The organism is Nitratireductor thuwali (assembly GCF_036621415.1).
GTDB classification, from domain to species: Bacteria; Pseudomonadota; Alphaproteobacteria; order Rhizobiales; family Rhizobiaceae; genus Chelativorans; species Chelativorans thuwali.
In genome coordinates, this window is the sequence record NZ_CP030941.1 from 4,022,886 (window position 1) to 4,079,762 (window position 56,877).

52 protein-coding genes and 1 pseudogene (1 of these 53 cut by a window edge) are annotated in these 56,877 nt (G+C 64.8%); 34 read left to right on the forward strand and 19 right to left on the reverse strand.

Annotated features, from left to right (window positions below):
- The first annotated feature begins 12 nt into the window (after window positions 1–12).
- Window positions 13–720, forward strand: coding sequence for a hypothetical protein (locus NTH_RS19505; protein WP_338531571.1), 708 nt, complete (start codon window positions 13–15; stop codon window positions 718–720).
- A 110-nt stretch (window positions 721–830) separates the two neighbouring features.
- On the opposite strand, the gene gltA is transcribed toward NTH_RS19505, so the two are convergent.
- Both gltA and gltX read right to left on the reverse strand, forming a co-directional pair.
- Complete coding sequence (gltA, locus tag NTH_RS19510; RefSeq protein ID WP_338531572.1) at window positions 831–2,120, reverse strand: citrate synthase; 1,290 nt, start codon at window positions 2,118–2,120, stop codon at window positions 831–833.
- Window positions 2,121–2,281: 161 nt separating this feature from the next.
- The gene (gene gltX / locus NTH_RS19515) at window positions 2,282–3,709 is read right to left on the reverse strand and encodes a glutamate--tRNA ligase (RefSeq protein ID WP_338531573.1); all 1,428 of its coding nucleotides are present in this window, start codon (window positions 3,707–3,709) and stop codon (window positions 2,282–2,284) included.
- Between the two features lie 113 nt (window positions 3,710–3,822).
- Here gltX and NTH_RS19520 point away from each other — a divergent pair, with 113 nt between their 5' ends.
- Window positions 3,823–6,153: a ComEC/Rec2 family competence protein gene (locus tag NTH_RS19520; RefSeq protein ID WP_338531574.1), complete on the forward strand. Its 2,331-nt coding sequence runs from the start codon at window positions 3,823–3,825 to the stop codon at window positions 6,151–6,153.
- Here the strand turns inward: NTH_RS19520 and lexA are convergent.
- The 6 genes from lexA to NTH_RS19550 form a co-directional block, all read right to left on the reverse strand.
- Window positions 6,147–6,863, reverse strand: coding sequence for a transcriptional repressor LexA (lexA, locus tag NTH_RS19525; RefSeq protein ID WP_338531575.1), 717 nt, complete (start codon window positions 6,861–6,863; stop codon window positions 6,147–6,149). The two genes, NTH_RS19520 and lexA, sit on opposite strands and share 7 nt — an antisense overlap.
- An 89-nt stretch (window positions 6,864–6,952) precedes the next feature.
- Window positions 6,953–8,155, reverse strand: a complete 1,203-nt coding sequence (glp, locus tag NTH_RS19530) for a gephyrin-like molybdotransferase Glp (RefSeq protein WP_338531576.1) — start codon at window positions 8,153–8,155, stop codon at window positions 6,953–6,955.
- Entirely contained in the window at window positions 8,136–8,651 is a 516-nt protein-coding gene (gene moaC / locus NTH_RS19535; protein ID WP_338531577.1) for a cyclic pyranopterin monophosphate synthase MoaC, read from the reverse strand. The genes glp and moaC overlap by 20 nt, the downstream gene beginning before the upstream one ends.
- Window positions 8,651–9,466, reverse strand: coding sequence for an indole-3-glycerol phosphate synthase TrpC (trpC, locus tag NTH_RS19540; protein ID WP_338531578.1), 816 nt, complete (start codon window positions 9,464–9,466; stop codon window positions 8,651–8,653). The genes moaC and trpC overlap by 1 nt, the downstream gene beginning before the upstream one ends.
- Window positions 9,467–9,475: 9 nt before the next feature.
- Entirely contained in the window at window positions 9,476–10,492 is a 1,017-nt protein-coding gene (trpD, locus tag NTH_RS19545) for an anthranilate phosphoribosyltransferase (protein WP_338531579.1), read from the reverse strand.
- Window positions 10,493–10,499: 7 nt separating this feature from the next.
- A complete protein-coding gene (locus tag NTH_RS19550) occupies window positions 10,500–12,386 on the reverse strand; it encodes a SurA N-terminal domain-containing protein (protein WP_338531580.1) in 1,887 nt (628 codons plus the stop codon).
- 137 nt (window positions 12,387–12,523) lie between these two features.
- Here NTH_RS19550 and tpiA point away from each other — a divergent pair, with 137 nt between their 5' ends.
- The 18 genes and pseudogenes from tpiA to NTH_RS19640 all read left to right on the forward strand — a co-directional run bounded on the left by tpiA (window position 12,524) and on the right by NTH_RS19640 (window position 29,263).
- Entirely contained in the window at window positions 12,524–13,285 is a 762-nt protein-coding gene (tpiA, locus tag NTH_RS19555) for a triose-phosphate isomerase (RefSeq protein WP_338531581.1), read from the forward strand.
- A gap of 146 nt (window positions 13,286–13,431) precedes the next feature.
- On the forward strand, window positions 13,432–13,815 hold the full coding sequence (secG, locus tag NTH_RS19560; protein WP_338531582.1) for a preprotein translocase subunit SecG: 384 nt from the start codon (window positions 13,432–13,434) through the stop codon (window positions 13,813–13,815).
- A gap of 198 nt (window positions 13,816–14,013) precedes the next feature.
- Entirely contained in the window at window positions 14,014–15,642 is a 1,629-nt protein-coding gene (locus tag NTH_RS19565) for a CTP synthase (RefSeq protein ID WP_338531583.1), read from the forward strand.
- A 40-nt stretch (window positions 15,643–15,682) separates the two neighbouring features.
- The gene (locus tag NTH_RS19570) at window positions 15,683–16,561 is read left to right on the forward strand and encodes a VOC family protein (protein WP_338531584.1); all 879 of its coding nucleotides are present in this window, start codon (window positions 15,683–15,685) and stop codon (window positions 16,559–16,561) included.
- Entirely contained in the window at window positions 16,558–17,388 is an 831-nt protein-coding gene (kdsA, locus tag NTH_RS19575; RefSeq protein WP_338531585.1) for a 3-deoxy-8-phosphooctulonate synthase, read from the forward strand. Before NTH_RS19570 ends, kdsA begins: the two co-directional genes overlap by 4 nt.
- 222 nt (window positions 17,389–17,610) lie before the next feature.
- Window positions 17,611–18,345, forward strand: a complete 735-nt coding sequence (locus tag NTH_RS19580; protein ID WP_338531586.1) for a helix-turn-helix transcriptional regulator — start codon at window positions 17,611–17,613, stop codon at window positions 18,343–18,345.
- Between the two features lie 81 nt (window positions 18,346–18,426).
- Entirely contained in the window at window positions 18,427–18,615 is a 189-nt protein-coding gene (locus NTH_RS19585) for a hypothetical protein (protein WP_338531587.1), read from the forward strand.
- 178 nt (window positions 18,616–18,793) lie between these two features.
- On the forward strand, window positions 18,794–20,068 hold the full coding sequence (gene eno / locus NTH_RS19590) for a phosphopyruvate hydratase (RefSeq protein WP_338531588.1): 1,275 nt from the start codon (window positions 18,794–18,796) through the stop codon (window positions 20,066–20,068).
- 81 nt (window positions 20,069–20,149) lie between these two features.
- The gene (locus tag NTH_RS19595; protein WP_338531589.1) at window positions 20,150–20,476 is read left to right on the forward strand and encodes an FtsB family cell division protein; all 327 of its coding nucleotides are present in this window, start codon (window positions 20,150–20,152) and stop codon (window positions 20,474–20,476) included.
- A gap of 224 nt (window positions 20,477–20,700) precedes the next feature.
- The gene (gene pdhA / locus NTH_RS19600) at window positions 20,701–21,768 is read left to right on the forward strand and encodes a pyruvate dehydrogenase (acetyl-transferring) E1 component subunit alpha (RefSeq protein WP_338531590.1); all 1,068 of its coding nucleotides are present in this window, start codon (window positions 20,701–20,703) and stop codon (window positions 21,766–21,768) included.
- A 13-nt stretch (window positions 21,769–21,781) separates the two neighbouring features.
- A complete protein-coding gene (locus tag NTH_RS19605; protein WP_338531591.1) occupies window positions 21,782–23,182 on the forward strand; it encodes a pyruvate dehydrogenase complex E1 component subunit beta in 1,401 nt (466 codons plus the stop codon).
- 13 nt (window positions 23,183–23,195) lie between these two features.
- Window positions 23,196–24,557 carry a pyruvate dehydrogenase complex dihydrolipoamide acetyltransferase gene (locus NTH_RS19610; protein ID WP_338531592.1) on the forward strand — a complete coding sequence of 454 codons (1,362 nt, stop codon included), beginning with the start codon at window positions 23,196–23,198 and terminating at the stop codon, window positions 24,555–24,557.
- A gap of 85 nt (window positions 24,558–24,642) precedes the next feature.
- Entirely contained in the window at window positions 24,643–25,281 is a 639-nt protein-coding gene (locus NTH_RS19615) for an SGNH/GDSL hydrolase family protein (protein WP_338531593.1), read from the forward strand.
- A gap of 2 nt (window positions 25,282–25,283) precedes the next feature.
- A pseudogene (locus NTH_RS19620) lies at window positions 25,284–25,860 on the forward strand (GNAT family N-acetyltransferase).
- 12 nt (window positions 25,861–25,872) lie between these two features.
- On the forward strand, window positions 25,873–27,327 hold the full coding sequence (gene lpdA / locus NTH_RS19625) for a dihydrolipoyl dehydrogenase (RefSeq protein WP_338531594.1): 1,455 nt from the start codon (window positions 25,873–25,875) through the stop codon (window positions 27,325–27,327).
- Between the two features lie 81 nt (window positions 27,328–27,408).
- The gene (locus tag NTH_RS19630) at window positions 27,409–27,663 is read left to right on the forward strand and encodes a GlsB/YeaQ/YmgE family stress response membrane protein (RefSeq protein ID WP_338531595.1); all 255 of its coding nucleotides are present in this window, start codon (window positions 27,409–27,411) and stop codon (window positions 27,661–27,663) included.
- 160 nt (window positions 27,664–27,823) lie between these two features.
- Entirely contained in the window at window positions 27,824–28,798 is a 975-nt protein-coding gene (gene lipA, locus NTH_RS19635) for a lipoyl synthase (protein ID WP_338531596.1), read from the forward strand.
- A gap of 9 nt (window positions 28,799–28,807) precedes the next feature.
- The gene (locus NTH_RS19640) at window positions 28,808–29,263 is read left to right on the forward strand and encodes a type II toxin-antitoxin system RatA family toxin (RefSeq protein WP_338531597.1); all 456 of its coding nucleotides are present in this window, start codon (window positions 28,808–28,810) and stop codon (window positions 29,261–29,263) included.
- Here the strand turns inward: NTH_RS19640 and NTH_RS19645 are convergent.
- Both NTH_RS19645 and NTH_RS19650 read right to left on the reverse strand, forming a co-directional pair.
- Window positions 29,245–29,757, reverse strand: a complete 513-nt coding sequence (locus NTH_RS19645; RefSeq protein ID WP_338531598.1) for a CinA family protein — start codon at window positions 29,755–29,757, stop codon at window positions 29,245–29,247. The two genes, NTH_RS19640 and NTH_RS19645, sit on opposite strands and share 19 nt — an antisense overlap.
- A gap of 15 nt (window positions 29,758–29,772) precedes the next feature.
- The gene (locus tag NTH_RS19650; RefSeq protein WP_338531599.1) at window positions 29,773–31,005 is read right to left on the reverse strand and encodes a bifunctional 2-C-methyl-D-erythritol 4-phosphate cytidylyltransferase/2-C-methyl-D-erythritol 2,4-cyclodiphosphate synthase; all 1,233 of its coding nucleotides are present in this window, start codon (window positions 31,003–31,005) and stop codon (window positions 29,773–29,775) included.
- 184 nt (window positions 31,006–31,189) lie between these two features.
- Here NTH_RS19650 and dusB point away from each other — a divergent pair, with 184 nt between their 5' ends.
- The 9 genes from dusB (at window position 31,190) to hflX (ending at window position 42,799) form a co-directional block, all read left to right on the forward strand.
- The gene (gene dusB / locus NTH_RS19655) at window positions 31,190–32,221 is read left to right on the forward strand and encodes a tRNA dihydrouridine synthase DusB (protein ID WP_338531600.1); all 1,032 of its coding nucleotides are present in this window, start codon (window positions 31,190–31,192) and stop codon (window positions 32,219–32,221) included.
- On the forward strand, window positions 32,218–33,351 hold the full coding sequence (locus NTH_RS19660; RefSeq protein ID WP_338531601.1) for a two-component system sensor histidine kinase NtrB: 1,134 nt from the start codon (window positions 32,218–32,220) through the stop codon (window positions 33,349–33,351). Before dusB ends, NTH_RS19660 begins: the two co-directional genes overlap by 4 nt.
- The gene (gene ntrC / locus NTH_RS19665; RefSeq protein ID WP_338531602.1) at window positions 33,348–34,811 is read left to right on the forward strand and encodes a nitrogen regulation protein NR(I); all 1,464 of its coding nucleotides are present in this window, start codon (window positions 33,348–33,350) and stop codon (window positions 34,809–34,811) included. Before NTH_RS19660 ends, ntrC begins: the two co-directional genes overlap by 4 nt.
- A 185-nt stretch (window positions 34,812–34,996) precedes the next feature.
- The gene (locus NTH_RS19670; protein WP_338531603.1) at window positions 34,997–37,273 is read left to right on the forward strand and encodes a PAS domain-containing sensor histidine kinase; all 2,277 of its coding nucleotides are present in this window, start codon (window positions 34,997–34,999) and stop codon (window positions 37,271–37,273) included.
- Window positions 37,263–38,624 (forward strand): sigma-54-dependent transcriptional regulator, encoded by a 1,362-nt coding sequence (locus NTH_RS19675; RefSeq protein ID WP_338531604.1) that lies wholly within the window; start codon window positions 37,263–37,265, stop codon window positions 38,622–38,624. Before NTH_RS19670 ends, NTH_RS19675 begins: the two co-directional genes overlap by 11 nt.
- A 36-nt stretch (window positions 38,625–38,660) precedes the next feature.
- Entirely contained in the window at window positions 38,661–40,037 is a 1,377-nt protein-coding gene (gene trkA / locus NTH_RS19680; protein WP_338531605.1) for a Trk system potassium transporter TrkA, read from the forward strand.
- A gap of 47 nt (window positions 40,038–40,084) precedes the next feature.
- Entirely contained in the window at window positions 40,085–40,951 is an 867-nt protein-coding gene (locus NTH_RS19685; RefSeq protein ID WP_338531606.1) for a D-amino-acid transaminase, read from the forward strand.
- A 228-nt stretch (window positions 40,952–41,179) separates the two neighbouring features.
- Window positions 41,180–41,428 (forward strand): RNA chaperone Hfq, encoded by a 249-nt coding sequence (hfq, locus tag NTH_RS19690; RefSeq protein WP_265518858.1) that lies wholly within the window; start codon window positions 41,180–41,182, stop codon window positions 41,426–41,428.
- 48 nt (window positions 41,429–41,476) lie between these two features.
- A complete protein-coding gene (hflX, locus tag NTH_RS19695) occupies window positions 41,477–42,799 on the forward strand; it encodes a GTPase HflX (protein WP_338531967.1) in 1,323 nt (440 codons plus the stop codon).
- A 225-nt stretch (window positions 42,800–43,024) separates the two neighbouring features.
- On the opposite strand, the gene mazG is transcribed toward hflX, so the two are convergent.
- Window positions 43,025–43,852 (reverse strand): nucleoside triphosphate pyrophosphohydrolase, encoded by an 828-nt coding sequence (mazG, locus tag NTH_RS19700; RefSeq protein ID WP_338531968.1) that lies wholly within the window; start codon window positions 43,850–43,852, stop codon window positions 43,025–43,027.
- Between the two features lie 356 nt (window positions 43,853–44,208).
- On the opposite strand from mazG, the gene NTH_RS19705 reads away from it, so the two are divergent.
- From NTH_RS19705 to NTH_RS19725, 5 genes are all read left to right on the forward strand, one after another.
- Entirely contained in the window at window positions 44,209–44,964 is a 756-nt protein-coding gene (locus tag NTH_RS19705; protein WP_338531607.1) for an ABC transporter ATP-binding protein, read from the forward strand.
- Complete coding sequence (locus tag NTH_RS19710; protein WP_338531608.1) at window positions 44,957–45,709, forward strand: ABC transporter ATP-binding protein; 753 nt, start codon at window positions 44,957–44,959, stop codon at window positions 45,707–45,709. Before NTH_RS19705 ends, NTH_RS19710 begins: the two co-directional genes overlap by 8 nt.
- A 61-nt stretch (window positions 45,710–45,770) precedes the next feature.
- Window positions 45,771–46,970, forward strand: coding sequence for an ABC transporter substrate-binding protein (locus tag NTH_RS19715; RefSeq protein ID WP_338531609.1), 1,200 nt, complete (start codon window positions 45,771–45,773; stop codon window positions 46,968–46,970).
- Between the two features lie 64 nt (window positions 46,971–47,034).
- Window positions 47,035–47,922, forward strand: coding sequence for a branched-chain amino acid ABC transporter permease (locus tag NTH_RS19720; protein ID WP_338531610.1), 888 nt, complete (start codon window positions 47,035–47,037; stop codon window positions 47,920–47,922).
- Entirely contained in the window at window positions 47,922–48,905 is a 984-nt protein-coding gene (locus NTH_RS19725; protein ID WP_338531611.1) for a branched-chain amino acid ABC transporter permease, read from the forward strand. Before NTH_RS19720 ends, NTH_RS19725 begins: the two co-directional genes overlap by 1 nt.
- Window positions 48,906–49,196: 291 nt before the next feature.
- On the opposite strand, the gene NTH_RS19730 is transcribed toward NTH_RS19725, so the two are convergent.
- The 8 genes from NTH_RS19730 to NTH_RS19765 form a co-directional block, all read right to left on the reverse strand.
- Window positions 49,197–49,664 (reverse strand): YbaK/EbsC family protein, encoded by a 468-nt coding sequence (locus tag NTH_RS19730; protein WP_338531612.1) that lies wholly within the window; start codon window positions 49,662–49,664, stop codon window positions 49,197–49,199.
- Between the two features lie 16 nt (window positions 49,665–49,680).
- The gene (locus tag NTH_RS19735) at window positions 49,681–50,499 is read right to left on the reverse strand and encodes an MBL fold metallo-hydrolase (RefSeq protein ID WP_338531613.1); all 819 of its coding nucleotides are present in this window, start codon (window positions 50,497–50,499) and stop codon (window positions 49,681–49,683) included.
- Entirely contained in the window at window positions 50,500–51,294 is a 795-nt protein-coding gene (locus NTH_RS19740; protein ID WP_338531614.1) for a TatD family hydrolase, read from the reverse strand.
- Window positions 51,295–52,851, reverse strand: coding sequence for a methionine--tRNA ligase (metG, locus tag NTH_RS19745; protein WP_338531615.1), 1,557 nt, complete (start codon window positions 52,849–52,851; stop codon window positions 51,295–51,297).
- Window positions 52,852–52,932: 81 nt separating this feature from the next.
- Window positions 52,933–54,003, reverse strand: a complete 1,071-nt coding sequence (locus NTH_RS19750) for a DNA polymerase III subunit delta' (protein ID WP_338531616.1) — start codon at window positions 54,001–54,003, stop codon at window positions 52,933–52,935.
- Window positions 53,996–54,658, reverse strand: coding sequence for a dTMP kinase (gene tmk, locus NTH_RS19755; RefSeq protein WP_338531969.1), 663 nt, complete (start codon window positions 54,656–54,658; stop codon window positions 53,996–53,998). Before tmk ends, NTH_RS19750 begins: the two co-directional genes overlap by 8 nt.
- A gap of 167 nt (window positions 54,659–54,825) precedes the next feature.
- Entirely contained in the window at window positions 54,826–55,908 is a 1,083-nt protein-coding gene (locus NTH_RS19760) for a D-alanyl-D-alanine carboxypeptidase family protein (RefSeq protein ID WP_338531970.1), read from the reverse strand.
- A gap of 279 nt (window positions 55,909–56,187) precedes the next feature.
- On the reverse strand, window positions 56,188–56,877 hold the 3' portion of the coding sequence (locus NTH_RS19765) for a septal ring lytic transglycosylase RlpA family protein (protein ID WP_338531617.1). 468 nt of this gene lie beyond the right edge of the window; only the last 690 of its 1,158 coding nucleotides appear in the window; the start codon falls outside the window, past its right edge; the stop codon is at window positions 56,188–56,190.

Genomic DNA, 56,877 nt, shown 5'->3' on the forward strand with positions numbered 1-56,877 from the left:
GGAATTGAGACATTGGTCGTACCCGCCGAACCTGATGCCGCCATGCCCGTAAGCTTCCTCGCAAGGGCCAAAAGGCTGCTCGGCCAGGCCGCGCAGCGCCTGAGCGTGCGTCTGGAACGCGAGCCCCTCGACAGCCTCGACGCGCTTTTGCGCTTCACGCAGACGCGCGCGGCCTTCGTCTCCCAGAAGAAGCTCTATGGCTATCTCAAGGCGCGCATGGGAACCCGCTATCCCTCCATGTTCGAGGACGATGTCTTCGTCGACTCGGTCAATATCGCCAAGCGTCATGTCTTCGCGGCCAGCCTGTCCGACATCACCATCCACACGGTCGCCCGCATAGCCGCGGCCGGCTTGGCGGAACCGCATGCGCGGACGCTGGCGATCCAATGCCATGAGGCGGGCCTGACCGAGAACGCGGAGGAACTGGGCGCTGAACTTGTCGGGCACTACCGCCAGGCCTTCGCGGAGCGGCTCGACAATGTTCATTGGCAGAACTTGGCCGCAGGAGGCGACTGCTTCACCGAAAGTCCCGCCGCCCTTTACCATTGGGCGCCGATCGACGACAGCCTCAAGCGCCACGATCGGGAGATCGTTCAGAACTCTATCCGCTTCGCCTGGGCTGAGGTGATCCGGGACTTTCGCGCCCGCGGCGTTCCCGACGGCATCGCCGCCGACTTTCTGGCGCGCACGGGCGAGATGACGCAGCGGCGGACCGGGTAGAGCAATACCAAAAGACTGAAGCCGGCTTTCTGTCCGCAGTTGCTGAGCGGCCCGCAAGAAAAAGGCCCCGCTTCTCGTGAAACGGGGCCTTGCTTGTGCCGGAGCGGCGATCAGCGCTTGGCGATCGGCACGTAGTCGCGCTGCGTGGCGCCCGTATAGAGCTGGCGGGGCCGGCCGATCTTCTGGCTCGGGTCCTCGATCATTTCCTTCCACTGGGCGATCCAGCCCACCGTGCGCGCCAGCGCGAACAGAACGGTGAACATGGTGGTGGGGAAGCCCAGCGCCTTCAGCGTGATGCCGGAGTAAAAGTCGATATTCGGGTAGAGCTTCTTCTCGATGAAATACTCGTCCGTCAGCGCGATGCGCTCCAGTTCCATGGCGATGTCGAGTTGCGCATCGTCCTTGATGCCGAGCTCGCCCAACACCTCGTGGCAGGTCTTCTGCATGATCTTGGCGCGGGGATCGTAGTTCTTGTAGACCCGGTGCCCGAAGCCCATCAGGCGGAACGGGTCGTTCTTGTCCTTCGCCCGCTCGATATATTCGGGAATGCGATCGACCGTGCCGATCTCGTCCAGCATGTTGAGCGCCGCCTCGTTGGCGCCGCCATGGGCCGGGCCCCACAGGCAGGCAATGCCGGCGGCAATGCAGGCGAACGGGTTCGCACCCGAGGAGCCGGCAAGCCGCACCGTGGAGGTGGAGGCATTCTGCTCGTGGTCGGCATGCAGGATGAAGATGCGCTCCATGGCGCGCGCCAGCACCGGATTGACCTTGTACTCCTCGCACGGCACCGCAAAGCACATATGCAGGAAATTGGCCGCGTAGCTCAATTCGTTGCGCGGATAAACGAAGGGCTGGCCGACGTGGTACTTGTAGGCCATCGCCGCGATCGTCGGCATCTTGGCGATCATCCGCAGGCTAGCCACCATGCGCTGATGGGGATCGGAGATGTCGGTGGAATCGTGATAGAAGGCCGACATGGCGCCGACCACGCCGCACATCACGGCCATGGGATGCGCATCGCGGCGGAAACCGGTGAAGAAGCGGTTCATCTGCTCGTGCACCATCGTGTGGTGCGTCACGCGATAGTCGAAATCATCCTTCTGGGTCTTGGTCGGCAGTTCGCCGTAAAGAAGCAGATAGCAGACTTCCAGAAAATCGCCGTGCTCGGCCAGTTGCTCAATCGGATAACCGCGGTGAAGCAGAATGCCTTCATCGCCGTCAATATAGGTGATCTTGGATTCGCAGCTCGCCGTCGACGTATAGCCGGGATCGTAGGTGAACATCCCGGTGTCCTTGTAGAGCGACGAGATGTTGATGACATCCGGCCCGACCGTGCCGTGCAGAACGTCATATTCCCTGCTTTCTCCTCCGAGTTCCAGCTTTGCATTGGTTTTGGTCATCGCAAACACCTCTCATGTCTTGAAACTCGGGCAGAATTCTTCACCGCACGGGGGAGGCGGCTCGTCCGACGTGGGCATTAGCTATCGCATTTACCAATCGCTGCCAAGCTTGACAAACCGTCAATGCTGCACTGCAGCGACGGAATTTTCGCGCCAAACCCTCATGCCGGCTTTGCCTGGTCCCTTATCCGAGCCAGCGATTCGTCCCGCCCGAGCACCTCCAAGACGTCGAATATGCCGGGCGAGGTGGTGCGGCCGGTCAGCGACGCACGCAGCGGCTGCGCGACCTTGCCCAGCTTGAGCCCTGTTCTGTCGGCAAAGGCCCGCACCGCGGCCTCGCAATCGGCCGCCGACCATGAGGACAGCGCGGCCAATTCATCGGCGAGCTGCGCCAGCATGGCACGCGCGTCGTCATCGAGGAGGGCGCCGGCCTTCTCGTCGAACGAGAGCGGGCGCTCGGCAAACAGAAATCCGGCGCCGTCAACAAGTTCCACCAGTGTCTTCGCCCGCTCCTTCAAGCCCGGCAGCGCCGCTCGGAGCTGTGCCTTTCTCCGCTCGTCCAGTTTCGCCAGGATGATGTTCCCGTCTGTCAGATGGGGCAGCGTCTCCATCAGGATTTCGAACAGCTCGTCGTCCGGCGTATGACGCATATGATGGCCGTTGACCGCCTCGAGCTTCTGGAAGTCGAAGCGCGCCGCGCCCTTGTTGACGTCCTCGATCTCGAACCACTCAATCATCTGCGCCGTCGAGATGATCTCGTCGTCGCCATGGCTCCAGCCGAGCCGCACGAGATAGTTGCGCAGGGCCTCCGGCAGGTAGCCCATGGCCCTGTAGGCTTCGACGCCCAGCGCGCCGTGGCGCTTTGATAGCTTGGCGCCATCGGGGCCGTGAATGAGGGGGATATGCGCCATGACGGGGACGTCCCAGCCCATGGCCTTGTAGATGAGGGCCTGGCGTGCGGCGTTGGTCAGATGATCGTCGCCGCGGATGATGTGGGTGACGCCCATGTCGTGATCGTCGACGACCACGGCGTGCATATAGGTGGGCGAGCCGTCGGAACGCAGGATGATGAAGTCGTCCAGGTCCTTGTTGGGAAAGCGTACCTCGCCCTGCACCTTGTCGTGGATGACGGTGTCGCCCTCGCGCGGCGCCTTGATGCGGATGACCGGCTTGACGTCCTGCGGCGCTTCCGAGGGCGCCTGATCGCGCCATGTGCCGTCATAGCGGGGCGGGCGGCCCTCCGCGCGCGCCTTTTCGCGCATGGCCTCCAGCTCGGCCTGCGAGGCGTAGCAGTAATAGGCCTCGCCCTTCTCCAGAAGTTCGAGGGCCACCTCGCGATGGCGGTCGCCGCGCTCGAACTGCGAGACGGGCTCCCCATCCCACAGCAGGCCCAGCCATGACAGACCGTCGAGTATCGCCGCCGTGGCGGCCTCCGTCGAGCGCTGCCGGTCGGTGTCCTCTATGCGCAGGAGCATCTTGCCGCCGGTATGTCTGGCGTAGAGCCAGTTGAAGAGCGCCGTGCGCGCGCCGCCGATGTGGAGATAGCCGGTGGGCGAGGGGGCGAAGCGGGTGATGACGGGACGGGACATGCTGGTTCCTGAATGTTCGGGTTGCGGCGCGGCTGTGGCCGTCGCGGCTGGAAATCGGCTGCCCGTCATGTAGCATAGGCCGCTTGGGGTGCAAGCCTGCGGGGTGTTCGGGCGTGGCGGACGACAAGGCGGCAGCGGCGGACAGCGAGCGCGGATTGTTCCTGCCGGGAACCGCGCGTCCGCTCGCGCCGCCGGCGCCCGTGCCGGCAGACATGCCCGAACAGCGGCCACAGCTGCCGGCCTTCATTGCCTTCTGGCGGGGGGTTCCCACCGCGATCTCGCGGGACGCGGCGCGCGGCGGGACGTTCCTGTGCCTGCCCGTTCTTCTGGGCGCGGGCGTGGCGGCCTATTTCGCGCTGCCGTGGGAGCCTGAAGCACTGCCGCTGGTGCTCTCGTTATGCCTGCTTCTGGCCGTCACGTTCCTTTCCCGCGATCGTCGCATCCTGCCGTTCATCAGCGGCGCGGTCCTGCTGATCCTGGCCGGCGCCTTGCTGGGCAAGCTCGAAACCTGGCGCTCTTCGACGCCGATGATGGGATCGGACGTGACCACCAGGATCACCGGGCGGCTGGTGAGCCTGGAGCACCAGGCAAGCGGGCGCCTGCGGCTGACGATCGACATTGTGGCGACCGAGCGGCCCCGACTGCGCTATCCGCCCGCCCGCGTGCGGCTAAGCGCCCGCGCGGTGCCGGAGGGCCTTGCCGCCGGCGACGGCATCACCGGGCTTGCCAGCCTGATGAGCCCTTCCGGGCCGGTCCGCCCCGGCGCCTATGACTTTTCCTTCTCAAGCTATTTCAACGGGATAGGAGCGGTCGGCTTCTTCCTGTCCAACCCCGAGCGGGCGGCGGTGGCGGCGGATGACGGCGTGACCGCGGGGCCGGCGCGCTGGCTGCAGGCGGCGCGGGAAGGGCTCGCGGCACGTATCAGGCATGCGGTTCCCGGCGCCGAAGGGCAGGTGGCAGCCGCCATGATCGTCGGTATGCGCGCCGGCATACCGGAGCCTATAAACGAATGGCTGCGGCGCTCCGGTCTTGCCCACATCCTGGCGATATCCGGGCTCCATATGGCTCTGGTGGCCGCTACCGTGATGGCAATGGCGCGGGCGGGCGCGGCCCTCTTCCCGCAATTTGCGCAACGCGTGCCGGTGAAGAAATACGCCGCCGGCGCGGCGCTCGCATTCTGCACGCTCTATCTGTTCTTCTCGGGCTCGGCAGTGGCCGCCCAGCGCAGCTACATCATGCTCGCGGTGATGCTGGCGGCGCTGCTGTTCGATCGCGCCGCCATTACCATGCGCAATCTGGCCATCGCCGCGCTGATCATCATCATCATCTCGCCGCACGAGGTGGTCGGTCCGAGCTTCCAGATGTCGTTCGCCGCCACAGCGGCGCTCATTGCCGCCTATGCCGGCTGGACCGACTGGCGCATGGGCCGGCGGGAACGCGGCCGCGTGCCGCCAGCAGGCCTGGCGCGCAACCTGTTGCGCACAGTGCTCGTTTTCGCCGCAGGGCTCGCAGCGACGTCCGTGATCGCGGGATTGGCGACGACGCTGTTCGGCGCGTGGCATTTCCAGCGCGCTTCGCCGCTGGCACTGCCGGCCAATCTGGCCGCCATGCCGCTTGTCTCGCTTGTGGCGATGCCCGCGGCGGTTCTTGCGATCTTCGCGATGCCCTTCGGCCTCGACGGGTTCTTCCTGTCGATCATGGGACGCGCCATAGCGGCGGTCATCGCCATCGCCGAATGGATATCCGACAGATCCCCCATCGATGCCGTCGGCCTGATGCCGCTTCCGGCGTTTCTGCTGCTGACGGTGGCCTTCGTCGTGGCCGTCCTGTCGACCACGCGCGCAAGGCTGCTGGCCGCGCCGCTGGCGGTCGTCGGCTTCGGGCTTCTTGTCGCGCGCGAGCTGCCCGCCGTGCTGATAAGCGAGGATGGCCGGCTGATGGGGGTGAGGACGGCCGATGGCGGCCTGGCGGTCAACCGCGCCCGGCCCAACGGTTTCACGATGGACGATTGGACCCGTGCCCTGAATGCCAAGATGGTGGTCAAGCCGCTGGTTGCCGGCAAGACCGCTGCGCCCGAGATGAAATCCCGCCAGTTTTCCTGCGTCAACGGGCTCTGTCTTATAGATAACCCGGCTGGGCATCTTATTGCCCACGCCGAGAATGCCGCAGCGGCAAAGCCAGTCTGTGAAACAGCATCCCTAATCGTCGTCGACGACGCAACGGCTTCAAATCTGTGCTCCGGGAGCAAGGCACTCGTCTTCACCAAGCGCGACCTCGCGCTCAGGGGAAGTGCGGCGGTCTGGCTGGCGGGTCCCGGCGAAGCGAGGACCGAATTCGCCCAGGCGATCAGCCAGCCCTATCGGCCCTGGCACACGCAGCGGCAATATTGGCGCGCCGCCCGCGGCCTTCCGCCTTACCGGCGCAAGACAGGCCAGGATCAGTAGCGCCGGATCAGCCCGATAAGCTTGCCCTGAACCTTTACCCGGTCGGGACCGAAGATGCGCGTCTCATAGGCGGGGTTGGCCGCCTCCAGCGCGATCGAGGCGCCCTTGCGGCGGAAGCGCTTGAGGGTCGCCTCCTCCTCGTCGACCAAGGCGACGACGATTTCGCCCGGATTGGCCGTCTGCGTCTCGCGGATGATCACCGTGTCGCCGTCGAAAATGCCGGCCTCGATCATCGAGTCGCCTTTGACCTCGAGCGCGTAGTGTTCGCCGCCCGTCAACATGTCCGGCGGGACGCCGATGGAATGCGTCTGGTGCTGAATGGCCTCGATAGGCACGCCGGCGGCGATCCGGCCCATGACAGGCACGGAGATTACACTGACGTCGTCGTCATTGCTCGCCGAGGGCTTCGGCCGCGAAGATGCGGCGGGCCTGCCAAGGCTGCCCTGGATCACGCTGGGCGAGAACCTGCGCTGGGCGTTGAGTCCCGGAGCGATGGAATCGGGAAGGCGCAGCACCTCCAGCGCCCGGGCGCGGTTCGGCAGGCGGCGGATGAAGCCGCGCTCCTCCAGCGCCGTGATCAGGCGGTGGATGCCCGATTTGGAAGCAAGATCCAGCGCCTCCTTCATCTCGTCGAAGGAGGGCGGAATGCCGGTCTCCTTCAACCGCTCGTGAATGAAGAGCAGCAACTCGTGCTGTTTGCGCGTCAGCATTGTTCCAACCTCGGGAATCAGAAAAACAAAACCAGAACAGACCGTATCTGTTCCATTTGTGTTCCGCAATACCCAAAATACAGGCAGGATTATCGCAGCATCAGCACGCGGCAGCGCTCTCCGGCCGCGCTCGCCGGGGCGCCGGGTTCGCGGATGATAAGGGCGTTGGAGGCGGCCAGGGTCGACAGCATCGACGAATCCTGCACATCGAAGGGCGAGGCCATCAGCCCGTCCTGCCCGGAAATGACCGAGGCGCGCACGTAGTCCTGGCGATGGTCGTTGGCCTTCATCGGTTGGGCAAGAATGGCCGAGCGCAGTTCGGGCAGATAGGTGCGGCCGGAAAACCGGGCGACCAGCGGCCTCAGGAACAGATGCGAACACACGAAGGTCGAGACCGGATTGCCGGGCAGTCCCAGAACCCGCGTTCCGCCGAACCGGCCGAACATCAGCGGCTTTCCAGGTCGCATCGCGATCTTCCAGAAGGCGAGCTCCATGCCTTCGCCGACAAGCACCTCGCGCACCAGATCGTGCTCTCCCACCGAGGCGCCGCCGAGCGTGACGATGATGTCGGCCGCCTCGCCCAGCGCGGCCCGTATGGCGCCGGCGATGGCGGCGCGATCGTCGCCGACGATGCCAAGATCAACGATTTCGGCGCCGTCCGCACGCGCGAGCGCCGCCACGGACAGATTGTTGGATGCCACGATCTGGTCGGGGCCGGGCTCGGTTCCCGGCGGCACGAGTTCGTCGCCCGTGGCGACGATGGCGATCCGCGGACGGCGCACGACCGGCAGGCGGCCATAACCTGCGGCTCCGGCCAGCGAGAGGGCGGCGGGATCGAGGACGCGGCCGGCATCGAGGAGAACGTCGCCTTGCTCGAAATCAAGCCCGGCGCGCCGGATATGGCGGCCGGGCTCCACGCTCTCCCGTGCCTCAACGACATCGCCGTCGGCCTCGGCGTTCTCCTGGATGAGGATTGCATCGGCGCCCTGCGGCATCGGCGCCCCGGTAAAGATGCGCACCGCCTCGCCGGGACCGAGCCTGCCCGCATAGCGCTTGCCGGCGGCGGAAGCTCCGATCAGGCGCAGGCGGGCCGGTGGGTTTGCCAGGTCGGCAGCACGCACCGCATAGCCGTCCATGGCGGAGGCATCGAAGGGAGGCTGGGTGCGCCGCGCGCTCAGCGCCGAAGCCAGGACCCGCCCGGCGGCGGCCGCTATCGGCACGTCCTCGCTGTCCAGCGCGCGCACGCCGTCGAGCATGCGGTCGAGCGCCTCGTCAACCGGCAGGAGCGCCATCGGACCCTTGCTCCCGCCGCCATTCCCCGGATTTTCCGCCGGTCTTGCTGACCAGCCGCACATCGGTGATTTCCATGGATTTGTCGAGCGCCTTGGCCATGTCGTAGATGGTCAGGCAGGCTATGGAGACCGCCGTCAGCGCCTCCATTTCCACGCCCGTCTTTCCGCTTACGCGCACGGTGGCGGTAACGCGCAGCCCGGGCAGCGCCTCGTCCGGAACGATGTCGACCACGACCTGGTTGAGCGCCAGCGGGTGGCACAGGGGGATCAGCTCGTGGGTCTTCTTGGCGGCCATGATGCCGGCGATGCGGGCTGTGGCGATCACGTCGCCCTTCTTGGCGTTGCCCACCAGGATGGCTTCCAGCGTCGCCGGGCTCATCGACACCGCGCCTTCGGCAACGGCTACGCGTACGGTCTCCGCCTTCGCGCCGACGTCGACCATGCGGGCTTCGCCGCCGGTTCCCAGATGCGTAAGCCTTTCACTCTCGCCTGCCATTATTCGGCAGCCTGCGTGCCCGTCTCGCGGCCCAGAAGCGCCCGCGTGGCGGCGGCGACGTCGTTGTGGCGCATGAGGCTTTCGCCGACGAGGAAGGTTCCGATGCCGGCCTTAAGAAGCCGCAGGCAATCCTCATGGGTGAAGATGCCGCTTTCGCCGACGATCAGGCGGTCGTCCGGGACCATGGGTGCAAGGCGCTCGGAAGTTTCAAGCGCGGTCTCAAAGGTCCGCAGGTTGCGGTTGTTGATGCCGATCAGCGGCGAATCCAGGCGAAGCGCGCGCTCGAGCTCCGGTTCGTCGTGAACCTCGATCAGGACATCCATGCCAAGCGCGAAAGCGGTCTCCTCAAGTGCCTTCGCCTCGTCGTCGGCAACGCTCGCCATGATGACAAGAATTGCGTCGGCGCCCCAGGAGCGGGCCTCGTAGACCTGGTAAGGCTCGAACATGAAGTCCTTGCGCAGCACCGGCAGGCCGCAGGCCGCGCGTGCGGCGGTCAGGAATTCTGGCGCGCCCTGAAAGGAAGGTGCGTCCGTAAGGATCGAAAGACAGGCCGCGCCGCCCGCCTCATAGGCCCTGGCCAGGGCGGGCGGATCGAAATCGGCCCGGATGAGCCCCTTTGAGGGGCTGGCCTTCTTGACCTCGGCGATCAGCGCGAGACCGCCGGCCGCGCGCCGGGTCCGCAGGGCTTCGAAGAAGCCGCGCGCAGGGGCGGCATCGCGTGCGCGCGCCTTGATCTCGTTCTCCGGCACCGCCGCCTTGGCCGCGGCGATCTCGCCGCGCTTATAGGCCTCGATCTTGCGCAGAATATCGACCATGGCCCTACCTTACGCCCGCCGGTTGGAGATTTCGACCAGCTTTTCCAGCCTTGCCAGCGCCGAGCCGCTGTCGATCGACCGGGCGGCCAGTTGCACACCTTCCGTGATGCTGCCCGCCTTGCCGGCCACCACCAGGGCGCCGCCGGCGTTGAGAACAGCGATGTCGCGGTAGGCGTTCTGCGCGCCTTCCAGCACGGCCCGCAGCGCCCGGGCGTTGTGCTGTGCATCGCCGCCCCTGATCTCGTCGATCGAGACGCGCGCAAGCCCCGCTTCCTCCGGCGTCAGTTCGAAGCAGCGCACGAGACCGTCCTCGAGGGCGGCAATCTGGGTCGTGCCCGTGGTCGACATCTCGTCGAGGCCGTCGCCGTGCACCACCCACGCTCTTTCGGCGCCCTGCTGCTTGAGCACATGGGCCAGCGGCTCGACCCACTCTTCGGCGAACACGCCGACGAGCTGGCGCTTGACGCTGGCCGGATTGGAAAGCGGGCCGAGCAGATTGAAGATCGTTCGCGTGCCCAGCTCCACCCGCATCGGGCCGACATGGCGCATGGCCGAATGGTGGGCCGGCGCGAACATGAAGCCGAGGCCGGCCTCGCGCACGCAGGCGGAGATCGCCTCGGGCCCGATCTCGATATTGACCCCGAGGGCAGCCAGACTGTCGGCCGCGCCCGAACGCGAGGAAAGCGCACGATTGCCGTGCTTGGCCACGGGAACGCCCGCGCCGGCCACGATGAAGGCGGCGCAGGTCGACACGTTGTAGGTCCCCGAGGAGTCGCCCCCGGTGCCGACGATGTCGACGGCGCCTTCCGGCGCATCGACCGGCAGCATCTTCGCCCGCATTGTCTCTACGGCGCCGCTTATTTCGTCCACGGTCTCGCCGCGCACCCTCAGCGCCATGAGGAAGCCGCCGATCTGGCTCGGCGTGGCTTCGCCCGACATGATGATGTCGAACGCATCCCGCGCTTCCTCGAAGCTCAGCGACCTGCCGGCGGCAACGGTCGCGATATGTGCTTTCAGATCCGCCATCGGACGATCAGAAGCTGAGCGCTTGCTGGATGGCGCCCTGGTTCACCGTCACGCCATGTTCGGCCTGAAGGCGGGTGACGAGTTGGTTGACCAGATCGTTGGACAGGTTCTGCTGCACGGATCGCGCCAGATCGTCCGGCAAAGCATCCGCCGACGCGGTGGCGGGCGCAAAGACCTCCGTTACCTTGAACAGGAACTGACCGTCGCCGGCAGGATTGTCGAAGATGCCCGTTTCGCCCTGAGCGACCGAGAAGACGGCGGCCACGCCGTCCCGTCCGATGGTCGCATCGTTCGCCTGGCGTTTGAGCCCGCGCCGGACCTCCTTCTGCAGGCCGAGCTCGGAAGCGATCTCATCCAGCGACTTTCCCGCCTGCACCTCTTCCTGGAGTTCGCGGGCGCGTGCCGTCAGCTTTTCGCGGGCCCGCTCATCCTTCCAGTCGGCCACGACCTTCTCGCGCACCTCGTCCAGCGAACGGTCGCGGGCCGGAACGACATCGGCGACCTCGTAGAACAGGAAACCGTTGGATCCCAGATTGAGCGGCGGGTTCTCGACGCCTTCCTCGGTGTCGAAGGCCGCCGAAATGAGGTCGCTCGAAGCGGGCAAGTCGCGGATGATCTCGCCGTCGGGATTCTGGCCGGTACGGTCGACCGCCTCGACGGTCTCCATTTCCAGCTTGAGGCTGGCGGCGGCTTCCTGCATCGACTGGCCGCCCGCCCGTGCGTCTTCATAGGCGTCGTAGGTGTCCAGCAGGACCCGGCTCGCTTCGTCCAGCGCCAGCTCCTGCCGGATCTCTTCGGAGACTTCCTCCAGCGGCACGGCCCTTTCGGGCAGCACCTCCACCACGCGGACGAGCGCCGGACCGAAGGGACTGTCGATCACGTCGCTGGTGTTTCCCTCCTCGACCGAATAGACCGCCTCGGCAATGGCCTCGTCGGCGATCGCCTCGCGGGTCATCTCCTCGAAGCGCACGTCCGAAGCCGGCGCGCCGCTCATCGACAACAGATCGTCAAAGCTCGATCCGGTCCTGAGGGCCTCGCGCGCGGTCTCGGCCTCCTCCCGGGTGGAATAGGTGATCTTGTCGAAGGTCCGCCGCTCGGCGGTCGTGTATCGGTCCTTGTTCTCCTCGTAGTAGGAGCGGACCTGTTCGTCGGAAATCACCGACGGGTCGGCTATGTCCTCGGGCTCGAGCTTCACATAATTGATCTGGCGGTACTCGGGCGCCGCATAGCGCTCCTTGTTTTCCTCGAACCAGCTCTGGAGCTCTTCCCCGGTCGGCTCCTCGATGGGCTCGACCAGGCTGCGCGGCAGCGCCACATATTCGATGGTACGGTCTTCGCCGCGATAAAGGGCGATGCTCTCGAGCAGCGTCTGCGGCGCCGAGATGCCGCCCGAAACGGCATCCACGATCTGCTGCCTGACGGCGGCCTGTTCGCGCTGCCTGAGATACTCCTCCGGCCGGACGCCGGACTGGCTGAGCACGAATTCGAACTGACGACGGTCGAAGCGCCCGCTGGCGTTCTGGAAAGCGGGGTTCGAAGCCACGAACTCGGCGACCTTCTGCTGGGAAACGCCGAGATTCATCTCGCTGGCCGTTTCCTCCAGTGCCGCACCTGCCGCCAGCTCGGCCAATACCTGGTTGTCGAGGCCGAAGGCGACGGCCTGCTCGCGCGTCACCCGCGTTCCAAGCTGTTGGGATATCTGCGCGATCTGACGGTCGTAGGCCAGCCGGAACTCCTGGGCCGATACCGACGTGTCGCCGGCGGTCACGACGGTTTGATTGGCATCGGAGAACATCTGCCCGGAAATGCCCCAAACGGCGAAACTCATGACCAAAAGAACAAGCAGGAGCTTGGCGATCCAGGTGGTGGCTGCGTGTCGGAGGCTTTCAAGCATGCTGGTTCCGATGTCTTTCCGGTTGAACTTAAACAACGACCAATGGGCATAACGCCCCCGCGCGCCACTGTCGATTGCTTTGTGGCCGTATTTTGGTAGTGAACAGGTCGAAGGTCCACCAGATCGAACGGAACGCCATGACCCCCGACATCCGCCCCCTGATCGCCGGAAACTGGAAAATGCACGGAACGCGTTCTTCCCTGAGCGAGCTGAAGGCCATGGCCGAGGGCTTCGCGCAATACGCAGGAAATGCCGACGGGCTGATCTGCCCGCCGGCGACCCTGCTTCACGAGGCGGCGGCGACGGTGCGGGGGCTGGCGTTCTCGATCGGCGGCCAGGATTGTCATGCCGAGGAAAAGGGCGCTCACACCGGCGACATTTCCGCCGAAATGCTCGCCGACTGCGGCGCTGCCCATGTCATCGTCGGCCACTCGGAACGCCGGACCGACCACGGCGAATCGGACGAGACCGTCGCGAAAAAGGCAAGGGCGGCCTGGCGCGCCGGGCTGGTGGCCATCATCTGCATCGGCGAGACGAGGGATCAGCGCGAAGCCGGCGAGACGCTCCGCGTGCTTTCGCGGCAGATCTCCGGCTCCGTTCCCGACGAGGCCACGGCCCACAACACGGTCATCGCCTATGAGCCGGTCTGGGCGATCGGCACGGGCCTAACCCCCACGGCCGACGACGTGGCGGAGGCGCACGCCCATTTGCGGGCCGAGCTTCGCCAAAGGCTTGGCGAGAAGGCGGAGCGGATGCGGATCCTTTATGGCGGCTCGGTCAAGCCTTCCAATGCGGCCGAGCTTCTGGCGGTGCCGAATGTCGACGGCGCGCTCGTCGGCGGAGCCAGCCTCAAGGCCGACGATTTCCTGGGGATCGCCAGGGCTGCGGCCCAGCGGTAGGGCGCATCCCGCGCCGATTTCTTGCAAAGGCGGCGATCGCGCTTATCTCTGGCGTACGGGGACTTGGAAAAACCTGCAAAGCCATGTAATGAGCCGCATCTGCGGTTCGCCGCTGGGTTTTGTCGCGCGAAGCGCCGGAAGGATTCATGCAGACTGTCATCATCGTCATTCATTTGCTCGTCGTGCTCGCGCTGGTCGGCGCGGTCCTCATGCAGCGCTCCGAGGGAGGCGGTCTTGGCATCGGCGGAGGGTCCGGCTTCATGTCGGCGCGCGGCGCGGCCAACGCACTGACGCGCACCACCTCGATCCTCGCCGCGGCCTTCTTCGCCACCTCGCTCGCCCTGTCCGTTCTGGCGCGCTACGAGGCACGGCCGACGGACATACTCGAGAACCTGCCCCAGACGCAGTCCGATACCCAGGACGGCTCGGGCGGCATTCTGGACCAGCTCGGCGGCAGCGTTCAGCCTACGGAACCGGCCGATGAAGGCGAGGCGCCAAGCCCGGAACCGCAGGTTCCCAACGGCCAGTAAGGGACGGGCAGCGACCGTCTCCAAGCCACTCCCTATGATCAAGGCGCGGACGTTTCCCGCGCCTTGGTTATGGGCAAATGCGCGGGCTGACGCCCCGCCTTCGCGCGCCGGCCGTTCACGCCCGGCAAGACAAAAATCTGCGGGCTACGGCATTTTGCACTGGCGGAATCGGCCGTGCCCCGCTATGCGGTGAATCCCATGGCGCGATATGTATTCATCACGGGCGGCGTGGTTTCCTCCCTCGGCAAAGGCATTGCAGCGGCGGCCCTCGGCGCGCTGCTTCAGGCGCGCGGCTACCGCGTGCGAATCAGAAAGCTGGATCCCTATCTGAACGTCGATCCGGGCACCATGTCGCCTTATCAGCACGGTGAAGTCTTCGTGACGGACGACGGCGCCGAGACCGATCTGGACCTTGGCCACTATGAGCGCTTCACCGGGCGCTCGGCCAACAAGCACGACAACATCACCACCGGCCGCATCTACCAGAATATCATCGAGAAGGAGCGGCGCGGCGATTATCTCGGCGCCACGGTGCAGGTGATCCCGCACGTCACCGACGAGATCAAGCAGTTCATCCTCGAAGGCAACGATGAGTTCGACTTCGTCCTGTGCGAGATCGGCGGCACGGTGGGCGATATCGAGGCCATGCCCTTCCTCGAGGCGATCCGTCAGCTCGGCAACGAGCTGCCGCGCGGCAACGCCGTCTATGTTCACCTGACGCTGATGCCGTGGATACCGGCCGCCGGCGAGCTGAAGACCAAGCCGACACAGCATTCCGTCAAGGAGCTGCGTTCGATCGGCATCGCGCCCGATATCCTGCTGGTGCGCGCCGACCGGGAAATCCCTTCCGACGAGCGCCGCAAGCTCTCGCTCTTCTGCAATGTTCGCGAATCCGCCGTCATCCAGGCGCTGGACGTCGCGCATATCTACGACGTGCCGAATGCCTATCATCGCGAGGGGCTCGATTCGGAAGTGCTTGCCGCCTTCGGCATCGATCCGGCACCCAAGCCGCGCATGGAGCGCTGGCACGAAGTCTCCGACCGGATCCACAACCCCGAGGGCGAGGTCACCATAGCCGTCGTCGGCAAATATACGGGCCTCAAGGACGCCTACAAATCGCTCAACGAGGCGCTGTCCCATGGCGGCATGGCCAACCGGGTGCGCGTGAAGCTCGAGTGGATCGAAGCGGAGATCTTCGAGAAGGAAGATCCGGCGCCCTGGCTCGAAAAGGTGCATGGCATCCTTGTGCCCGGCGGGTTCGGCGAGCGCGGCGCGGAAGGCAAGATCCTGGCGGCCAGGTTCGCGCGCGAACGCAAGGTGCCGTATTTCGGCATCTGCTTCGGCATGCAGATGGCCTGCATCGAGGCGGCCCGCTCGCTGGCCGGCATCGACAGGGCCTCCTCGACCGAATTCGGGCCGACGGGCGAGCCGGTCGTGGGCCTGATGACCGAATGGTTGAAGGGCAACATGCTGGAAAAGCGCACGGCGGCCGGCGATCTGGGCGGCACCATGCGGCTCGGCGCCTATGAGGCGAAGCTGACCGGCGGCTCGAAGATCGCCGAGATCTACGGGTCTCAAACCATCTCCGAGCGCCACCGCCATCGCTATGAAGTCAATATCGGCTACCGGGAAAAGCTGGAGGAATGTGGCCTTGTCTTCGCCGGTCTTTCGCCGGACGGCGTTCTGCCGGAAACCATCGAATATGCCGACCATCCCTGGTTCATCGGCGTCCAGTATCATCCGGAGCTGAAGAGCCGGCCCTTCGAGCCGCATCCGCTTTTTGCCTCCTTCATCGGTGCCGCCGTGGAGCAGTCGAGACTGGTGTGAGGGCGATCGGGCACGTGCCCCGTGCAACTGGAGCATGATCATGCCGCCACCGCCGATCGACCACTGCGTATTGCCCGTCGCCCGGCTGGACGAGGCGCGCCGCCGCATGTCCGCCCTTGGCTTCTCCGTCGCCCCGGACGCAGCCCATCCGTTCGGCACGGGCAATGCCTGCGTCTTCTTCTCCAACGGCACATATCTTGAGCCGCTCGCGCGGATCGACGATGGGCGGGCCTTTGAAGCCGCTGCCGGCGGCAATGTATTCGTCGGGCGCGACGGAGCCTTTCGCGCCCGATATGGGCAGGAGGGCTTTTCCGCGATCGTGCTGGCCACGGACGACGCCTTGAGCGATCACCGCAGGTTCGTCGAGCAAGGCATAAGCCCCGGCGCAGTGCTGGAGTTTTCGAGGCCGTTCACCGACGCCGGCGGCAAGGCAGCGCAGGCTTCGTTCCGTCTCGCCTTCGCGGCGCCTCCCGGATGGCCGGGCAGCTTCTGTTTCACATGCCAGCGCCTGAACCCGCTTCCCGTCGACCGCTCCGAACTCGTGCGCCACGCAAACGGGGCAACGGCAGTCGGCAAAATCCTCGTCACCGCCGCCGACCCCCAATCCGCCGGCCGCTTCTTTGCCGCCTTCGCCGGTTCGCAATCGTCGGAACGGGCGGACGGCCTGCTTGACGTTTATCTGGCAAACGGCTCGATACAAATCGGCGCCCCGGAGACCTTGCGCGAAATCTATGGGATCACGGTTGAACCTTCTCCGGGTCCCAGGCCGGTCGGCATCGTTCTTCGTTGCGGTGACCAGGCACGTCCAAGGGCCGTGCTTGAGCGCGAAGGCATTCCGTTCGAGCAAACGCGCGATCACATTTGCATTGCGCCCGCGCCGGGGCAGGGTGCATATCTCCTGTTCGAGGAACAACCATGACATCGCCCAATCCACGCGTCGCCATCGGCAGCACCCTGTTCTCCAACGACGCGCCCCTGGCGCTGATCGCCGGTCCCTGCCAGCTCGAATCGCGCGATCATGCGTTCGACATCGCCGGCAGGCTCAAGGAGCTTACCGCAAAGCTCGGCATCGGCTTCGTCTACAAGACGAGCTTCGACAAGGCCAACCGCACCTCGCTTTCGGGCCGGCGCGGCGCCGGCCTCGATAGGGCGCTGCCGATCTTCGCGGATCTGCGCCGCGAGCTGGGGGTGCCGGTGCTGACCGACGTCCACACCGAGGAGCAATGCGCGGTCGTCGCCGAAGCCGTCGACGTGCTGCAGATCCCGGCCTTCCTTTGCCGGCAGACCGATCTTCTGATCGCCGCCGCCAGCACCGGCAAGGTGGTGAATGTCAAGAAGGGCCAATTCCTGGCGCCCTGGGATATGAAGAACGTGGTGGCCAAGGTGACCGAATCGGGAAACGCCAACGTGCTCGTCACCGAGCGCGGCACGTCCTTCGGCTACAACACGCTGGTCTCCGACATGCGCGCCCTGCCGCAAATGGCCGAGTTCGGCGCGCCGGTCATCTTCGATGCCACCCATTCGGTGCAGCAGCCCGGCGGCATGGGCGGCTCAAGCGGCGGCGAGCGCCGCTTCGTCGAGACTCTGGCACGTGCGGCTGTCGCGGTGGGCGTGGCCGGCGTTTTCATCGAGACCCATGAAGACCCCGACAATGCACCCTCGGACGGCCCCAACATGGTGCCGCTGCGGGATATGCCCGCCCTCCTCGATAAGCTCATGGCGTTTGACCGGGTAGCCAAGGGCTGAGGCAAGAAGTTCCCGGCGCCTTTGCAAGTCCATCGGCTTATCGCGGCCGGCTTTTCGGCAGCAGCAATCCGAGAACTATTGTACATTACAAAATACTTACGTTCTTGAATGCCATGAATATGTCTCCCTTGAGCACGTCTCTATTCATTTACTCGGCGGTAGATGTTGCGGTCGGCCAAGCTTTGAGAGTACATCCTTCTCTGCGAGGGGGACGCGAAGCTTATGGACGGCACGTCAGACAGACAGCCGCTTGATAGGGCGAAGAGGGTTCGTCTGATAAGGGAGGCGTCCACCAACGACGTCGCCATTCGTCTTATCTGCGACGTCTATGGCATCCTGAACGTCACCGTGCGACTGGCAACGGCGGAACTGGGCCTGTTTGACGTGCCCTATCTCCGCACGACCTATTCGCCGGAATGGGTGACCCAGCAGCTGACGGCGGGCTATATCCGCCAGGACCAGGTGGTGGTGGCCGGCTTCACCTCCGATAAGGCATTCTTCTGGTCCGATCTCGAACGGACGGCCGGCTGGGAGCGAATCCTGGAGGATGCGTTCAAGGCCGGAGTGGGCCCGGAAGGCTATTCCATACCGGTCATCGATCCCAATGGTCGACGATCGCTCACCTCACTCAACACGGACAGGCCCGTTCGGGAATGGCGGTCCTTCATCGAAGCCCATGAATCGGAGCTACATGAGGTCGCACGCATCCTCCATGACCGGGCTGTCTCGGAAGCCGGCTTCGACGACAAGATGCGGCTCGGCCAGCGGGAGCTGGAATGCCTCCACTGGGTGTCGCGCGGGAAGGAAGCTGGCGACATCGCCGCTATACTCGAGATTTCCGAGCATACCGTCAGGAGCTATCTGAAGTCGGCCAAGCTGAAGCTCGATTGCCGGACGCTTTCGCAGGCCGTGGGCAAGGCGATCTCCCTAGGGCTGATCCGGCTGTCCGCTCCCTAATATTGGTTAGCCGGTACACGGAGGTTGTCGCGCCGAGTGGCCTCACGCATTATTGTCATCTGTCATAACGAGGTGACCAAAATGACCTTCAGGGGGGACGGCGCTGCGGCGAGCAAGCCCGCAGCCTTTGCCGACGGCGACATTATCGCCCTGCATCTGCGTGAGGCCGTGAGGCTCGCAGCCAATCTTCGGGACTTCGAGGACTTCAAGCTCTTTGCCCACTTTGCCAGAATGTCGATCGAACTTCTCAATGAGCGCCAGATCGGCTAGGGGCCGCAGACTAGGCATGCCCACTGAGGCTGGCAGCCGTGCTCACCCACCTTCATCATCGCGACACAGGCAGGTCGTGCATGCGGCCTGCCTTTGGCGTCATTGTTTTTTGCCCAACTTTCGCTAAGACGGGCGCCGACAGTCCTTTCGAGCAACCCCAAGACCAAAGAGAGCACCCATGACTGCCATTATCGACATCGTCGGACGTGAAATTCTCGACAGCCGTGGCAACCCCACCGTCGAGGTGGACGTGGTGCTGGAAGACGGCTCGATGGGCCGGGCAGCGGTTCCTTCGGGCGCTTCGACGGGCGCGCATGAAGCCGTGGAGCTCCGCGACGGGGGCCCGCGCTACCTGGGCAAGGGCGTCCAGCAGGCGGTCGAGGCCGTCAATGGCGAGATATTCGAGGCGATCGGCGGCATGGACGCCGAAGCCCAGATCCATATCGACCATACGATGATCGAGCTCGACGGCACGCCGAACAAGAGCCGCCTCGGCGCCAACGCCATTCTCGGCGTGTCGCTGGCCGTGGCGAAGGCCGCCGCCGATGCCTCCGGTCTTCCGCTTTACCGTTATGTCGGCGGCGCCGGCGCGCATCTCCTGCCGGTGCCTATGATGAACATCATCAATGGCGGCGCCCATGCCGACAACCCCATCGACTTTCAGGAGTTCATGGTGATGCCGGTGGGCGCCGGCTCGCTGGCCGAGGCGGTGCGCTGGGGCTCGGAAATCTTCCACACGCTGAAGGCCGGGTTGAAGAAGGCCGGGCACAACACCAATGTGGGCGACGAAGGCGGCTTCGCGCCGGGACTCAAAAGCGCCCAGGAGGCGCTGGACTTCATCATGGCCTCGGTCGAAAGAGCCGGCTACAGGCCGGGCGAGGACGTGGCGATCGCCCTCGATTGCGCGGCCACCGAGTTCTTCAAGGACGGCAAATACGTCTATGAAGGCGAGGGGAAGACGCGCGACGGCAAGGCGCAGGCCGAATATCTGGCAAAGCTTGCCGCCGATTATCCGATCATCTCGATCGAGGACGGCATGTCCGAGGACGATTTCGAGGGCTGGAAGATCCTCACTGACATCGCCGGCGACAAGGTGCAGCTCGTCGGCGACGATCTCTTCGTCACCAATTCGGCCCGCCTGCGGGACGGGATCAAGATGGGCATCGCCAATTCCATCCTCGTCAAGGTGAACCAGATCGGAACGCTGACCGAAACGCTCGATGCGGTCGAGACGGCGCACAAGGCGGCTTATTCGGCGGTGATGTCGCACCGCTCCGGCGAGACGGAGGATTCCACCATCGCCGACCTGGCCGTGGCCACCAATTGCGGGCAGATCAAGACCGGGTCGCTGGCGCGCTCCGACCGGCTGGCCAAATACAACCAGCTTATCCGCATCGAGCAGGAACTGGGCCGCCAGGCGCGCTACGCCGGCCGCGACATTCTGCGCGGATAGAGCGTTTTTGCAGCCGGGAACCGGCGCAATAACCCTCCATTAAACAAGATATGGCCACATGCGGCGGAAGGAATTTGCCGCATGTGGACCCGCCATCACAAACGCAGAAATACCGGAAGGCTGATCGTCCCGGCGATCGCCAGCCTGTTCCTGTCGTATTTTGCCTACCATGTCTTCCATGGGGACTACGGCATCTATGCGCGCGAGAACCTGGTGAAACGGGTGGCCGTTCTTGAAGCCGAGCTCGCCGGCCTGCGCGCCGTGCGCGAGAAGCTGGAAGGCCGGTTGGCGCTGATCAACGACGGCAGCCTGGAAAAAGATATGCTCGACGAGCAGGCGCGTCGTAAGCTAAGCTTGGCCCAGGATAACGAGATCGTCATCTACCGCGCAGCGGCATCCAGCGATTAACCGAAATCGAGTTAATCGTTGTATTTCCCAATGAATGAAGACGCTTAGCGGCATAGCAGGCATGCTTTTTTGGCGTAGCGCCGAGCATACGCCCATGTTAGCTTGTTGGCTGAGGGAGTGGATCGTCGGTTTTCGGTTGCCGCGGCACCAGTGATGGCGCATGCGGGTTGTGACTGCCGGTTCCTCGTCCCATGTCCGATAAGAGACGATCCAGGGAGCGAAACATGGCGACAGCCGCCAGGAAAACCACAGCCAAAAATGTGTCCAAATCCAAGTCGCCGCCGCGCAGCGCGATAGCGGCGGCGAACGCGGTGAAAACGCCGAAGCCCGAGGAGTTCAAGAAGGAACAGGAGCTCAAGGCCTATGAGGACATGCTCCTCATCCGCCGCTTCGAGGAAAAGGCCGGCCAGCTCTACGGCATGGGTCTGATCGGCGGCTTCTGCCACCTCTATATCGGACAGGAAGCGGTCGTCGTCGGCATGCAGATGGCCCTGAAGGAGGGCGATCAGGTAATCACCGGCTATCGCGACCACGGCCATATGCTTGCCACGGGCATGGAGCCGCGCGGCGTGATGGCCGAGCTGACGGGCCGGCGCAGCGGCTACTCCAAGGGCAAGGGCGGCTCCATGCACATGTTCTCCAAGGAGAAGAAGTTCTATGGCGGCCATGGCATCGTCGGCGCGCAAGTCTCGCTGGGAACGGGCTTGGCCTTCGCCAACCGCTATCGCGGCAATGACAGCGTTTCCCTGACCTATTTCGGCGACGGAGCGGCCAATCAGGGCCAGGTCTACGAGAGCTTCAACATGGCCTCGCTGTGGAAGCTTCCGGTCGTCTACATCATCGAGAACAACCGCTACGCCATGGGGACATCCGTTTCGCGCTCTTCCGCCGAAACGGATTTTTCGCACCGCGGCCTCTCCTTCAAGATCCCCGGCATCCAGGTCGACGGCATGGACGTGCGCGCCGTCAAGGCCGCCGGCGACCTGGCGGTCGAATGGTGCCGCTCCGGCAAAGGGCCGATCATCCTCGAGATGCAGACCTACCGCTATCGCGGCCATTCCATGTCGGACCCCGCCAAATATCGGTCCAAGGACGAAGTGCAGAAGATGCGCTCCGAGCATGACCCGATCGAGCAGGTGAAGAACCGCCTGGTGGAGAAGAAGTGGTCGAGCGAGGACGAGTTGAAGGCGGTCGACAAGAGGGTCCGCGAGATCGTGGCCGATGCCGCCGATTTCGCCCAGAACGACCCCGAGCCGGATGTTTCCGAACTCTATACCGACATCCTGCTCTAAGGGGGGACGCAACATGCCAACGGAAATTCTCATGCCCGCGCTCTCGCCGACCATGGAAGAGGGCAACCTGGCCAAATGGCTCAAGAAGGAGGGCGACAGCGTTGCCCCTGGCGACGTCATAGCCGAGATCGAGACCGACAAGGCGACCATGGAAGTGGAAGCCGTCGATGAAGGCACCATAGGCAAGATCCTGATCGAGGAAGGCGCCGAAGGGGTGAAGGTCAACACGCCGATCGCGCTGCTCCTGGAGGAAGGCGAAAGCGCCGACGACCTCGGCAAGGCCGCATCGAGCGCGCCGCCCGCGCACGCCCAGGCGCCGGCGGAGGAGCCGGCAAGCCAGAAACCGGAAGCCACACCCAAGCCCGCCGCGGCGCCCAAGGCCGCCGCGCAGCCCCTGCCTTCGGACCCCGATATACCGGAAGGCACCGAGATGGTGCCGACCACCGTGCGCGAGGCGTTGCGCGACGCCATGGCCGAGGAGATGCGCCGCGACGGCGATGTCTTCGTCATGGGCGAGGAGGTGGCCGAATATCAGGGCGCCTACAAGATCACCCAGGGCCTGTTGCAGGAATTCGGCGACAAGCGCGTGGTGGACACGCCGATCACCGAGCACGGCTTTGCCGGCGTCGGCATCGGCGCCGCCTTTGCCGGCTTGAAGCCCATCGTCGAGTTCATGACCTTCAACTTCGCCATGCAGGCGATGGACCAGATCATCAATTCGGCCGCCAAGACGCTTTACATGGCCGGCGGCCAGATGGGCGCGCCCATCGTCTTCCGCGGCCCCAACGGCGCGGCGGCGCGCGTGGCCGCGCAGCACAGCCAGGACTATGCCGCCTGGTACGGCCATATCCCCGGCTTGAAGGTGGTGATGCCCTACACCGCCGCCGACGCCAAGGGCCTGCTCAAGGCCGCGATCCGCGATCCCAATCCGGTCATCTTCCTCGAAAACGAGATCCTCTACGGCCAGACCTTCGACGTGCCGAAGCTCGACGATTTCGTGCTGCCCATCGGCAAGGCGCGCGTTCACAAGGAGGGCAGGGATGCGACGATCGTCTCCTTCGGCATCGGCATGACCTATGCCGTCAAGGCCGCGGAGGAACTGGCGGGCGAGGGGATCGATGTCGAGATCATCGACCTGCGCACCATCCGCCCGATGGACCTCGACACGGTGATCGAATCCGTGAAGAAAACCAACAGGCTGGTGACTGTCGAGGAGGGTTTTCCGCAATCGTCGGTGGGCGACCATATCGCCTCGCAGGTGATGCAGCGGGCGTTCGACTATCTCGACGCCCCGGTCGTCACCATCGCCGGCAAGGACGTTCCGATGCCTTATGCCGCCAATCTGGAAAAGCTCGCGCTGCCCAGCGTCGCGGAAGTCGTCGAGGCGGTGAAAGCCGTTTCCTACCGGAATTGAGGGAGGAGACCCCATGCCGATAGAGATCACCATGCCGGCCCTCTCGCCAACGATGGAGGAGGGCAATCTCGCCAAATGGCTGGTCAAGGAGGGCGACAGCGTCGCCCCCGGCGACGTCATCGCCGAGATCGAAACCGACAAGGCGACCATGGAAGTGGAAGCCGTCGACGAGGGTACCGTCGCCAAGATCGTCGTGCCCGAGGGCACCGACGGGGTGAAGGTGAACGCCCTCATCGCGGTTCTGGCCGGAGAGGGCGAGGACGTGGCCGAAGCCGCCAAGGCGGCCGACGGCGGCGCAAAGCCGCAAGCGGCAAAACCGGAACCGAAGAAGGAAGAAAAAGTGGCCGGAAAGGCCGAAAAGCCGCAGGGCGAGCCTGCGACCGAAGCGCCGAAGAAGGCCGATTCCGGCGAGGCGAAGCCTGCCGCAGGCAAGGCGGATGGCGAGCGCATCTTCGCCACGCCGCTTGCCCGGCGTCTTGCGAAGGAGGCGGGGCTCGATCTGTCGGCGATTGCCGGCTCGGGGCCGAAGGGCCGCGTGGTGAAGGCCGATGTGGAAAAGGCCGCCGGGACAGGCGCCGCGCCGGCGGCGAAGGCCGCCGAGGCGCCGGCTCCGGCCGCCAAGCCGATGTCGGACGAGGCCGTGCTCAAGCTGTTCGAGGAAGGCTCCTACGAGCTGGTTCCCCATGACGGCATGCGCAAGACCATCGCCCGGCGCCTGGTCGAGGCCAAGACCACCATCCCGCATTTCTACCTGACCCTCGACTGCGAGATCGACGCGCTGCTGAAGCTGCGCAAGGAGCTCAACGAGGCGGCGCCGATGGTCAAGGGCGAAGACGGCGGGAAGCCGGCCTACAAGCTGTCGGTCAACGACATGATCATCAAGGCGATGGCGCTGGCGCTGAAGGCGGTGCCGGACGCCAATGTGTCGTGGACGGAGGCCAACATGGTGCGCCACCGGCATGCCGATGTGGGCGTGGCCGTCTCCATCCCCGGCGGGCTGATCACGCCGATCGTCAGGCGCGCCGAGGAAAAGACCCTGTCGGCGATCTCCAACGAGATGAAGGACCTGGCCGCGCGCGCCCGCAACCGCAAGCTCAGGCCGGAGGAATATCAGGGCGGCACCACGGCGGTGTCGAACCTCGGCATGTTCGGCATCAAGGACTTCTCCGCCGTCATCAACCCGCCGCACGCCACCATCCTGGCGGTCGGCGCGGGCGGTGAGCGGGCGGTGGTGAAGAACGGCGAACTGGCGGTGGCCAATGTGATGTCGGTGACGCTGTCGACCGACCACCGCGCCGTCGACGGGGCTCTGGGGGCCGAACTCCTGGCCGCCTTCAGGAAGCTGATCGAGAACCCGATGGGGATGCTGGTGTGAGGCGACCCGCCAAGAGCGGATGAGAGCCGCAATGGGTTGGTCAAAGTGGCCAGCCCTGGATGCCGCTGGATGTTGAGAGTGCTGGATGAAGACGATCCTCTGCTTCGGCGATTCCCTGACATGGGGCTACGATGCCGTCGGCCCCGGCCGGCATGCCTATGAGGACCGGTGGCCGTCGGTCCTGCAGGAAAGGCTCGGCAGTACGGCGTACGTGGTCGCGGAAGGACTGAACGGCCGCACGACCGCCTACGACGACTGGGTGGCGGGGGCCGACCGCAACGGGGCCAGGCTGCTCCCGACGCTGCTGACCACCCACGCGCCGCTCGACCTCGTCATCATCATGCTCGGGGCGAACGACATGAAGCCCTTCGTCTGCGGGCGGGCCATCGGCGCCAAGCAGGGCATGGAGCGCCTGGTGGACATCGTGCGCAGCCACGATTATCCGCTCGACAGCCCGCCCCCGGCGGTGCTGCTGGTCGCGCCGCCGCCGCTCTGCGAAACCGGGAACGCGGATTTCGCAGCAATGTTCGACCGTGGGATCGAGGAATCGCGCAAGCTGGCGCCGCTCTATGCGCGGGTTGCAGAGGAGGCCGGCTGCGGCTTCTTCGACGCCGGCACGGTAGCCCGCACCGCGCCGCTCGACGGCGTTCATCTCGACGCGGAGAACACGCGCGCCGTCGGCGCCGCCCTGGTTCCCGCCGTCAGAAGCTTGTTGGGGATCTGACGGTGGCGGGCGACCTCTCCATCCGTCCGGCGGGCCGAAGGGACGCGGCCGAGCTGGCCATTCTCGTCGATATCGCCTCCCACGGCTTCGCATCGTGGCTCTGGTATGGCGCGGTGCTGCGCGGAGAGACGGATACGGCCATGGAGCGCGGCCAGCAGCGGATACGCGACGCGGCGGCCAACGACAATTGGCGCAACGCTAGCATCGCTGAGATCGGCGGGGAGACGGCGGGCGCCTCGATCGGCTTCTGCATACCGCAGTCGATCCTCGCGGAGAAGACGGACCACCCCGTGCTGGCGCCGCTGATCGCGCTGCAGCAGCAGGTGGCCGGCCGCTGGTTCATCGACACGCTGGCCGTTTACCGCCAACACAGGCGCAAGGGCGTCGCGAGGCGGCTTCTCGACCATGAGGCGTCGCGCGCCGGCGGCAGGCCGCTCGCCCTCATCACGCCGAGCACCAACGCGGCGGCGCTAAGCCTCTACGAAGGCTTCGGGTTCCGCCGCACCGGCCGGCAGGACGCCGTGCCCCTTTTACGAGAAGAGCGAGCCCCACCAATGGGTGCTCCTGGAGCGTCACTGAAAGGCAGACGGAATGGCTGAAAACTACGACGTCATCATCATCGGCTCCGGCCCCGGCGGTTATGTGACCGCGGTCCGCGCGGCGCAGCTCGGCCTCAAGACCGCTATTGTCGAGCGCGAGCACCTGGGCGGCATCTGCCTCAACTGGGGCTGCATTCCGACCAAGGCGCTCCTGCGCTCGGCCGAGATCCTGCACGCGGCGGAGAACGCCAAGGACTATGGCCTGAAGCTCGACGGCACGATCTCCGCCGATGCCGCCGCCGTCGTCGACCGCTCGCGCAAGGTCTCGCTGCGGCTCAATGGCGGCGTCGGCTTCCTGATGAAGAAGAACAAGGTCGACATCATCTGGGGCGAGGCGAAGCTCAAGAAGGGGCAGGGCGGCACCGAGGTCGTGGTGTCGAAGCCCCAGAAGAAGGCGATGGAGCCACAGCCGCCGCAGCCCAAGAACACGCTGGGCGAGGGCACCTACAAGGCCAAGCACGTGATCCTGGCGACGGGCGCCCGCCCGCGCGTCCTGCCCGGCATCGAACCGGACGGCAAGCTGATCTGGACCTATTTCGAGGCCATGGTGCCCAAGGAAATCCCGGAAAAGCTGATCGTCATGGGTTCCGGCGCCATCGGCATCGAGTTCGCCAGCTTCTACAACGCCATGGGTTCGGATGTGACCGTCGTCGAGCTGATGCCCCAGGTCATGCCGGTGGAAGACGCGGAAATCTCCAAATTCGCCAAGCGGCAGCTCGAGAAGCAGGGCCTCAAGTTCCATCTGGAGGCCAAGGTCACCAAGGTCGAAAAAGGCAAGGACGGCGTCACCGCCCATGTGGAGATGAAGGACGGGAAGGTGGAGAAGATCACCGCCGACCGGCTGATTTCCGCCGTGGGCGTGCAGGGCAACAGCGAGAATCTCGGCCTTGAGGATTTCGGCGTGAAGATCGAGCGCGGCTGCATCGCCGTCGACGGCTACGGGCGCACCAATGTGGAAGGCATCTACGCCATCGGCGATGTGGCCGGTCCGCCCATGCTGGCCCACAAGGCCGAGCACGAAGGCGTCATCTGCGTCGAGAAGATCGCCGGCGTGAAGGGCGTCCATGCGCTCGACAAGAACAAGATTCCCGGCTGCACCTACTGCCAACCCCAGGTGGCTTCGGTCGGCCTCACGGAGGAAGCGGCGAAAAAGGCCGGCCGCGACATCCGCGTCGGGCGGTTCCAGTTCGCCGCAAACGGCAAGGCCATTGCCCTCGGCGAGGATCAAGGCCTGATCAAGACCATCCTCGACAAGAAGACCGGAGAACTGCTGGGCGCCCATATGGTCGGCGCGGAAGTGACCGAACTCATCCAGGGATTCGTCATCGCCATGAATCTGGAAACGACCGAGGAAGAGCTGATGCACACCGTCTTCCCGCATCCCACGCTTTCCGAAATGATGAAGGAAAGCGTCCTCGACGCCTATGGAAGGACGCTGAACGCCTGATGCGGCAAGTGGCTGGAACCCCTTGGAAGGACGGGCCGTTCTACCGTATGATTGAAACGGTAAGGAATGGAGTGTGTTTTCATGGAAGGTTTGGGCTGGATACTCACCATAATCATAGGCGGTCTGGCGGGCTGGATCGCCGAGAAGGTCATGAAGGCCGAGCATGGGCTTTTGACGAATATCGTGCTGGGCATCCTCGGGGCGGTCGTACTGAACGCGATACTCTTTGCGGTGGTCGGCACGACCCTTGGCGGCGTCATCGGCCAGTTGATCATCGGTGTCATCGGCGCGAGCCTGCTGATCTGGCTCTATCGGCTGATCCGCGGCCGCACCTGAGCGGGCCCGCCGCTCACCCGGCATTTTATGGAATGGCCCGTTCCCGGCCCTGGGGACGGGTTTTTCTCGTTGGCGCAAATCGCTATATGAGCAGGCCCGGGGCAGGCCGGGCCCGGCCCCATCCAGCTTCCGCCGAGGCGGAACAGCAAGGAACGTCGCAATGGTAACCGTCCTCGACAACGTCACCGCAACGCCGCGCGTGCGGCATCCGGAAAAGGCGCACCGGCCCGACCAGGAGGTCATGCGCAAGCCGGACTGGATACGGGTCAAGGCGCCGACCTCCAAGGGTTATCTGGAAACCCGGGAAATCGTGAAGTCGAACAAGCTGGTGACGGTCTGCGAGGAAGCCGGCTGCCCCAATATCGGCGAGTGCTGGGACAAGAAGCACGCGACCTTCATGATCATGGGCGAAATCTGCACCCGCGCCTGCGCCTTCTGCAACGTGGCGACCGGGGTACCCATGCCGCTCGATCCGGAAGAGCCGGCGAGCGTGGCCAAGGCCGTCGGCGAGATGGGGCTGAAGCACGTCGTGATCACCTCGGTCGATCGCGACGATCTGAAGGATGGCGGCGCGGAGCACTTCGCTGAGGTCATCCGCGCCATCCGCCGGGCAACGCCCGAGACCACGATTGAAATCCTCACGCCCGACTTCCTGCGCAAGAACGGGGCGCTGGAAGTCGTCGTGGAGGCCAAGCCCGACGTGTTCAACCACAACCTGGAGACGGTGCCGTCGAATTATCTGACCGTTCGTCCCGGCGCCCGCTATTTCCACTCGCTGCGCCTGCTGCAGCGCGTGAAGGAACTGGACCCGACCATCTTCACCAAGTCCGGCATCATGGTGGGGCTTGGCGAAGAGCGGAACGAGGTGCTGCAGCTCATGGACGATCTGCGCTCGGCCGATGTGGACTTCATCACCATCGGGCAGTATCTGCAGCCCACGCGCAAGCACCACCCGATCAAGAAATTCGTCACGCCGGACGAGTTCAAATCCTACGAGACGGTCGCCTATACGAAGGGCTTCCTGATGGTTTCGTCCAGTCCGCTCACCCGCTCCTCCCACCATGCCGGAGACGATTTCGCCCGGCTGCGCGCCGCGCGCGAAGCCAAGCTGGCGGCCGCCGCGGCAAGGGCCTAGCAGCGCCTTATGCCGAAGCATGAGACAGTCCGCCAGGTGAACCATTCGCCGGAGGAGATGTTCGCGCTGGTGGCGGACATCGAGTCCTATCCCGAATTCGTGCCCATGTGCGAAGCCCTGACCGTTCGCTCGACCAAGGAGCGCGAGGGCGTGCGCATCGTGGTCGCCGACATGACGGTGGGCTACAAGGCCATCCGGGAGACCTTCACCAGCCAGGTGATCCTGAAGCCCGACGAGAACATCATCGACGTGCGCTATATCGACGGCCCGTTCCGCTTCCTGACCAACCGCTGGAGCTTCGAGCCGCGGGGCGAGCACGGCTGCGACGTCCACTTCTTCATCGAGTATGAGTTCAAGAGCCGCATGCTCGGCATGCTCATGGGAGCCATGTTCGACCGCGCCTTCAGAATGTTCTCCGAAGCCTTCGAAAAACGCGCCGACAGGATTTACGGCACATCGGCCTGATTGGCGATGGTTTCCGCCGCCTCCAATACGAGACCGAGCGCCGTCATCACGCTGTCGCGGCGCACCGCCGCGCGGCCGAGGCCGGCGAATTGCTTGCGGACCGTGCGCGGCTCGCCATCCCTGACGGCGATCCCGAACCATACGAGCCCGACAGGCTTCTCCGCCGTTCCTCCGCCCGGACCGGCGATGCCGGTAACCGATACCGCGATGTCCGCTCTCGAATGCAGAAGGGCGCCGGCGGCCATCTCCGCTGCGGTCTGCGAGGAGACGGCGCCGTGGTCGCGCAGCGTCTGCTCGCGGACCGCCAGCATCTCCGTCTTTGCTTCGTTCGAATAGGTGATGAAGCCGCGGTCGAGCACGTTAGAGGCGCCGTTGAGATCGGTGATGGCGGCGGCGATCAGGCCGCCGGTGCACGATTCGGCGGTCGCCAGCATCAGCCCTGCCTGCTGGAGACGGGCCAGCACCTTGGTCGCCAGTATTGCGGTGTCACTCATTGGCGCGCTGATTTCCTATTCCGGCAGGGTTCCCGGATAGACCACCGAGACCGTGGCAATGGCCGCGATGCCTTCGGAACGCCCGATGAATCCCAGCTTTTCGTTCGTCGTAGCCTTGATCGAAATGCGGTCGACTGAAATGCCCAGCATGTCTTGAAGTTCCGCCACCATCGCTTCGCGGTGCGGCCCTATCCTCGGGGCTTCGCAGATCAGCGTGATATCGGCATTGGCGATGCGCCCGCCGCGCTCGCGCACGATCCCGACCGCATGCTCCACGAAGATGCGCGAGGGCGCGCCCTTCCATTGGGGGTCGCTTGGCGGAAAATGGGTGCCGATGTCGCCCGCCCCGCAGGTGGCCAACAGCGCATCGGTGAGCGCGTGCAGCCCGACATCGGCGTCGGAGTGGCCGGACAGCTTCCGGTCATGGGGAATATCGACACCGCAAAGCGTGACATGGTCGCCTTCCTCAAAGGCATGAACGTCATAGCCGTTTCCGGTGCGCACATCGGGCAGTCCGCGCATTGCATTTGCTCCAAGCCGCTGATCCGCCAGCACGATGTCGCGCCCCCAGGTCAGCTTCACATTGTCGGGCGAGCCTTCCACCAGCCGCACCCGCATCCCAGCCCATTCGGCGATCGACGCATCGTCCGTGAAATTGCCAAGCCCCGAGCGGCGGGCGTTTTCATGTGCATCGAGAATGGCCTGGAAGGGGAAGCCTTGCGGCGTCTGCGCGGCATAGAGGCCGGCGCGCGAGACGGTTCCTTCCACATACATGTCGTCGCCGCGCTTCTTCAGCGTATCGGAAACGGCGACGACAGGCAGGGCACCGGCATCGTCGGCGATTCCGTCGATCACCCGGTCGACAAGCCCGGCCTCGATGAACGGGCGCACGCCGTCGTGGATCAGCACGATCTCGGGAGCGTGGCCGGCGAGCGCGACCAGAGCCAGGCGGGTCGATTCCTGGCGCGAGGCGCCGCCATGCACGGATATCATGTCCCGGCCGAGCCCGTCGGCCGCCGCCTCGAACAGCGCCGTGTCGTCCGGATGAATGGCGACGGCGATCGCATCCACGCGCCCATGGCCGGCGAAGGCTTCCAGCGTGTGCCGGATCACCGGCTTTCCGCCGATCATCCGGTATTGCTTGGGACCTTCGCCCGCCTGCCCGGCGCGCTCGCCGCGCCCGGCGGCGACGATCACCACGGCAACCCGGACGCGATTGGCCCGCCTATTTTCGTGAAGCGCGTTCATTCGCGGAGGGATAATCAAGCCGGCCGGCGATTGCCAACGGAATTCTGCATGAGGCAGGCCATTCCTTGCATTTAGCCGCAAATATTGATTGAGCTTCCTGCCTGCCGTGGGGATTGCAACTGGGCCATTGCATGTGCGCCGTCTCTTGGCTAAACAATGTGCATAAGAAAAGGATGCCCCATTTTTGAGCACTGTTCCTTTCAGTCGTCTGGCCAGCCCGCTCGAGATCGGCGGCGTTTCGCTGCGCAACCGCGTGTTCCTGGCGCCGATGTCCGGCGTTACCGACCTTCCGTTCAGGCTGCGCGCCCACGGGCATGGCGCGGGGCTGGTCGTTTCCGAGATGGTGGCGAGCGGCGAATTGGCCAAGGGGCGCGATGAGAGCATCCGCCGCATAAGGCGCAGGCCCGAGATCGACGTCCACATGGTGCAGATCGCCGGGCGCGACCGGATCTGGATGGCGGAGGCCGCGCGCATAGCCGCCGATGCCGGCGCCGACATCATCGACATCAATATGGGCTGCCCGGCCAAGAAGGTCACGGGGGGCTATTCCGGATCGGCCCTGATGCGCGAGCCCGACCATGCGCTTTCCCTCATCGAGGCGGTGGTCCGGGCGGTGCAGGTGCCGGTAACGGTCAAGATGCGGCTCGGCTGGGACGAGGACTGCCTCAACGCTCCCCAGATCGCGCGGCGCGCCGAGGATGCCGGCATAGCGATGGTGACGGTGCACGGGCGAACCCGCTGTCAGTTCTACAAGGGCAGGGCGGACTGGCGCGCGATTGCCCGTGTGAAGGAGGCGGTTTCCATTCCCGTTGTCGCCAATGGCGACGGCGCGGGCAGGCGGGAGGCCGAGGCGATGCTGCAGCAATCGGGCGCCGATGCGATCATGATCGGGCGCGCTCATTATGGCGCCCCCTGGGCCGCGGGCGCCCTCGTCCATGAAGCGGCCGGAACCGGGGATGCCGGAGTGCCGCGGGATGGGGCGGCGCGCGCGGCCTATATCGTCAGCCATTATCGCGACATGCTATCGCATTACGGCGAGGCACAGGGCGTGCGCCATGCCCGCAAGCATCTCGGCTGGTATTTCGACCGGTTTGCCGGAGAGGGTTTGGCCCCGTTGCGGGCGCGGATGATGACCGAGACCGATCCCGCCGCGGTCGAGCGGCTGCTGCTCGGCATCTATCAGGAGCAGCCGGTACCCGGAAGGCTTGTTGCATGAGAACGCAAAGCGGCATCCTCGACGCGTCGCAGCTTGCGATCAACGCATTGAGCCACCCGGTCATCATGGTCGACGGGGAGGGGATGATCATCTTCGCCAACGCCGAGGCGGAAGGCTTCTTTCGTTCGAGCGCGGCGATGCTGGCGCGCCATCGGCTGTCCGACTTCGTGCCTTTCGGCAGCCCGCTGCTCACGCTCGTCGACCAGGTGCGCGAGCGCAGTGCCCCCTTCAACGAATATCGCGTGGACATCTCCTCGCCGCGCCTGGGGCCGGACCGCATCGTGGACATATATGTGGCGCCGGTCGCCGAAGCGCCGGACAGCGCCGTCATCATGTTCCTGGAACGCTCGATGGCCGAAAAGATCGACCGCCAGATGACGCATCGTGGCGCGGCGCGCTCCGTCACCGGACTGGCGGCGATGCTCGCCCACGAGATCAAGAATCCGCTATCGGGCATTCGCGGCGCGGCGCAGCTCCTGGAAAACGTCGTTTCCGACGACGACCGCAGCCTTGCCCGGCTGATCAGGGAAGAGACGGACCGCATCGTCGCGCTCGTGGATCGCATGGAAGTCTTTTCCGACGAGCGCCCCGTGGACAGCATGCCCGTCAATATCCATGTCGTGCTCGATCACGTAAAAGCCATAGCGAAGAACGGCTTTGCCAGGAACATCACCTTCATCGAGGAATACGACCCGTCCCTGCCGCCGATACTCGCCAACCGGGACCAGCTGGTTCAAGTCTTCATAAATCTCATCAAGAACGCGGCCGAAGCCATTGGAAACAAAATGGGCGGAGAAATCCGCCTCTCCACCGCGTTTCGCCCCGGAATCCGTTTTTCGGTGCCGGGAACGCGCGAGCGGGTGTCGCTGCCGATGGAGTTCTGCGTCCATGACAATGGTCCCGGCGTCCCGCAGGATATACAGTCCATGATCTTCGACCCATTCATCACCACCAAGCAGAACGGCTCGGGGCTCGGCCTCGCGCTGGTGGCAAAGATCGTCGGCGCGCACGGCGGCGTCATCGAGTGCGATTCAACGGCGCGCGGAACCACTTTCCGTATCCTGATGCCGGCCTGGCGAGAGCAGGAAGCCAGCGGCGCCAAACGCAACAAGGCAGCATCGACGGCATGACTCCGAATGGCAGCATCCTGGTGGCCGATGACGACGCCGCCATCCGCACCGTGCTCAACCAGGCACTCTCCCGCGTCGGCCATCAGGTGCGCGTCACGTCGAACGCGGCGACGCTTTGGCGCTGGGTGGCCGCGGGCGAGGGCGACCTGGTCATCACCGATGTGGTCATGCCCGACGAGAACGCCTTCGACCTCCTGCCGCGCATCCGCAAATCGCGCCCGGACCTGCCAATCATCGTGATGAGCGCCCAGAACACGTTCATGACCGCCATCCGTGCTTCCGAAGCCGGGGCTTACGAGTATCTGCCGAAACCCTTCGACCTGACGGAGCTTCTGGGCATCGTCGGGCGCGCCCTGTCCGAGCCCAAGAAGCGGCCGGGCGACCAGCGCGCCGCCGACACGCCCGAATCGATGCCGCTGATCGGCCGCTCGCCCGCCATGCAGGACATCTACCGCATGCTGGCCCGCATGATGCAGACCGACCTGACGGTCATGATCAGCGGCGAATCGGGAACCGGCAAGGAACTGGTCGCCCGCGCGCTGCACGAGTTCGGCCGCCGCCGCAACGGACCGTTCGTGGCGATCAATATGGCGGCGATCCCCCGCGACCTCATCGAATCGGAGCTGTTCGGCCACGAGAAGGGCGCGTTCACGGGCGCGCAGCAGCGTTCCTACGGCCGGTTCGAGCAGGCAGAGGGCGGCACGCTCTTCCTGGACGAGATAGGCGACATGCCGATGGAGGCCCAGACCCGGCTCCTGCGGGTCCTGCAACAGGGCGAGTACACGACCGTCGGCGGCCGCACCCCGATCAGGACGGATGTGCGCATCGTCGCCGCGACCAACAAGGATTTGCGGGTGCTGATCAATCAGGGCCTGTTCCGCGAGGACCTGTTCTATCGCCTGAACGTCGTGCCGCTGCGCCTGCCGCCGCTGCGCGAGCGGGCGGAGGACATTCCCGACCTCGTCCGGCATTTCTTCGGCCAGGCGGAGCAGGAGGGGCTGCATGCCAAGCGCATCTCGCGCGGCGGGCTGGAAGCCATGATGCGCTACCCCTGGCCGGGAAACGTGCGCGAACTCGAAAACCTGGTGCGCCGCCTGGCGGCGCTCTACCCCCAGGACGAGATATCCGAGGAGGTCATAACCAACGAGCTTCGCGACGCGCGGACGCTCGAAATGGCCCCATCGCGGGAAAGCCTGCCGGACGAGCTGCCGCTCGGCCAGGCGGTGGAGCAGTATCTCCAGCGCCATTTCAAGTCGTTCGGCACCGGGCTGCCGCCCGCCGGGCTCTACCACCGGATACTGTCCGAGGTGGAATATCCGCTGATACTGGCGGCGCTGGCAGCGACCCAGGGGAATCAGATCCGGGCGGCCGAGCTTCTCGGCGTCAATCGCAACACGCTGCGCAAGAAGATCCGCGAGCTCGGCGTGGATGTCTACCGCGCTTCCAAGCCGGGCGTCTGAGCGGTTCTCCCGCCCTAACCGGCCATTGCGGCCGGCTTATGCGCGCCCAAGGAGTTTCGCCCGGCGGCAAAATGTTATAGGCGTTGCATTGTCGCCACATTGTGTTGCACATCTGCCACGCGGGGCTGTTCGGCTTGACGAGCGCAGTGCCCGGAGCCGAATCTGAACCCTGTCCGGATTGAGCAATGAGTACCCAGGCAACCGCAATGGCCTCTGAAGCCGCGCCGACCTCGCTCAGCAACGGGCGCCGTCTCATGGCCCTGCCTGGCATCCTCGCCGCCATCGGGGCTCTGGTCACGGCGGCGGTGTCGTTCGTCCTGTTGCTCGGGCTCACGGCAATCGAGCCCTATAGCGAACTGACGCTGACCCTGATCGCCGTCAATTCGCTCTTCGTCCTCATCCTTCTGACGCTGATCGGCCTCGAGGCGCGGCGCATCTACACGGCCCGCAAGGGGGGCAGGGCGGCGGCGCGGCTGCATGTGCGCATCGTCACCATGTTTTCGCTGGTGGCGGCCATCCCGGCCATTCTGGTTGCCATAATCGCCTCCATAACGCTCGATATCGGGCTCGACCGCTGGTTCGACATACGCACGCGCGTGATCGTCAACTCGTCCTTGTCGATCGCCCAGGCCTATGTGCGCGAGAATGCGCAAACCCTTTCCGGCACGACCCTTTCGATGGCCTTCACGCTCGACCAGTCGCGCGGCCTCTATCAGCTCGACCGCCGGGGCTTTCGCCAGGTGCTGACGCAGCAGACCCGTGGCCGCGGCCTGCATGCGGGCGTGCTTCTGCGCGAGGACAAGTCCCTGATCATCGGCGCCGACATGCCCGGCGCCGATTCGATCCCGATGCCTCCCGACGAGGCCATGGCGCAGGCCGCCGACGGAGCCACCTATTTCTTCGAGGTGCCTCCGGGCAACTTCATCGGGGCCGTGATCAAGCTTCGAGCCATTCCGGACGCGTTCCTCTACACGCTGCGCGAACTCGACCCCCAGGTTATCCGCGCAAAACGCATCGTTGCTTCGAACTCCGAGGAATACCGCTCGCTAGAAGACAACCGCAGCAACACGCAGGTCGCCTTCGCTCTGGTCTATCTCGTGGTGACCCTGGCGATCGTTCTGGCCGCCATATGGACGGGCATCGCGGTGGCGGACCGGCTGGTACGTCCCATCCGCCAGCTCATCGGCGCGGCCAGCGCCGTCTCCGCCGGCAATCTGGATGTTGCGGTTCCGGTGCGCGCCTCGGACGGTGACGTCGCCTCCCTCGGCAACACGTTCAACAAGATGACGCTGCAGCTGAAGACCCAGCGCAACCAGCTGATCTCCGCACGCGACGTCATCGACGAGCGCCGCCGCTTCACCGAAGCCGTCCTGTCCGGCGTGACCGCCGGCGTCATCGGCGTCGACGCGCGCGGCTTCGTGACCATCGTCAACCGGTCGGCCGAGACGATGCTCTCGATCTCGGCATCGCAGACCCTCGGCAAGCAGATGACCGACGTCCTGCCGCAGATCGGCAAGGTGTTCGAGCAGGGAAAGAATTCCGGCCGCCAAGTCTATCGCCAGCAGGTGACATTCTATCGGGCCGGCGCCGAACGCACCTTCAACATCCAGCTCACGACGGAGGAAAGCGTGGGGCCGGACGATGAACGCTCCTACGTCGTGACGGTGGACGACATCACCGACCTCGTCCAGGCGCAACGGTCGTCCGCCTGGGCGGACGTGGCCCGGCGCATCGCGCATGAGATCAAGAACCCGTTGACGCCCATCCAGCTTTCCGCCGAGAGGATCCGCCGGCGTTTCGGCAAGGTGATCACCCAGGATCGCGAGATATTCGACCAGTGCACGGACACGATCATCCGCCAGGTGGGCGATATCGGCCGCATGGTGGACGAGTTCTCTGCCTTCGCCCGCATGCCCAAGCCCGATATCCAGGAGCTCGACCTGCGCGAACCGCTCCGCGAGGCCTCGTTCCTGGTCGAGGTGAGCCGGCCCAATATCACGATCGAGCGCGATCTCGGCACCGAACCGCTGATCGGCCGCTTCGACACGCGCCTCATGAGCCAGGCCTTCGGCAACGTGATCAAGAACGCCGCCGAGGCGATCGACGCGGCCGAACGCGACGGCGCGCAGGCGGGCGCGATCCTCATCAGGGCGCGCCGGAAAGGAGCCGTCATCGAGATCGACGTGATAGACAACGGCAAGGGCCTGCCGATAGAGAACCGCCAGCGCCTGCTGGAGCCCTACATGACGACGCGGGAAAAGGGGACCGGCCTCGGGCTGGCGATCGTCAAGAAGATCATCGAAGATCATGGAGGAAGACTGGAGCTTCACGACGCGCCGCCCGATTTCCATGGCGGCGCGGGAGCGATGATCCGCATGTTCCTGCCCGCCATTGGCACAGAGGCCGGCGGAGGGAACGACGGAACCCAAGGAAGCACGGAAAAGGTCAATCATGGCGTCTGACATTCTGGTCGTCGACGACGAAGACGACATCCGGGAACTCGTTGCCGGAATCCTGAGCGACGAAGGACACGAAACGCGTACCGCCGGCCACAGCGATGCGGCCCTGGCGGCGATAGGCGAGCGCGTGCCGCGGCTCGTCCTCCTAGACATATGGCTGCAGGGCTCCACGCTCGACGGCCTGGCGCTGCTCGACAGGATCAAGCTGATGCATCCCGAATTGCCGGTGGTGATGATCTCCGGGCACGGCACCGTCGAGACGGCTGTCTCCGCCATCAAGCGCGGCGCCTACGACTTCATCGAGAAGCCGTTCAAGGCCGACCGCCTCATCCTCATCTGCGAGCGCGCCCTGGAGACCTCCAGCCTCAAGCGCGAGGTCTCGGACCTGAAGAAGCGCAGCGGCGAGAGCTTCGACCTGATCGGCAACTCGCCGGCCATCAATCATCTGCGCCAGACCATCGAGCGGGTGGCGCCGAGCAACAGCCGCATCATGCTTATCGGACCGTCGGGGTCCGGTAAGGAGTTGGTGGCGCGTGCCATCCACGCTGAATCGAACCGCGCCGGCGCCCCCTTCGTCACGATCAACGCGGCATCGATCACGCCCGAGCGAATGGAGATCGAGCTCTTCGGCACCGAATCGAACGGCAGCGAGCGCAAGGTCGGGGCGCTGGAGGAAGCGCACCGGGGCACGCTCTACATCGACGAGGTCGCCGACATGCCGCGCGAGACGCAGGCGCGCATCCTGCGGGTTCTGGTCGATCAGCAATTCGAGCGCGTCGGCGGCACCAAGCGGGTGAAGGTGGACGTTCGGATCATCTCATCCACCGCGCGCGATCTGGAGACGATGATTGAGGAGGGGCGTTTCCGCGAGGATCTGTTCCACCGCCTGGCCGTGGTTCCCGTCTCGATACCGCCGCTCTCGGACCGGCGGGAAGATATCCCCATCCTTGTGGACCACTTCATGAAGCAGATCGTCAATCAGGTGGGCATCAAGCCCCGGCGTCTGGGCGAGGATGCAATGGCGGTGCTGCAGGCCCACAATTGGCCCGGCAATATCCGTCAGCTTCGCAACAATATCGAACGCCTCGTCATCCTGACGCGCGGCGACGACACGGATGCCCCCATAACGGCGGATCTGCTGCCGGCCGAAATCGGCGACGTGATGCCCCGTGTGCCGACCCAATCCGACCAGCACATCATGGCCCTGCCGCTGCGCGAAGCGCGCGAGATGTTTGAGAAGGAATATCTATTGGCCCAGATCAACAGATTTGGCGGCAACATCTCGCGCACGGCCGAATTCATCGGTATGGAGAGGTCGGCGCTTCATCGGAAGCTGAAGTCGCTCGGGGTCTAATTCAGCGAAGGCGCCTCGGCGCCTGCGGAGCCGGTCATGAAAGTCATCATTTGCGGCGCGGGTCAGGTCGGCTACGGCATTGCCGAGCGGCTGGCCGCCGAGCAGAACGACGTATCCGTCATCGATACCTCGGCCGACCTCATTCGCGCCGTGCGCGACACGCTCGACGTGCGGGGCTTCGTGGGCCATGGATCGCATCCCGACATGCTGGCCGCGGCAGGCGCGCAGCAGGCCGACATGATCATCGCCGTGACCCTTTTCGACGAAGTAAACATGACCGCGTGCCAGGTGGCCCACTCGCTGTTCAACGTGCCGACCAAGATCGCCCGCATCAGGTCGCAATCCTACCTGCAGTCGCACTACATGGACCTGTTCTCGCGCGATCACCTGCCGATCGACGTCATCATCTCGCCGGAGATCGAAGTCGGCGAAATGGTGCTGCGGCGCATAGCGCTTCCCGGCGCGACCGACATCGTCCGCTTTGCCGACGGCCAGATCGCCATGGTTGCGATCGAATGCCTGGAGGAATGTCCGGTCATCAACACGCCGCTCGCCCAGCTCACCGAGCTTTTCCCCGACCTTCCGTCGACGGTGGTGGGCGTCTCACGCGGCGGCAGGCTGTTCGTCCCGCATTCGGGCGACCAACTGATGGCCGGCGACATGGCCTATGTGATCACCACCAAGGATCAGGTGCGCCGCACGCTCGGCCTGTTCGGTCATGAGGAGCGCGAGGCGACCCGCATCGTCATTGCCGGCGGCGGCAATATCGGCCTCTACGTCGCGCGCGCGCTGGAGCGCAAGCAGAGCCGCACCAAGGTCAAGATCATCGAGAGCAACCGCAACCGTGCGGTGGCCATCGCCGACGAGTTGCGCCGCACCGTCGTGCTTCATGGCAGCGCGCTCGAGCAGAAGCTGCTGCTCGAAGCCGATATCGACCACGCCGACCTGATCGTCGCTCTGACCAATGACGACCAGGTGAACATCCTTTCCAGCGTCATCGCCAAGCGGCTGGGCTGCAAGTCCAACCTGGTCCTGATCAACAATCCGACCTACCACGACTTCGCCAAGACGCTGGGCATCGACGCACAGATGAACCCGCGCGCGGTGACCATCTCGAAGGTGCTGCAGCAGGTGCGGCGCGGCCGGATTCGAGCCGTTCACAATGTGCAGCGCGGCGCGGCCGAGATCATCGAAGCCGAGGCGCTCGAGACCTCGCCGCTGGTCGGCCCGCCGCTGAGCGAGCAGGAACTGCCGGACGGCATGCGCATCGGTGCCGTGTATCGTGACGGCGCCGTCATCAAGCCCAGCGGATCGCTGCGCATCAAGCCGAAGGATCGCGTGGTCATATTCGCGCTCGAAGGCGCTGTCCGGCAGGTCGAACAGCTTTTCCGCGTCAGCCTGGAATTCTTCTGATCCACCTGGGCGCCGGACCATATTTCCAAGATAGGGGGTAAGACCAAATGCCGCGTATTGCCTATGTGAATGGCCGCTACGTCCGCCATGCCGACGCCGCCGTGCATGTGGAGGATCGCGGATACCAGTTTGCCGACGGTGTCTACGAGGTCTGCGAAGTGGCGCGCGGTTTCATCATGGACATGACGCGCCATCTCGATCGCCTCGGCCGCTCTCTCGGCGAGCTGGAGATCGGCTGGCCGATGAGCCGAAAGGCGCTCGAACTCGTCATGCGGGAGGTGGTCCGCCGCAACGGCGTGCGTGACGGCCTCGTCTACCTTCAGGTGACCCGCGGCGTCGCCCCCCGCGATCATTTCTTCCCGGCAGGACATGTTGCCCCCGCGATCGTCGTGACCGCCAAGCGGGCGAGCCGGGCAGCGGCCGACAAGCGCGCCGAGACCGGCATCAAGGTCATTACCGTGCCCGAAAACCGCTGGGAGCGGGTGGACATCAAGACCGTCGGCCTGCTGCCGAACGTTCTCGCCCGCCAGAAGGCGCGCCGTTCAGGCGCCGCAGAAGCCTGGTTCGTCGACCATGACGGCACGGTAAAGGAGGGGGCGGCGACCAACGCCTGGATTGTCACCCAGGACGGCACGCTGGTCACGAGGCCGGCCGATTTCGGGATCTTGCGCGGGGTAACCCGAGCCACGGTGATGGACATCGCCGCCTCGATGAACCTGACGGTCGAGGAGCGGCCCTTCACGGTGCAGGAAGCGCACGAGGCGCGCGAGGCGTTCATCACGGCCGCGACGACGGTTGTCATGCCCGTGGTGGAGATCGACGGGCGGACGGTGGCCAACGGCCATCCCGGCTCGCTCACCTTATCGTTGCGGAATGCGTTTTTTGACATTGCGGAAAAAAGTCGCGCCTGTTAACCACCGTAAGGAGTGTTTATCAATTTGATGAGCATCCGGAGCAACGAGGCGGCCTTTGAACATGCTGTCCGAGGGCTTTTATTGATAGACAACACTCGGGTCGCCGAAGACACGGTACGGTTTTGGCGACCTGTGCGCCGGGCCTGATAGCCAAGAGCGCTATGCTTGACAGGACAGGTCAAGTTTGCGCTACTGCCGGGTCTGCCGCAGGGGATGGTAAGAAGAACTATGGCGGAAAGATCGCAAAACTTGCAGGACCTTTTCCTGAATACCGTACGCAAGAGCAAGAACCCGTTGACGATCTTTCTCATCAACGGCGTAAAGCTCACAGGCGTCGTAACCTCATTCGATAATTTCTGCGTCCTTCTGCGCCGCGATGGACATTCGCAGCTCGTCTACAAGCACGCGATCTCGACAATCATGCCGAGCCAGCCGGTGCAACTGTTCGAGGCGGAAGAAGCCAGTCGGGAAGGCTGATTGTCCGATATTTTCGGGGCTGACAGGGGCGATATCGATGGACCCGGCATGCCGGGAGCCCAGGCGAAGGCTGTTGTCGTAACACCCATCCTCACCCAGGCGCGGTTCCAGGCCCAGGATGGGGCAGGGCGCCCGCGGCTCACGCTGTCTCCCGATGCAAGGCTGGCCGAAGCGATCGGCCTTGCCGAGGCCATCGAACTCGAGATCGTGCACAGCGAGATCATCCTCCTGTCGGCGCCGCGGCCGGCGACGCTGATCGGCAGCGGCAAGGTGGACGAGCTGGCGGCCATCGCGGAAGAACGCGGCGCCGAGCTCGTTGTGGTCGACCATCAGCTGACGCCGGTGCAGCAGCGAAATCTCGAGCGACAGTTGAAGGCCAAGGTGCTGGATCGCACCGGGCTGATCCTGGAGATATTCGGCCGCCGTGCCCGCACCAAGGAAGGCCGCCTGCAGGTTGATCTGGCGCATCTGGAATATCAGCGCGGCAGGCTGGTCAGGAGCTGGACCCATCTCGAGCGCCAGCGCGGCGGCGGCGGCTTCATGGGCGGCCCTGGCGAGACGCAGATCGAGGCCGACCGGCGGCTGCTCCAGGAGCGCATCATCCGCATCAAGCGCGAGCTGGAAACCGTTCGCCGCACCCGCGACCTGCACCGCGCCAAGCGCAAGAAGGTGCCGTTTCCGGTGGTCGCGATCGTCGGCTATACCAACGCCGGAAAGTCTACGCTTTTCAATCGCCTGACCGGGGCCGCCGTGGTTGCGGAGGACATGCTTTTCGCGACGCTCGACCCGACCCTGCGCCGCATCAGGCTGCCGCACGGCACGACCATCATCCTGTCGGACACGGTGGGCTTCATCTCCGATCTACCGACCCATCTGGTCGCCGCGTTCCGCGCCACGCTGGAGGAGGTCGTCGAGGCGGATCTTGTGATCCACCTGCGCGACATATCGGACCCCGACACGATGGCGCATGCCGAGGACGTGCATCAGGTCCTTGACAGCCTTGGGGTCGACGCCGGCGACGAGCGGCATGTCCTGGAGGTCTGGAACAAGATCGACCGGCTCGACGCCGCCAATCGCGAGCGCGTTCTTGCGTCGAGCTCGGGCGGCAAGCCGACCATGGCAGTTTCAGCCGTCACGGGCGAGGGGATCGGCGACCTTCTCGAACTGATCGAGAACCGTGTTTCGGGCGCGCTCAGCGAGATGACGGTCAAGCTGAACGCTGGACAGATGGCGCTTGTCGACTGGATCCACCGGAACGGCGACGTGCTGGAGCGAAAGCATCACGACGATGGCTCGCTGACCCTGCGCCTGCGGGCCACGGGAGCCGCGCGCGAGGAGATCCGCCGCAGGATCGGGGAATTCTCCGGATAGGACGCGATTTGCCGTCGGCGGCTGGATCAGTTCGGCGTTTCCGCGAAACGCTGAGCCCATCCGACTATTTGACTTCACGCAACTCCGGACGGAAAACCGGCCTCAACTTCTCCTGGAACCGCTCTAGAGCATTTTGCAGTCAGGTGGAATCACCTGACGTCGCACAAATGCGGCAAAAACAAGTAGATAGAGCAGATCAGCGTTTCAGTGAAACGATGATCTGCTCTAAGATTCGCGGCCTTCCTTCTTCTTCGCATCCTGCCAAAGCGCCTCCATCTCCGACAGCGGGGCTTCGCCAAACATTTTGCCGCCGCGCTTCAGGCCGTCTTCCACGGTGTGGAAGCGGCGTCTGAATTTGGCGTTCGTGGCGCTCAACGCGGCCTCCGCATCGACCCCCAGATGACGGCCGAGATTGACCACCGCAAAGATCATGTCGCCCAATTCCTCCGACACCGCCTTGCCGTTGCCGGCCGTGATCTCGGCCCGCAGCTCGGCGATCTCCTCTTCGATCTTGTCCAGCACCGGCCCGGCTTCGCCCCAGTCAAATCCGACTCGCGCCGCCTTCTGCTGAAGCTTGAGCGCGTGGGTCAGCGCCGGCAGGGCGAGCGGCACGTCATCGAGAAAGCCCGGCTCCCCGCCATGTCCGGCGGCCTCGCGACGGACTTTCCGGGCGGCCTTCTCCTCGGCCTTGATCCGGTCCCACATCCCCTTTGCCATACCGGCGGATCGGCTTTTGTCGTCGCCGAAAACGTGGGGATGCCGGCGAATCATCTTGGCGGTGATCGCCTCGACCACGTCGCCGAAGTCGAACGCTTCCTGCTCCTCGGCCATGCGCGCATGGAAGACGACCTGCAGCAGCAGATCGCCCAGCTCCTCGCACAAATCCCCGAGATCGCCCCGCTGGATCGCGTCCGCCACCTCATAAGCCTCTTCCACCGTATAGGGTGCGATGGAAGCGAAATCCTGCTCGACATCCCAGGGACAGCCGGTCTCGGGATCGCGCAATCGCTGCATGATTTGCAGAAGGCGGGAGATGTCGCGGGAAGGTTCCATGCGCGGATCGTAGCCGAAGGTTCCGGCCATTGCGAAGCCGGAAACGGCCTGTGCCGGATTGTCCACAACGGCCTTTGGCTGCCCCGTCTTCTGCCGGGACGAAGCCGCATATCGCCAAGCCCATTAGACGAAAGTCTAATCACATCTCTCCAGACTTCGCATTTGCAGCATTTTTCGCGATTTTTATGCTGCGCCCGCGTTGTGCCGCAGTTTCAGGTGCTTGCATCTTTGCTGCGCTCGTGCATTGCTTGGCAAAAGCGAACGCATGGGAGAGCGTCGCGGGGGAGGCCAGGGAGGAGGGCCGCCCAGCGCGATAGAAGACGCCCCCGCAATCGCCTGGAGGAGGAACCGACCGCATGAGCGACGGGGTGATACTTGCCGCCCAAGATCTGACCAAGGAATTCCGAGGCTTCTTCGCGGTCAATGGCGTGAATCTCATGGTCCAGCGCGGCACCGTCCACGCGCTGATCGGACCCAACGGCGCCGGCAAGACGACGTGCTTCAACCTTTTGACGAAGTTCCTGTCGCCGACGCGCGGGCAGATCACCTATAACGGCCGGGACATCACGTCGCTGCCGCCGGCGGGCATCGCACGGCTGGGCATGGTGCGGTCCTTTCAGATCTCGGCGGTATTCCCGCACATGACGGCGCTCGAGAATGTCCGCATCGCGCTGCAGCGCGAACGCGGCGACAGCTATGATTTCTGGCGGTCCGAAAAGGTCCTTTCGGTGTTCGACGATCGCGCCGCCGCCTTGCTCGAGGAGGTCGGGCTGACCGAGTTTTCCGGCACGCTGGCCGAAGAACTGCCCTATGGCCGCAAGCGCGCGCTCGAGATCGCCACCACATTGGCGCTCGACCCGGAAATGCTGCTGCTCGACGAGCCGATGGCCGGCATGACGCAGGAAGATATCGATCGCATCTCGACGCTCATCAAGCGGGTAGCCAAGAGCCGTACGGTGCTGATGGTCGAGCACAATCTGTCAGTCGTGGCCGATCTTTCCGACCGCATCACGGTGCTGGCGCGCGGCCAGGTGCTGGCGGAGGGCGACTATGCATCCATTTCAAAGGATGAGCGCGTGATCGAGGCATATATCGGAGGCGGTCATGAGTGAGGCGGTGGTCGCCGGAACGGATGCCAAAGGCGCCGAAACGGGTGGCGAAGCGCTTTTGTCCGTCTCCGATCTGCATGGCTGGTACGGCGAAAGCCATGTGCTGCACGGCATGGCCTTCGACGTGCGGGAAGGCGAGGTCGTGACCCTGCTCGGGCGCAACGGCGCCGGCAAGACGACGACGCTCAAGGCCATCATGGGCATCCTGCCCAAGCGCACGGGCTCCGTGCGGTTCGGCGGAACGGAGCTGATCGGCGAGCCGGCCCGCAAGATCGCCCGCCGCGGCATTGCGCTATGCCCGGAAGAACGCGGCATCTTCGCCAGCCTCTCCGTCGAGGAAAACCTGCTGCTGCCGCCCCAGGTGAAGCCCGGCGGCCTGAGCCTCGATCGCATTTTCGAGCTGTTTCCCAATCTCAAGGAGCGGCTTTCCAGCCAGGGCACGAAGCTTTCCGGCGGCGAGCAGCAGATGCTGGCCATCGGACGCATCCTGCGGACCGGCGCCAAGCTTTTGCTGCTCGACGAGCCCACGGAGGGGCTCGCCCCGGTCATCGTGCAGCAGATCGGCGCCACGATCGCACGGCTCAAGCGCGAGGGCTTCACCATCGTGCTGGTCGAGCAGAACTTCCATTTCGCCGCTTCCCTCGCCGACCGGCACTACGTGGTTGAGCAGGGCAGGGTGATCGACATCATCCCCAAGGCCGAGTTGGAGGCCAATATGGAAAAGCTGCACGCCTATCTGGGCGTGTAAGCCGACAGGCAAACCAGGCCCCCGACAAGAACAAGGGCCGAAACGCAGGAGGAGAAGAAGAATGAAATTTGCAAAGGCACTGCTTGCCACGGCCGCCATCGCCGCGATGGCCGTCCCGGCATTCGCCGACACCGACGTGAAGATCGGCGTTCTCAACGATCGCTCCGGGCTTTACGCCGACCTTGCCGGCGAGGGCTCCGTCGTTGCCGCGCGCATGGCGGTCGAGGACTTCGATGCCGCCAGCAAGGGCATAGCGGTCGAGATCCTGTCGGCCGACCATCAGAACAAGCCGGATGTGGGCTCCAACATCGCCCGCCAGTGGATAGACACCGAAGAAGTCGACGTCATCGTCGACGTGCCGACCTCCTCGGTGGCGCTCGCCGTGAACGAGGTCGTGCGCGAGAAGGACAAGGTGTTTCTCGCTTCGGGACCGGCAACATCGGACCTGACCGGCAAGGCGTGCTCGCCCAACACCATCCACTGGACCTACGACACCTATTCGCTGGCCAACGGCACCGGCAAGGCCATGGTGGAGCAGGGCGGCGACACCTGGTTCTTCCTGACCGCGGACTACGCCTTCGGCCACGCGCTCGAGCGTGACACGGCCGCAGTGGTCGAGGCATCGGGCGGCGAGGTGGTCGGCAGCGTTCGCCATCCGCTGAGCTCGAGCGACTTCTCGTCCTTCCTGCTTCAGGCCCAGGCCTCGGGCGCCAAGGTGATCGGGCTCGCAAATGCCGGCGGCGATACCGTCAACTCGATCAAGCAGGCTGCCGAATTCGGCATCGTCCAGGGCGGCCAGAGCCTTGCCGGCCTGCTGATCTTCTCCACCGACGTCGCGGCGCTCGGGCTCGAGACGGCGCAGGGGCTGGTGCTGACCAATGCCTTCCTTGCCGACCGCAATGAGGATACGGCGGCCTTCGCCGCCCGCTTCAAGGAGAACCACGGCAAGAACCCGACCATGGTCCAGGCCGGCGTCTATTCCGCGGTGCTGCACTACCTGAAGGGCGTCGAAGCGGTCGGCAGCGACGATGCCGACGCCGTTCTGGAGTGGATGAAGGCCAATCCGTCGAACGACCCGGTTTTCGGAGAGGCAACCATCCGCAAGGATGGCCGGCACATGCATGACATGTATCTGCTGCAGGTGAAGTCGCCGGACGAATCGACGGGCGAGGAAGACTACTTCAAGCTCCTGTCCACCATTCCGGCGGAAGAGGCCTTCCGTTCCATCGAAGACGGCGAGTGCGAGATGGCCAAACAGTAGTAGCGGCCTTCGTGCGGGCGCGCCCCGGCGCGCCCGCACGGTTTGACGGGGACGGGACAAGCGCATGTTCGAACTCATCGGAATTCCGCCGCAGGCGCTCTTCGGCCAGCTGCTTCTGGGGCTTATCAACGGCTCGTTCTATGCCGTGCTCAGCCTTGGACTGGCGGTCATTTTCGGACTGCTCAACATCATCAATTTCACCCACGGCGCGCAGTACATGCTGGGCGCTTTCGTCGCGTGGATGCTGCTCAACTATCTCGGGATCGGCTACTGGTGGGCGCTGCTTCTGGCGCCGCTGACGGTCGGCCTCCTGGGCGTCGTCATGGAGAGGCTGTTCATCCGGCGGCTCTACCATCTCGATCATCTTTACGGCCTGCTGCTGACATTCGGCCTCGCCCTCATCATCACCGGCATCTTCAAGCAGCAATTCGGCGTCTCGGGACTGCCTTACAGCGCGCCGGCGCTGTTGTCGGGCGGCTATAATCTCGGCTTCATGTACCTGCCGGTCTCGCGTGCCTGGGTCATCCTCGCATCGGCAATCGTCTGCTTCGGCACCTGGTTCGTCATCGAAAAGACCAGGCTCGGCGCCTATCTGCGCGCCGCGACCGAGAACCCGACGCTGGTCGGGGCGTTCGGCATCAACGTGCCGCTGCTGATCACCGCAACCTACGGCTTCGGCGTGGCTCTGGCCGCCTTTGCCGGTGTCCTTGCCGCACCGATCTACTCGGTCAACCCGATCATGGGCGAAAACCTCATCATCGTCGTCTTCGCCGTGGTGGTCATCGGCGGCATGGGGTCGATTCTGGGTTCCATCATCACAGGTTTTGGGCTGGGGCTGGTCGAGGGCCTGACGCGTGTTTTCTATCCGGAAGGTTCCGCCGTGGTGGTATTCGTGATCATGGCCATCGTGCTTCTTGTGAAGCCGGCCGGGCTCTTTGGGAGGGAAATCTGATGGCGGGGAATAGCGACGTCGTGGCCGCGCCCGTGCCGAATCTGCGTGAGCCAATAGGCATCCCGCGCCATCATATCGTGCTGTTTTCACTGCTTCTGGCAGGGCTTGTGGTAGCGCCGTTCGTGCTCTATCCGGTCTTCCTGATGAAGGTTCTGTGCTTTGCGCTTTTTGCCGCCGCCTTCAATCTTCTGCTGGGCTATGGCGGGCTGCTTTCCTTCGGCCACGCAGCCTATTTCGGCATGGCGAGCTATGTCAGCGCGCACGCGGCCAAGATATGGGGCCTGACGCCCGAACTGGCCATCCTGTCCGGCACGCTGGTCGCGGCCGTGCTGGGCCTGGTCTTCGGCGCGCTGGCCATCCGCCGCCAGGGCATCTATTTCGCCATGGTGACCCTGGCATTCGCCCAGATGGTCTATTTCTTCTCGCTGCAGGCGCCATTCACCGGCGGCGAGGACGGCATCCAGGCGGTGCCGCGCGGCCATCTCTTCGGGCTCTTCGATCTCAGCCGGCCCGAGCCGCTGTATTTCTTCGTGCTCGCCATCTTTTTCGCCGGCATCCTTCTTATCTACCGCATCATCCATTCGCCGTTCGGGCAGGTGCTGAAGGCAATCCGCCAGAACGAGGCGCGCGCGGTCTCGCTCGGCTATCACGTCAATCGTTACAAGCTGACCGTCTTCGTCCTGTCGGCGGCCTTGTCGGGTCTGGCCGGCGCGACCAAGGCCATCGTTTTCCAGCTGGCTTCTCTTACCGACGTCTATTGGGCGATGTCGGGCGAGGTTGTGCTGATGACGCTGCTGGGCGGCATGGGAACGGTCTTCGGTCCGCTGGTCGGTGCCGCAGTGATCGTGACCATGCAGAACTATCTCGCGTCGTTTGGCGATTGGGTGACGATCATCCAGGGGGCCATCTTCGTCATCGCCGTGCTCCTGTTCCGCGAAGGGATTGTCGGCGTCATCGCAAAGTGGACAAAGAAACCGTTGTAACTTTCGGATGAGAAACCATCTTCGCGCCTGAGGATGTGCTTTCCGGCGCACGAAAGAGTTCCATAATCTATCTTATGCGATCTACCGATGCAGGCAGATGGATTCGAAATTGAGGTGTGCTCCGGATCGCTCCTGCCTACCCATCCAGCGTCGGCCGGGTGCCTCGCGCCGCGGCGGCTGCGCCCTCCCCATCGCCTACAGCATTATCGGCCCGCAAACCGGTTTGGAAAGCACGATGCGTCGATCCGAAGTATTTGGAGCGTCCTTGTCGTCCCAATGACGCTCGGCGCTCTAGGTGATGTCTGCACCCTCGGCCTTTGCCGCAGCCAGCAATGCCGCCGGCGCGGCGGAGAAAACGGCATCGTGTGCGCCGGCGGCGGACCAGACCGTATCGAAGCCCAACAGGCTCTCGTCCGCGTAGCGGCGCACACTGTCGGGCTGGCCGAGCGGTGAAACGCCGCCGATCGCGAAGCCGGTTTCCTCACGGATGCGCCTTGGATCGGCACGCTGCAGCGGCTCCCCGATCAGCGCCGACGCCTTGGCCAGGTCGAGTTGCCTCGAACCGGAGACCAGGAACAGATAGAGCCGGCCGGTTTTGCCGCCCGTGAAGATCAGCGATTTCACGATCTGCGCCACGGCGCATCCGCATTGCTGAGCGGCTTCTTCCGCCGTGCGCGTGGATTCTCCCATGCGCCTGACGTCGATCTCCAGCCCGGCTTCTTCGGCGGCACGGCGCACGCGATCAATGCTCCTGGACATGGATTTTCCCTCGATATCAGTCGATTATAGCCGGTATTTCAATTGTCATGCCATCATAAGCGGGCGCTATATGGGCCGGCGTCTGCCGCTCCACCGCCGCATAGTCCATGGGCGTGTGCATGTGGGTCAGAACGGCTCGCCGCGGTGCCAGCCGCGCCACCCATTCCAGCGCCTCGTCGAGCGAGAAATGGCTCGGGTGCGGCCGATATTGCAGGGCGTCGATCACCAGCAGGTCAAGATCCTGCAGGCGCTCCACCGCTTGCGGCGGAAACGCGCTGACGTCGGAACAATAGGCCATCGCCCCGACCCGGAATCCGAGCGAAGTCATGTCGCCGTGGATCTGCGGTATCGGCATGAAAGTGAGCCGTCCGCCGGAGCCTTCGATCTCGAATGCTGCGTCGTGGCCGATGATGTGCGGCGCAAGAATGGGCGGATAGTTGCTGCCCGCCGGCGTTTCGAAGCAATAAGCGAAGGCTTCCCTGAGCCGTTCCATGGTCGGGCGGTCGGCGTAGATGTCCATCAGCTTTTGCTGCGCGAGCACATAGCCGCGCAGATCGTCGATGCCGTGGATGTGATCGGCATGGGCGTGGGTGTAGACGACGGCGTCCAGGCCGCCGACCCCGGCATCGATCATCTGATCCCGAAAATCAGGACCGGTGTCGATGGCGACGCGCGTCGTTGCGCCGTTCTCGGCCACCCGCTCGACCATGGCCGCAGCCCGCCTGCGGCGGTTGCGCGGATTGGAGGGATCGCAGGCGCCCCAGTCGCCGGTGATGCGCGGCACGCCTGGCGACGAGCCGCAGCCCAATATGGTCAGCCGCAGCCGGTCGCCCATTCAGATGCCCTGCCCGGCTTTCGGCGGCACCTTGTCGAAGACACGCAGGAAGTTGGCCGTGGTCAACTCCGCCGTCTCTTCGGCGCCGAGCCCGATCGTTTCGGCGAGCACGGCCGCGGTATGGGCCACGAAAGAAGGCTCGTTGCGCCTTCCGCGATGCGGAACGGGGGCAAGATAGGGCGCGTCCGTTTCCACGAGCAGCCGGTCACGCGGCACCTGGCGCGCGATCTCGCGGAGCTCGTCGGATTTCTTGAACGTCAGGATGCCCGAAAAGGAGACGTAGCCGCCAAGCTCCACGCCCTTGCGCGCCAGCTCGGGACCGGACGAGAAACAGTGCAGGATGAAGGGGAAGGCCCCCTTCCCCGTTTCCTCCTCCAGGATGGCCGCGATGTCCGCATCGGCGTTCCGTGCGTGGATGACGAGCGGCAGCCGGGTCTCGCGCGCGGCCGCGATATGCGTGCGGAACCCGCTCGCCTGGAGGTCGCGCGGCGCCTTGTCGTAGTGATAGTCGAGCCCCGCCTCGCCGATGCCGACGACCTTGGGATGCCCGGCCAGCCGGATCAGCTCCTGGGCCGTCACATCCGTTTCCTCGCCGGCATTGTGTGGATGCGTGCCCACCGTGCAGAAGACGTTCTCGTAGGCCTCCGCTATCGCCAGTATGTCTGGAAACCGGCGCACGCGGGTCGAAATCGTGACCATGAGGCCCACTCCGGCCTCGCCCGCGCGGGCGATCACCGCGTCGCGCTCATCTGCGAAATCGGGGAAGTCGAGATGACAATGGCTGTCGACGAGCATTCAGGCCTCCGCTGCCCCGTCCTCCGCGACGTAGCGCGGGAAGACCGGCTGGGGCGGCGGCAGCGGCGCGCCCGGCTCCAGGGCCCCTTCCATGCCGATGTCGGTGAACTGCCGCTTTTCGGCAGGCACTGCCAGGAGGTCGAGCAGCTTGGCAGCCGACGCCGGGATGAACGGCTGGCACAGGATCGCGATCCGGCGGATGGCCTCGGCGGTGGTGTAGAGCACCGTTTCCATGCGGGCCGGGTCGGTCTTCTTGAGGGCCCAGGGCTCCTGCCCCGCGAAATAGCGGTTACTCTCGGCAACCACCTCGAAAACCGCCGCCAGCGCCGTGTGGATCGCCTGCCGCGCCATGGCCTGCCGCGCCGTCGCCAGCGCATCGAGCGCCTGCCGCAATATCTTTTCGTCCGCCTCCGCCGGCACGCCCCTCGCCGGCACCTGTCCGCCGCAATTCTTGGCGATCATCGAAAGCGAGCGCTGCGCCAGATTGCCCAGATCGTTGGCAAGATCCGCGTTGGTGCGATTGACGATGGCATCGTGGCTGTAGCTGCCGTCCTGGCCGAAGGGCACTTCGCGCAACAGGAAATAGCGCACCTGGTCGAGCCCGTAATGCTCCACCAGCGCGAACGGGTCGATCACGTTGCCGACCGACTTCGACATCTTCTCCCCGCGATTGAACAGGAAGCCGTGACCGAAAATGCGCTTCGGCAGGTCGATGCCCGCCGACATCAGGAAGGCCGGCCAATAGATCGAATGGAAGCGGGTGATGTCCTTGCCGATAATGTGCGCATCCGCAGGCCAGTAACGCCATTTCTCAGATTTTTCATCAGGATAACCGGCTGCGGTGATGTAATTCGTCAGCGCGTCGACCCACACATACATGACATGTTTTTCGTCTCCGGGAACCGGTACGCCCCAGTCGAACGTGGTGCGGGAGATGGAAAGATCCCGCAAGCCCTGCCTGACGAAACTCACGATCTCGTTGCGCCGCTCGGCCGGGCCTATGAAGTCGGGACTGGTCTCGTAGAGCGCCAGCAGCTTGTCCTGATAGGCCGAGAGCTTGAAGAAATAGCTCTCCTCCTCGACCCACTCGACGGGGGTTCCTTGCGGTCCGTAGCGCACCCCCTCCTCACCGACACGCGTTTCTTCCTCGCCGTAATAGGCTTCGTCGCGCACGGAGTACCAGCCGGAATAGCTGCCGAGATAGATGTCGCCCCTAGCCGCCATGGCTTTCCAGATCGCCTGCGAGGCAATGTGGTGGCGCTCCTCCGTGGTGCGGATGAAATCGTCATTGGAGGCGTTCAGCGCTTGCGCCATGCGCTGGAATTTGGGCGTGTTCCGATCGGCCAGTTCCCTGGCCGATATTCCTTCCTTGCGCGCCGTCTGCAGCATCTTGATGCCATGCTCGTCGGTGCCGGTGAGAAAGAGCACGTCCTTGCCGTCGCAGCGCTGGAACCGGGCCAGCGCGTCGGTGGCAATGAGCTCGTAGGCATGGCCGATATGCGGGCTGCCGTTCGGATAGGAAATCGCCGTCGTGATATAGAATTTTTCGCGCGCCATGGAGCAGAATATCCGGATCGTCCGAGGGTGGGTCTTCAAGTCACAGCCAGATAGCGCATCGCGCCGCCGATTGCCATGCGTTCATGCGCTTTGGCTGTGAAGCCCGCCAAGCGTCCGGTGCAGCCGCCCGAGCATGCCGAGGATATGCTGCTTGCGGTCGAGATTGTATGTCTCGGCATCCTCTATCGCCCGCGCCAGTCCCTCCCATTCGGCTGCCAGTCTTTCACCGGTCTGGATGTCGCCATCGCGGGCGGCTTGGGCGGCCGTGTCGGAAAGGAGATCGAGGCAGGCGCGGTTGAGAATATCGAACTGCACCTGCCGGTCGCGTCCGGTGGCGGCCTCCGCCAGCCGATGGGCTTCGGCGACGTTGAAGCGGCGGCCGCTTAAGAGGCGATCCAGCACCTGCGTCAGCTCCAGCCCGCCGAACTGCGTCAGAAGGACCGCGTTGCGGGCGCTCCCACGCGACCGCTCGATGAGCAGATGACGCAGTCCCGCCTCGTCGGGCATGTCCGCGCCCAGCCTGCCGAGCAGGTCTTCCAGCTCCGGAGCTTGAAGCGGCTGCAGCTTGACGACCTGACAGCGCGAGCGGATCGTCGGCAGTAGGCGCCCGAGCGAGTGCGCGATCAGGATGAACAGCGTCCTGGCCGGCGGCTCCTCGAGGCTCTTCAGCAGCGCATTGGCCGCGCTGACATTCATGTCGTCGGCAGGGTCGACGAGCACAACGCGATAGCCGCCGTCCGGCGGCGTCAGCGAGAGAAACCTGCTGACGCGCCTGATCTCGTCGACCGTGATGACGGTCTTGAACTTCTTGTCGCGCTCCACGAAGGGCCGCGTGAGATGCAGGAGGCCGGAATGGGCGCCCTGCGCCGCCTGACGGAAAGCTTGCGAGGCCGGATCCGGCGGCGCCATTTCGCCGGGCGCCTTTCCGGGATCAGGATGGGCGAAGATGTGCTGGGCGAAGTGAAAGGCGAGCGTTGCCTTGCCGATCCCGGGGGGGCCGGCGAAAAGCAGCGCGTGGTGAAGCCTGCCCGACCGATAGGCACCAGCCAGCGCGCTGCGGGCTTCGCCGTGGCCGGCGAGAAAGGGGTTCTCGCCCGGTTCGGGAATATCGGGCAGCGTGTCATGCTGTTCGGGCGCCATCCGCTCAAACATGACTTGCGTCCTTTTCCCGGTGGCTGTCCATGGCGCGCCGCACGATCTCCAGGACCTGTCCGGCGATTTCCTCGGGCGGCAGGGACGCGTCCACGACGACGCAGCGCCCGGGTTCCCGGCGCGCGATGTCGAGAAAGGCCTCGCGGCGGCGGCGGTGCATGTCGACGGTTTCCTTCTCGAAGCGGTCGGCGCTCTCATCGCCCCTGCGGGCGACGGCGCGGCGCAGGCCCTCCTGCGGGTCGATGTCGAGGATGATGGTCACGTCGGGCACGACACCATTGACCGTGACCCGCTCGAGGGCAGCCATGAAGTCGCTGTCGAGCCCGCCCGTCACGCCCTGATAGACGCGCGACGAATCGAAGAACCGGTCGCACAGGACGACGGCGCCCCGGTCCAGCGCCGGGCGGATGACCTGTTCCACATGGTCGGAGCGGGCGGCCGCGAACAGGACGGCCTCCATCGTGGGTCCGAGCGGTTCTGCGGCGCCGGACAGGAGCACATGGCGCACCGCCTCGGCGCCCGGCGAGCCGCCTGGCTCCCGCGTCGTCACCACCTCATGGCCTTCGGCGGAGAGCGCTTCGGCCAACAGCCGTATCTGCGTCGACTTGCCGGCACCCTCGCCGCCTTCGAACGATATGAAAAATCCCCGTGCCAATCCGCTGATCCAGTCCTTGTGCGATTGCCGGGCGATTCCGCCTGACCTTGTGTTCATGCCACCTACTTAGTGGCCCGGCTGGTTCAGGTCCATTCTTTCAACGCAAGCGCCGCTCGGCCGCACGGCCGGAGCGAAACAGGCGATAACGGGTATCGACGGAGGCGGGTTCAGCGCATCCAGCCCACCAGCAACTCGGCGACCGCGTCCAGCGCCCGCTCGTGGAGCTTGCCCCGGTCGATGGATTCGGCGGTGTAAAGGGGCGTCTCCTGGCTGAGCGTTTCATCGAACCATATCTGCAGCCGGGCGACCTCCTCGCCTTCCTGCACCGGCGCCTTGATGGGCCCCTGATAGACGATGCGCGCGCTCATGCGTTCGGGTTCGGTGGTCGGCACGAGTATGGAGAGCGCCCCTTTGGCGCGGAGCCTGACCGTGCCCCTGGCTCCGCCATAGACGCTTGCCTCGCCGACGATGTCGCCTTCCGCGAACACTTCACGCTTCTCAAAGGCGCGCATGCCCCAGTCGAGCATCTTGCGCGCCTCCTCCGCCCGCTCGGTCTCGCTTTCCATGCCGCCCAGCGTCGCGAAAAGCCGGCGCCCGTCCCGCTCCACCGAGGCGACGATGGCGTAACCTGATTCTTCCGTGAACCCCGTTTTCAGCCCGTCGGCGCCGATGTCCATGGGCAGAAGCGGGTTGCGATTGCGCTGGCGAATGCCGTTCCACTCGAAGTCCGGCTGCGCGAAATAGCCGTAGTACCGGGGATATTCGCGCCAGATATGCAGGGCCAGCTGGGTCATCTCGCGGGCGGTGACGGCCTGCCCGGCAGCCGGCAGGCCCGTCGAATTGACGAATGTCGAGGTGTCGAGGCCGAGGGTTCTGGCCCGCTCCGTCATCAGGCGCGCGAAGTTTTCCTCCGAGCCTGCCATGCCTTCGGCGATGACGATGCAGCCATCATTGGCCGACTGCACGATGACGCCCTGGACGAGCGCTTCCAGCGGAACCGAGGACTTGACCTCCGCGAACATGGTTGACGTGCCCGACACCGCGCCGCCCGTCCGCCAGGCGTTCTCGCTCACATAGAACGTTTCGTCAGGCGACAGCCTGCCGGACTTGAGTGCGTTGAAAACCACTTCAACGGTCATCAGCTTGGCAAGCGAGGCTGGCGGGAAGGGCTCGTCCGGGTTCTTCGAGAAAAGAACCGTTCCGGTTTCGGCCTCGATCATGAAAGCCCGGCTGGCCTTGGTTTCGAACATCTGTGCGTGAACCGGCCCGACAAGCACCAGGGCCAGGAACGACAGCCAGATCGCGATTGAAAACGCCCCGCGCAGCACCCCGAATTCCTCTAAACGTCGCGGACGGGCGGCAGCACCCGAGATCCGCACAACCGCGGAAGATCAAAAGGCAGAACACTTCCCTGCACGCTTGGCCTGCACGCCCGGACGCACGCGCGATGCTCCGACCCGAACTCCGCCTGAAAGAGGTTATATCGGCAGACGGCAGGCCCGCAACACTCTTGCGTTCGCAGGAGGATGTCAGTTGCGTACGGCGAAGGCATCCGGCGCACCGGCCTGCCAGGCCGCGCGCAGCATCGCGTCGAGATCGCCCGCGCCTGACGGGACGAGAGCCAGCGAATAGGCGGCGTCGCCCTCCCCGCCGGTCCTGTTGACATGGAGCGTCCCAAGACCCGCCAGACTGTCCTCGATGCGGGCCACATCCGCCTTCGTGGTCCATACGCCGAGATTGATATAGGGCCCTGACGGTTCTGCCGTTCCCGGCTGCTTGACGATTTCGTCGAACACGCCGGCAGCGGCGCTCACGCGCTGATCCGCATAGGAAAGCAGGGCAACGTCCGTGCCCTGAAACGGTCCGGCGTTGGGGCGGTCGGGCACCAGCGGCCCCACCTGCGGCAGCAGGTTGGCGCCGCTTGCCGCGCCGGCGGCTCCTGCAGCCATCGCCGGCTGGCTTGCGAAGGCGGCCGCGGCCACATTCACCTGTTGCGTCGGCGTGGGCCCGTTCATGGCGATCATGACGCCGGAGGGCAGCCCGTCCGAGAACGGATCGGCCCCTGCCCCGCCCGGACGGTAGGACGCCATGAGGAACTGGTCGTCCCTGCCCTCGATCGGCGCCGGCCCGACATATTCCACCTTGACCTTGGCAACGCCGGAGCTGGTGTAGTCGAGCAGCTCCGCCGCGCGCTTGGACAGATCGATGATGCGATTGCC

What these genes read in the sequence shown, in the direction of transcription:
- hfq (WP_265518858.1), top strand. Translation starts at nt 41,180, where the DNA reads ATGGCGGAAAGATCGCAAAACTTGCAGGACCTTTTCCTGAATACCGTA.
- NTH_RS19645 (WP_338531598.1), bottom strand. Translation starts at nt 29,757, where the DNA reads ATGAGTGACACCGCAATACTGGCGACCAAGGTGCTGGCCCGTCTCCAG.
- NTH_RS19760 (WP_338531970.1), bottom strand. Translation starts at nt 55,908, where the DNA reads ATGTTCGAAACCAAGGCCAGCCGGGCTTTCATGATCGAGGCCGAAACC.
- NTH_RS19750 (WP_338531616.1), bottom strand. Translation starts at nt 54,003, where the DNA reads ATGTTTGAGCGGATGGCGCCCGAACAGCATGACACGCTGCCCGATATT.
- NTH_RS19595 (WP_338531589.1), top strand. Translation starts at nt 20,150, where the DNA reads ATGTGGACCCGCCATCACAAACGCAGAAATACCGGAAGGCTGATCGTC.
- NTH_RS19740 (WP_338531614.1), bottom strand. Translation starts at nt 51,294, where the DNA reads ATGCTCGTCGACAGCCATTGTCATCTCGACTTCCCCGATTTCGCAGAT.
- NTH_RS19650 (WP_338531599.1), bottom strand. Translation starts at nt 31,005, where the DNA reads ATGAACGCGCTTCACGAAAATAGGCGGGCCAATCGCGTCCGGGTTGCC.
- NTH_RS19640 (WP_338531597.1), top strand. Translation starts at nt 28,808, where the DNA reads ATGCCGAAGCATGAGACAGTCCGCCAGGTGAACCATTCGCCGGAGGAG.
- lexA (WP_338531575.1), bottom strand. Translation starts at nt 6,863, where the DNA reads ATGCTGACGCGCAAACAGCACGAGTTGCTGCTCTTCATTCACGAGCGG.
- NTH_RS19580 (WP_338531586.1), top strand. Translation starts at nt 17,611, where the DNA reads ATGGACGGCACGTCAGACAGACAGCCGCTTGATAGGGCGAAGAGGGTT.
- NTH_RS19610 (WP_338531592.1), top strand. Translation starts at nt 23,196, where the DNA reads ATGCCGATAGAGATCACCATGCCGGCCCTCTCGCCAACGATGGAGGAG.
- glp (WP_338531576.1), bottom strand. Translation starts at nt 8,155, where the DNA reads ATGGCGCTCCTGCCGGTTGACGAGGCGCTCGACCGCATGCTCGACGGC.
- NTH_RS19585 (WP_338531587.1), top strand. Translation starts at nt 18,427, where the DNA reads ATGACCTTCAGGGGGGACGGCGCTGCGGCGAGCAAGCCCGCAGCCTTT.
- lpdA (WP_338531594.1), top strand. Translation starts at nt 25,873, where the DNA reads ATGGCTGAAAACTACGACGTCATCATCATCGGCTCCGGCCCCGGCGGT.
- hflX (WP_338531967.1), top strand. Translation starts at nt 41,477, where the DNA reads ATGCCGGGAGCCCAGGCGAAGGCTGTTGTCGTAACACCCATCCTCACC.
- tpiA (WP_338531581.1), top strand. Translation starts at nt 12,524, where the DNA reads ATGACCCCCGACATCCGCCCCCTGATCGCCGGAAACTGGAAAATGCAC.
- NTH_RS19730 (WP_338531612.1), bottom strand. Translation starts at nt 49,664, where the DNA reads ATGTCCAGGAGCATTGATCGCGTGCGCCGTGCCGCCGAAGAAGCCGGG.
- gltA (WP_338531572.1), bottom strand. Translation starts at nt 2,120, where the DNA reads ATGACCAAAACCAATGCAAAGCTGGAACTCGGAGGAGAAAGCAGGGAA.
- moaC (WP_338531577.1), bottom strand. Translation starts at nt 8,651, where the DNA reads ATGGCAGGCGAGAGTGAAAGGCTTACGCATCTGGGAACCGGCGGCGAA.
- trkA (WP_338531605.1), top strand. Translation starts at nt 38,661, where the DNA reads ATGAAAGTCATCATTTGCGGCGCGGGTCAGGTCGGCTACGGCATTGCC.
- NTH_RS19685 (WP_338531606.1), top strand. Translation starts at nt 40,085, where the DNA reads ATGCCGCGTATTGCCTATGTGAATGGCCGCTACGTCCGCCATGCCGAC.
- kdsA (WP_338531585.1), top strand. Translation starts at nt 16,558, where the DNA reads ATGACATCGCCCAATCCACGCGTCGCCATCGGCAGCACCCTGTTCTCC.
- NTH_RS19565 (WP_338531583.1), top strand. Translation starts at nt 14,014, where the DNA reads ATGGCGCGATATGTATTCATCACGGGCGGCGTGGTTTCCTCCCTCGGC.
- eno (WP_338531588.1), top strand. Translation starts at nt 18,794, where the DNA reads ATGACTGCCATTATCGACATCGTCGGACGTGAAATTCTCGACAGCCGT.
- lipA (WP_338531596.1), top strand. Translation starts at nt 27,824, where the DNA reads ATGGTAACCGTCCTCGACAACGTCACCGCAACGCCGCGCGTGCGGCAT.
- NTH_RS19550 (WP_338531580.1), bottom strand. Translation starts at nt 12,386, where the DNA reads ATGCTTGAAAGCCTCCGACACGCAGCCACCACCTGGATCGCCAAGCTC.
- metG (WP_338531615.1), bottom strand. Translation starts at nt 52,851, where the DNA reads ATGGCGCGCGAAAAATTCTATATCACGACGGCGATTTCCTATCCGAAC.
- mazG (WP_338531968.1), bottom strand. Translation starts at nt 43,852, where the DNA reads ATGGAACCTTCCCGCGACATCTCCCGCCTTCTGCAAATCATGCAGCGA.
- NTH_RS19660 (WP_338531601.1), top strand. Translation starts at nt 32,218, where the DNA reads ATGAGAACGCAAAGCGGCATCCTCGACGCGTCGCAGCTTGCGATCAAC.
- trpD (WP_338531579.1), bottom strand. Translation starts at nt 10,492, where the DNA reads ATGGCGGATCTGAAAGCACATATCGCGACCGTTGCCGCCGGCAGGTCG.
- secG (WP_338531582.1), top strand. Translation starts at nt 13,432, where the DNA reads ATGCAGACTGTCATCATCGTCATTCATTTGCTCGTCGTGCTCGCGCTG.
- NTH_RS19605 (WP_338531591.1), top strand. Translation starts at nt 21,782, where the DNA reads ATGCCAACGGAAATTCTCATGCCCGCGCTCTCGCCGACCATGGAAGAG.
- NTH_RS19670 (WP_338531603.1), top strand. Translation starts at nt 34,997, where the DNA reads ATGAGTACCCAGGCAACCGCAATGGCCTCTGAAGCCGCGCCGACCTCG.
- NTH_RS19720 (WP_338531610.1), top strand. Translation starts at nt 47,035, where the DNA reads ATGTTCGAACTCATCGGAATTCCGCCGCAGGCGCTCTTCGGCCAGCTG.
- NTH_RS19630 (WP_338531595.1), top strand. Translation starts at nt 27,409, where the DNA reads ATGGAAGGTTTGGGCTGGATACTCACCATAATCATAGGCGGTCTGGCG.
- NTH_RS19570 (WP_338531584.1), top strand. Translation starts at nt 15,683, where the DNA reads ATGCCGCCACCGCCGATCGACCACTGCGTATTGCCCGTCGCCCGGCTG.
- NTH_RS19675 (WP_338531604.1), top strand. Translation starts at nt 37,263, where the DNA reads ATGGCGTCTGACATTCTGGTCGTCGACGACGAAGACGACATCCGGGAA.
- ntrC (WP_338531602.1), top strand. Translation starts at nt 33,348, where the DNA reads ATGACTCCGAATGGCAGCATCCTGGTGGCCGATGACGACGCCGCCATC.
- NTH_RS19615 (WP_338531593.1), top strand. Translation starts at nt 24,643, where the DNA reads ATGAAGACGATCCTCTGCTTCGGCGATTCCCTGACATGGGGCTACGAT.
- NTH_RS19715 (WP_338531609.1), top strand. Translation starts at nt 45,771, where the DNA reads ATGAAATTTGCAAAGGCACTGCTTGCCACGGCCGCCATCGCCGCGATG.
- gltX (WP_338531573.1), bottom strand. Translation starts at nt 3,709, where the DNA reads ATGTCCCGTCCCGTCATCACCCGCTTCGCCCCCTCGCCCACCGGCTAT.
- trpC (WP_338531578.1), bottom strand. Translation starts at nt 9,466, where the DNA reads ATGGTCGATATTCTGCGCAAGATCGAGGCCTATAAGCGCGGCGAGATC.
- NTH_RS19735 (WP_338531613.1), bottom strand. Translation starts at nt 50,499, where the DNA reads ATGGGCGACCGGCTGCGGCTGACCATATTGGGCTGCGGCTCGTCGCCA.
- pdhA (WP_338531590.1), top strand. Translation starts at nt 20,701, where the DNA reads ATGGCGACAGCCGCCAGGAAAACCACAGCCAAAAATGTGTCCAAATCC.
- NTH_RS19705 (WP_338531607.1), top strand. Translation starts at nt 44,209, where the DNA reads ATGAGCGACGGGGTGATACTTGCCGCCCAAGATCTGACCAAGGAATTC.
- NTH_RS19710 (WP_338531608.1), top strand. Translation starts at nt 44,957, where the DNA reads ATGAGTGAGGCGGTGGTCGCCGGAACGGATGCCAAAGGCGCCGAAACG.
- NTH_RS19725 (WP_338531611.1), top strand. Translation starts at nt 47,922, where the DNA reads ATGGCGGGGAATAGCGACGTCGTGGCCGCGCCCGTGCCGAATCTGCGT.